General features: G+C 74.4%; 53 protein-coding genes (2 of these 53 running past the window's edge). 37 read left to right on the forward strand and 16 right to left on the reverse strand.

What is annotated here, in order from left to right; genetic code table 11:
• Positions 1-555 carry the 5' portion of an agmatine deiminase family protein gene (locus tag ACK8HX_RS13890; RefSeq protein ID WP_411941371.1) on the reverse strand. It extends 474 nt beyond the left edge of the window, so 555 of the gene's 1029 nt are visible here — the first part of the coding sequence; its start codon is at positions 553-555; its stop codon lies off the left edge, out of view.
• A 33-nt stretch (positions 556-588) separates the two neighbouring features.
• Positions 589-1557, reverse strand: a complete 969-nt coding sequence (locus tag ACK8HX_RS13895) for a nitrilase-related carbon-nitrogen hydrolase (RefSeq protein ID WP_411941310.1) — start codon at positions 1555-1557, stop codon at positions 589-591.
• A 59-nt stretch (positions 1558-1616) separates the two neighbouring features.
• Here ACK8HX_RS13895 and ACK8HX_RS13900 point away from each other — a divergent pair, with 59 nt between their 5' ends.
• The 5 genes from ACK8HX_RS13900 to ACK8HX_RS13920 all read left to right on the forward strand — a co-directional run bounded on the left by ACK8HX_RS13900 (position 1617) and on the right by ACK8HX_RS13920 (position 7013).
• Positions 1617-1838 carry a DUF3046 domain-containing protein gene (locus tag ACK8HX_RS13900; protein ID WP_411941311.1) on the forward strand — a complete coding sequence of 74 codons (222 nt, stop codon included), beginning with the start codon at positions 1617-1619 and terminating at the stop codon, positions 1836-1838.
• A gap of 95 nt (positions 1839-1933) precedes the next feature.
• The gene (locus ACK8HX_RS13905; RefSeq protein WP_411941312.1) at positions 1934-2863 is read left to right on the forward strand and encodes an ABC transporter ATP-binding protein; all 930 of its coding nucleotides are present in this window, start codon (positions 1934-1936) and stop codon (positions 2861-2863) included.
• A gap of 7 nt (positions 2864-2870) precedes the next feature.
• Complete coding sequence (locus ACK8HX_RS13910) at positions 2871-3719, forward strand: ABC transporter permease (RefSeq protein ID WP_411941313.1); 849 nt, start codon at positions 2871-2873, stop codon at positions 3717-3719.
• Positions 3716-4534 carry an ABC transporter permease gene (locus tag ACK8HX_RS13915; protein WP_411941314.1) on the forward strand — a complete coding sequence of 273 codons (819 nt, stop codon included), beginning with the start codon at positions 3716-3718 and terminating at the stop codon, positions 4532-4534. The genes ACK8HX_RS13910 and ACK8HX_RS13915 overlap by 4 nt, the downstream gene beginning before the upstream one ends.
• A 103-nt stretch (positions 4535-4637) precedes the next feature.
• The gene (locus ACK8HX_RS13920) at positions 4638-7013 is read left to right on the forward strand and encodes a S8 family serine peptidase (protein WP_411941315.1); all 2376 of its coding nucleotides are present in this window, start codon (positions 4638-4640) and stop codon (positions 7011-7013) included.
• On the opposite strand, the gene ACK8HX_RS13925 is transcribed toward ACK8HX_RS13920, so the two are convergent.
• Positions 6997-8787, reverse strand: coding sequence for a SulP family inorganic anion transporter (locus ACK8HX_RS13925; RefSeq protein ID WP_411941316.1), 1791 nt, complete (start codon positions 8785-8787; stop codon positions 6997-6999). The genes ACK8HX_RS13920 and ACK8HX_RS13925 overlap by 17 nt on opposite strands.
• A 265-nt stretch (positions 8788-9052) precedes the next feature.
• Here ACK8HX_RS13925 and recA point away from each other — a divergent pair, with 265 nt between their 5' ends.
• The 7 genes from recA to miaB all read left to right on the forward strand — a co-directional run bounded on the left by recA (position 9053) and on the right by miaB (position 16117).
• Positions 9053-10111: a recombinase RecA gene (gene recA, locus ACK8HX_RS13930; RefSeq protein WP_411941372.1), complete on the forward strand. Its 1059-nt coding sequence runs from the start codon at positions 9053-9055 to the stop codon at positions 10109-10111.
• Between the two features lie 16 nt (positions 10112-10127).
• Complete coding sequence (locus ACK8HX_RS13935) at positions 10128-10715, forward strand: regulatory protein RecX (RefSeq protein WP_411941317.1); 588 nt, start codon at positions 10128-10130, stop codon at positions 10713-10715.
• Positions 10716-10870: 155 nt separating this feature from the next.
• Complete coding sequence (locus tag ACK8HX_RS13940; RefSeq protein ID WP_411941373.1) at positions 10871-12418, forward strand: circularly permuted type 2 ATP-grasp protein; 1548 nt, start codon at positions 10871-10873, stop codon at positions 12416-12418.
• Positions 12412-13341 carry an alpha-E domain-containing protein gene (locus ACK8HX_RS13945; protein WP_411941318.1) on the forward strand — a complete coding sequence of 310 codons (930 nt, stop codon included), beginning with the start codon at positions 12412-12414 and terminating at the stop codon, positions 13339-13341. The genes ACK8HX_RS13940 and ACK8HX_RS13945 overlap by 7 nt, the downstream gene beginning before the upstream one ends.
• Entirely contained in the window at positions 13341-14180 is an 840-nt protein-coding gene (locus ACK8HX_RS13950; protein ID WP_411941319.1) for a transglutaminase family protein, read from the forward strand. The genes ACK8HX_RS13945 and ACK8HX_RS13950 overlap by 1 nt, the downstream gene beginning before the upstream one ends.
• A gap of 79 nt (positions 14181-14259) precedes the next feature.
• Positions 14260-14526, forward strand: a complete 267-nt coding sequence (locus ACK8HX_RS13955) for a hypothetical protein (protein ID WP_411941320.1) — start codon at positions 14260-14262, stop codon at positions 14524-14526.
• Between the two features lie 73 nt (positions 14527-14599).
• On the forward strand, positions 14600-16117 hold the full coding sequence (miaB, locus tag ACK8HX_RS13960; RefSeq protein ID WP_411941321.1) for a tRNA (N6-isopentenyl adenosine(37)-C2)-methylthiotransferase MiaB: 1518 nt from the start codon (positions 14600-14602) through the stop codon (positions 16115-16117).
• Between the two features lie 24 nt (positions 16118-16141).
• On the opposite strand, the gene ACK8HX_RS13965 is transcribed toward miaB, so the two are convergent.
• The 3 genes from ACK8HX_RS13965 to ACK8HX_RS13975 form a co-directional block, all read right to left on the reverse strand.
• Positions 16142-16342 (reverse strand): hypothetical protein, encoded by a 201-nt coding sequence (locus ACK8HX_RS13965; RefSeq protein ID WP_411941322.1) that lies wholly within the window; start codon positions 16340-16342, stop codon positions 16142-16144.
• Between the two features lie 136 nt (positions 16343-16478).
• Positions 16479-16673: a hypothetical protein gene (locus ACK8HX_RS13970; protein WP_411941323.1), complete on the reverse strand. Its 195-nt coding sequence runs from the start codon at positions 16671-16673 to the stop codon at positions 16479-16481.
• A 178-nt stretch (positions 16674-16851) separates the two neighbouring features.
• Positions 16852-18516 carry an NAD(P)/FAD-dependent oxidoreductase gene (locus ACK8HX_RS13975; RefSeq protein WP_411941324.1) on the reverse strand — a complete coding sequence of 555 codons (1665 nt, stop codon included), beginning with the start codon at positions 18514-18516 and terminating at the stop codon, positions 16852-16854.
• Positions 18517-18609: 93 nt separating this feature from the next.
• Between ACK8HX_RS13975 and def the strand changes: the two genes are divergently transcribed.
• The 4 genes from def (at position 18610) to ggt (ending at position 23051) form a co-directional block, all read left to right on the forward strand.
• Positions 18610-19215: a peptide deformylase gene (def, locus tag ACK8HX_RS13980; RefSeq protein WP_411941325.1), complete on the forward strand. Its 606-nt coding sequence runs from the start codon at positions 18610-18612 to the stop codon at positions 19213-19215.
• Between the two features lie 49 nt (positions 19216-19264).
• Positions 19265-20212 (forward strand): tRNA (adenosine(37)-N6)-dimethylallyltransferase MiaA, encoded by a 948-nt coding sequence (gene miaA / locus ACK8HX_RS13985; RefSeq protein WP_411941374.1) that lies wholly within the window; start codon positions 19265-19267, stop codon positions 20210-20212.
• Positions 20205-21095 (forward strand): diaminopimelate epimerase, encoded by an 891-nt coding sequence (gene dapF, locus ACK8HX_RS13990; protein WP_411941326.1) that lies wholly within the window; start codon positions 20205-20207, stop codon positions 21093-21095. Before miaA ends, dapF begins: the two co-directional genes overlap by 8 nt.
• Before the next feature lie 63 nt (positions 21096-21158).
• Complete coding sequence (gene ggt / locus ACK8HX_RS13995) at positions 21159-23051, forward strand: gamma-glutamyltransferase (RefSeq protein ID WP_411941327.1); 1893 nt, start codon at positions 21159-21161, stop codon at positions 23049-23051.
• Here ggt and ACK8HX_RS14000 read toward each other — a convergent pair.
• Complete coding sequence (locus tag ACK8HX_RS14000; RefSeq protein WP_411941328.1) at positions 23035-23643, reverse strand: class I SAM-dependent methyltransferase; 609 nt, start codon at positions 23641-23643, stop codon at positions 23035-23037. The two genes, ggt and ACK8HX_RS14000, sit on opposite strands and share 17 nt — an antisense overlap.
• A 77-nt stretch (positions 23644-23720) precedes the next feature.
• On the opposite strand from ACK8HX_RS14000, the gene hflX reads away from it, so the two are divergent.
• Genes hflX through ACK8HX_RS14015 form a run of 3 tightly spaced genes read left to right on the forward strand, consistent with a single transcriptional unit; the run spans position 23721 to position 27064 of the window.
• A complete protein-coding gene (gene hflX / locus ACK8HX_RS14005) occupies positions 23721-25196 on the forward strand; it encodes a GTPase HflX (protein ID WP_411941329.1) in 1476 nt (491 codons plus the stop codon).
• Positions 25197-25227: 31 nt separating this feature from the next.
• Complete coding sequence (locus tag ACK8HX_RS14010; RefSeq protein WP_411941330.1) at positions 25228-25980, forward strand: flavodoxin family protein; 753 nt, start codon at positions 25228-25230, stop codon at positions 25978-25980.
• Positions 25981-26002: 22 nt separating this feature from the next.
• Positions 26003-27064, forward strand: coding sequence for a GNAT family N-acetyltransferase (locus ACK8HX_RS14015; RefSeq protein ID WP_411941331.1), 1062 nt, complete (start codon positions 26003-26005; stop codon positions 27062-27064).
• 1 nt (position 27065) lies between these two features.
• Here the strand turns inward: ACK8HX_RS14015 and ACK8HX_RS14020 are convergent, their stop codons facing one another.
• Complete coding sequence (locus tag ACK8HX_RS14020) at positions 27066-27467, reverse strand: hypothetical protein (RefSeq protein ID WP_411941332.1); 402 nt, start codon at positions 27465-27467, stop codon at positions 27066-27068.
• Between the two features lie 117 nt (positions 27468-27584).
• Positions 27585-29303, reverse strand: coding sequence for a formate--tetrahydrofolate ligase (locus ACK8HX_RS14025; RefSeq protein WP_411941333.1), 1719 nt, complete (start codon positions 29301-29303; stop codon positions 27585-27587).
• A gap of 219 nt (positions 29304-29522) precedes the next feature.
• Here ACK8HX_RS14025 and ACK8HX_RS14030 point away from each other — a divergent pair, with 219 nt between their 5' ends.
• The 11 genes from ACK8HX_RS14030 to ACK8HX_RS14080 all read left to right on the forward strand — a co-directional run bounded on the left by ACK8HX_RS14030 (position 29523) and on the right by ACK8HX_RS14080 (position 43697).
• The gene (locus ACK8HX_RS14030; RefSeq protein ID WP_411941334.1) at positions 29523-31808 is read left to right on the forward strand and encodes an ATP-dependent DNA helicase; all 2286 of its coding nucleotides are present in this window, start codon (positions 29523-29525) and stop codon (positions 31806-31808) included.
• Positions 31809-31854: 46 nt separating this feature from the next.
• A complete protein-coding gene (gene holA / locus ACK8HX_RS14035; RefSeq protein WP_411941335.1) occupies positions 31855-32847 on the forward strand; it encodes a DNA polymerase III subunit delta in 993 nt (330 codons plus the stop codon).
• A gap of 199 nt (positions 32848-33046) precedes the next feature.
• A complete protein-coding gene (gene rpsT, locus ACK8HX_RS14040) occupies positions 33047-33307 on the forward strand; it encodes a 30S ribosomal protein S20 (RefSeq protein WP_411941336.1) in 261 nt (86 codons plus the stop codon).
• 95 nt (positions 33308-33402) lie between these two features.
• Positions 33403-33786 (forward strand): carboxypeptidase-like regulatory domain-containing protein, encoded by a 384-nt coding sequence (locus ACK8HX_RS14045; protein ID WP_411941337.1) that lies wholly within the window; start codon positions 33403-33405, stop codon positions 33784-33786.
• 56 nt (positions 33787-33842) lie between these two features.
• Entirely contained in the window at positions 33843-34874 is a 1032-nt protein-coding gene (locus tag ACK8HX_RS14050) for an iron ABC transporter substrate-binding protein (RefSeq protein ID WP_411941338.1), read from the forward strand.
• A gap of 209 nt (positions 34875-35083) precedes the next feature.
• Positions 35084-36463, forward strand: a complete 1380-nt coding sequence (locus tag ACK8HX_RS14055) for an ABC transporter permease (protein WP_411941339.1) — start codon at positions 35084-35086, stop codon at positions 36461-36463.
• Complete coding sequence (locus ACK8HX_RS14060; RefSeq protein ID WP_411941340.1) at positions 36460-37497, forward strand: ABC transporter ATP-binding protein; 1038 nt, start codon at positions 36460-36462, stop codon at positions 37495-37497. The genes ACK8HX_RS14055 and ACK8HX_RS14060 overlap by 4 nt, the downstream gene beginning before the upstream one ends.
• Positions 37498-37617: 120 nt before the next feature.
• Positions 37618-39282 carry an alkaline phosphatase D family protein gene (locus ACK8HX_RS14065; RefSeq protein WP_411941341.1) on the forward strand — a complete coding sequence of 555 codons (1665 nt, stop codon included), beginning with the start codon at positions 37618-37620 and terminating at the stop codon, positions 39280-39282.
• Entirely contained in the window at positions 39279-40541 is a 1263-nt protein-coding gene (locus ACK8HX_RS14070; RefSeq protein ID WP_411941342.1) for an alkaline phosphatase family protein, read from the forward strand. The genes ACK8HX_RS14065 and ACK8HX_RS14070 overlap by 4 nt, the downstream gene beginning before the upstream one ends.
• Positions 40542-40641: 100 nt before the next feature.
• On the forward strand, positions 40642-42498 hold the full coding sequence (gene lepA, locus ACK8HX_RS14075; RefSeq protein ID WP_411941343.1) for a translation elongation factor 4: 1857 nt from the start codon (positions 40642-40644) through the stop codon (positions 42496-42498).
• Positions 42495-43697: an MFS transporter gene (locus tag ACK8HX_RS14080; RefSeq protein ID WP_411941344.1), complete on the forward strand. Its 1203-nt coding sequence runs from the start codon at positions 42495-42497 to the stop codon at positions 43695-43697. Before lepA ends, ACK8HX_RS14080 begins: the two co-directional genes overlap by 4 nt.
• Positions 43698-43721: 24 nt before the next feature.
• Here ACK8HX_RS14080 and ACK8HX_RS14085 read toward each other — a convergent pair whose 3' ends face one another.
• Together ACK8HX_RS14085 and ACK8HX_RS14090 are read right to left on the reverse strand one after the other, a co-directional pair.
• Complete coding sequence (locus tag ACK8HX_RS14085; RefSeq protein WP_411941345.1) at positions 43722-44081, reverse strand: mycothiol transferase; 360 nt, start codon at positions 44079-44081, stop codon at positions 43722-43724.
• The gene (locus ACK8HX_RS14090; protein WP_411941346.1) at positions 44036-44515 is read right to left on the reverse strand and encodes an NUDIX hydrolase; all 480 of its coding nucleotides are present in this window, start codon (positions 44513-44515) and stop codon (positions 44036-44038) included. Before ACK8HX_RS14090 ends, ACK8HX_RS14085 begins: the two co-directional genes overlap by 46 nt.
• Positions 44516-44562: 47 nt before the next feature.
• Here ACK8HX_RS14090 and ACK8HX_RS14095 point away from each other — a divergent pair, with 47 nt between their 5' ends.
• Entirely contained in the window at positions 44563-45027 is a 465-nt protein-coding gene (locus ACK8HX_RS14095) for a hotdog fold domain-containing protein (RefSeq protein WP_411941347.1), read from the forward strand.
• Here ACK8HX_RS14095 and ACK8HX_RS14100 read toward each other — a convergent pair.
• Entirely contained in the window at positions 45005-45625 is a 621-nt protein-coding gene (locus ACK8HX_RS14100; RefSeq protein WP_411941348.1) for a TetR/AcrR family transcriptional regulator, read from the reverse strand. The genes ACK8HX_RS14095 and ACK8HX_RS14100 overlap by 23 nt on opposite strands.
• Positions 45626-45751: 126 nt before the next feature.
• Between ACK8HX_RS14100 and ACK8HX_RS14105 the strand changes: the two genes are divergently transcribed.
• Together ACK8HX_RS14105 and ACK8HX_RS14110 are read left to right on the forward strand one after the other, a co-directional pair.
• Positions 45752-47374 (forward strand): amidohydrolase, encoded by a 1623-nt coding sequence (locus ACK8HX_RS14105; RefSeq protein WP_411941349.1) that lies wholly within the window; start codon positions 45752-45754, stop codon positions 47372-47374.
• Positions 47375-47404: 30 nt separating this feature from the next.
• Positions 47405-48802 (forward strand): APC family permease, encoded by a 1398-nt coding sequence (locus tag ACK8HX_RS14110; RefSeq protein WP_411941350.1) that lies wholly within the window; start codon positions 47405-47407, stop codon positions 48800-48802.
• On the opposite strand, the gene ACK8HX_RS14115 is transcribed toward ACK8HX_RS14110, so the two are convergent.
• A complete protein-coding gene (locus ACK8HX_RS14115; RefSeq protein ID WP_411941351.1) occupies positions 48792-49571 on the reverse strand; it encodes a tyrosine-protein phosphatase in 780 nt (259 codons plus the stop codon). The genes ACK8HX_RS14110 and ACK8HX_RS14115 overlap by 11 nt on opposite strands.
• 62 nt (positions 49572-49633) lie before the next feature.
• On the opposite strand from ACK8HX_RS14115, the gene hemW reads away from it, so the two are divergent.
• Entirely contained in the window at positions 49634-50863 is a 1230-nt protein-coding gene (hemW, locus tag ACK8HX_RS14120) for a radical SAM family heme chaperone HemW (RefSeq protein ID WP_411941375.1), read from the forward strand.
• 4 nt (positions 50864-50867) lie between these two features.
• Here hemW and ACK8HX_RS14125 read toward each other — a convergent pair whose 3' ends face one another.
• On the reverse strand, positions 50868-51479 hold the full coding sequence (locus tag ACK8HX_RS14125) for a DUF4870 domain-containing protein (RefSeq protein ID WP_411941352.1): 612 nt from the start codon (positions 51477-51479) through the stop codon (positions 50868-50870).
• A gap of 124 nt (positions 51480-51603) precedes the next feature.
• The gene (locus tag ACK8HX_RS14130; protein ID WP_411941353.1) at positions 51604-52485 is read right to left on the reverse strand and encodes a DUF3097 domain-containing protein; all 882 of its coding nucleotides are present in this window, start codon (positions 52483-52485) and stop codon (positions 51604-51606) included.
• Positions 52486-52630: 145 nt separating this feature from the next.
• On the opposite strand from ACK8HX_RS14130, the gene hrcA reads away from it, so the two are divergent.
• Genes hrcA through ACK8HX_RS14145 form a run of 3 tightly spaced genes read left to right on the forward strand, consistent with a single transcriptional unit; the run spans position 52631 to position 55606 of the window.
• On the forward strand, positions 52631-53662 hold the full coding sequence (hrcA, locus tag ACK8HX_RS14135; RefSeq protein ID WP_411941354.1) for a heat-inducible transcriptional repressor HrcA: 1032 nt from the start codon (positions 52631-52633) through the stop codon (positions 53660-53662).
• 55 nt (positions 53663-53717) lie between these two features.
• A complete protein-coding gene (dnaJ, locus tag ACK8HX_RS14140) occupies positions 53718-54839 on the forward strand; it encodes a molecular chaperone DnaJ (protein ID WP_411941355.1) in 1122 nt (373 codons plus the stop codon).
• A 23-nt stretch (positions 54840-54862) separates the two neighbouring features.
• The gene (locus ACK8HX_RS14145; protein ID WP_411941356.1) at positions 54863-55606 is read left to right on the forward strand and encodes a 16S rRNA (uracil(1498)-N(3))-methyltransferase; all 744 of its coding nucleotides are present in this window, start codon (positions 54863-54865) and stop codon (positions 55604-55606) included.
• 24 nt (positions 55607-55630) lie between these two features.
• On the opposite strand, the gene ACK8HX_RS14150 is transcribed toward ACK8HX_RS14145, so the two are convergent.
• Positions 55631-56694, reverse strand: the 3' portion of a protein-coding gene (locus tag ACK8HX_RS14150; protein ID WP_411941357.1) for a Gmad2 immunoglobulin-like domain-containing protein. The gene runs 25 nt beyond the window's last position; 1064 of the gene's 1089 nt are visible here — the last part of the coding sequence; its start codon lies beyond the right edge, outside the window; it ends in the stop codon at positions 55631-55633.

Genomic DNA, 56694 nt, shown 5'->3' on the forward strand with positions numbered 1-56694 from the left:
GCGCGCCAGCTCGGCCTCGACGGCCTCGCGGGAGAGCCCGGGGTTGCGGCCCGGGTCGAGCTGGACGGTCTCGGTGAGCAGGACCGTGCCGGCGCCGTCGACGTGGATGCCGCCGCCCTCGTTGACGAGGTCGGAGCCGATGCGCTCGACCCCGGCGCGCTCGGCGACGAACGCCCCGATCCGGGCGTCGCGCTCCCACGTCGCCCACGACTGCGCGCCCCAGCCGTTGAAGACCCAGTCGACGGCACCGAGGCGGCCGTCGTCACCGACGACGAAGGTGGGCCCGATGTCCCGCATCCACGCGTCGTCGAGCGGGGCCTCGACGACCTCGATGCCGTGGGCGGTCGGCCCGCCGCGGCCCACCCACTCCCGGGCGACGGCGGCGGCCGCGGGGTCGGCCACGAGGACGACCGGCTCGAAGCCGGCGACGGCCCGGGCCACGGCGGCCCACGTGGCGCGCGCGACGTCGGCGTCCTCCTCGGTGTCGCCGAGGGTGTAGCCCGCCGAGGGCCACGCCATCCAGGTGCGCTCGTGCGGCGCCCACTCGGGCGGCATCCGCCAGGCGCCGGGCACCGGGGACGCCACGGCTCAGCCCTCCCGGCGGTGCTCGGCGCGCACCGGCTCGGCGAGCGCGCCGTAGGAGTCCGGGCGGCGGGTCGCCAAGAAGGGGAAGAGGTCGAGCCAGTCCTGCCGCTGCGCGAGGTCGAGGTCGGCGACGAGGACGGCCGCCTCGTCGCGCGGGGCCCGGACGAGGACCCGGCCGTAGGGGTCGGCGATGAACGAGGAGCCGTAGAAGGTGATGAGTCCCTCGGTGCCGTACCGGTTCGGGACGACGACGAACAGGCCGCTCGCGATGGCGTGCCCGACGATCGTGTGCTCCCACAGCGGCTGGGTGTCGAAGTCGGGGTGGTCCGGCTCGGACCCGATGGCGGTCGGGTAGGCGAGCACCTGGGCGCCGCCGAGGCTGTAGGCGCGGGCGACCTCGGGGAACCACTCGTCCCAGCACGTGGGGAGGCCGACCTTCATCCCGAGCGCCGCGACGTCGTAGACGGGGTAGGCGTCGGTGGGCGGGCCCTGGCGGAAGTACTTGTCCTCGTAGTACCCGGCGGTGACCGGGATGTGGGTCTTGCGGGTGCGCCCGACGAGCGAGCCGTCGGGGGCGACGAGGACCGCCGTGTTGAACCCGAGGCCGTCGTCGGTGCCGTCGACCGCGGGCGCCTTCTCGTAGAGGCTGGCGTGGACGAACGCCCCGGTGGCCGCGGCGGCCTCGCGCGCGAACGCCATCGTCGGGCCGTCCTCGAGGGACTCGGCCGTGACGTCGGGGCGCCCGCTCGGCAGCGTGTCGGCGGGGTAGCGCGAGAGCGTGAGCTCGGGGAGGAAGACGACCCGGGCGCCGGCGTCGGCGGCCGTGCCGACCCCCTCGAGGAGGGTGGCGCGCAACCGGTCGGCGTCCTCGTCCCAGGCGTGCTGGACGAGTCCGACGCGGACCGGGGGGGCGGTGGGCTCGTGGACGCGGGCCAGCGAGGTGGGCACCCCAGCGGCGGTGATCAGGCGCATGGGGCCCAGTATGCCGCCCGCGCGAGGGGCCCCGACCGGCCCGGTGTAGCGTCCCCGCCGTGCGCCTGTCGGAGTTCTGGTCCCGCATGGACGACGAGTTCGGGTCGGCCTACGCGTCCTCCCTGGCGCGCTCGCAGGTCATGGCCGAGCTCGGGGGCCGCACCGCGGTCGAGGCGCTCGAGGCCGGCGAGTCCCCGCGCACCGTCTGGTGGGCCCTCTGCGCGGCCATGGACGTGCCCGAGGAACGGCGCCACGGCCGCCGCGACCCGCGCCGTCCCTGAGACGTCTCACAGCGAGACCCGCCGGACTGGCACGTCCGTGCCACCGGCCCTTCGCCCGAGGTGTGGTTGAACGGGAAATCCTCTAGCGTGCGGACGTGACTGACGACGTCCTGCTGCGCGCGCGGGGGCTGACGAAGCGCTTCGGCGACTTCACGGCCGTCGACGCCGTCGACGTCGAGGTCAACCGGGGTGAGGCCTTCGGGTTCCTCGGTCCCAACGGGGCCGGCAAGTCCTCGACGATGCGGATGATCGGCTGCGTCTCGCCGGTCACCGCGGGCGAGCTGACGATCCTCGGCATGGACCCCGCCACCCACGGCCCGCAGATCCGCGCCCGGCTCGGCGTCTGCCCGCAGCGCGACATCCTCGACGAGGACCTCTCCGTCGAGGAGAACCTCTGGGTCTACGGGCGCTTCTTCGGCCTCTCGCGCTCCGAGGTGCGCGAGCGCGCCGACGAGCTGCTCGACTTCGCCCAGCTGACCGACCGGCGCCACGAGCGCGTCGAGCCGCTGTCCGGGGGCATGAAGCGCCGGCTCACCATCGCCAGGTCCCTGATGAACAACCCGGAGGTGCTCCTCCTCGACGAGCCGACGACGGGCCTGGACCCGCAGGCGCGGCACATCCTGTGGGACCGCCTGTTCCGCCTCAAGCGCAGCGGCGTCACCCTCATCGTCACGACGCACTACATGGACGAGGCCGAGCAGCTGTGCGACCGGCTCGTCGTCATGGACCACGGGCGGATCGTCGCCGAGGGCAGCCCGCGCGAGCTCATCGCGTCCTACTCCACGCGCGAGGTCGTCGAGCTGCGGTTCGACGCCGACGAGCAGGAGCGGTTCGTCGGTGACGTCGACGGGGTCGGCAAGCGCCTGGAGATCCTCCCCGACCGGCTCCTCGTCTACACCGAGGACGGCGACAGCGCCCTCGCCGAGCTCCACGCGCGCGGTGTCGCGCCGCTCTCCTCGCTGGTGCGACGCTCCTCCCTCGAGGACGTCTTCCTCTTCCTCACCGGCCGCACCCTCGTCGACTGACCCCTCGATGACGACGCCGATCCGCCCCACGACCCTCGCGCTCCCGAGTGGTCGCCTCGCGCCCGGCCCCCGGCCCCCGCTCGGCCTCGGCGAGCGGCTCGTCGCCGTCACCGGGCACCACCTCCTCGTCTACCGTCGCACGTGGAAGGGCTCGGTCGTCGGCCGCCTCCTCAGCCCGCTGCTGTTCCTGCTGTCGATGGGCGTCGGGCTCGGCGCGCTCGTCGACTCCGGGGCGAACGGCCCCGGGGGCGTGCCGTACCTGCAGTACGTGGCGCCCGCCCTCGTGGCGGTCCAGGCGATGTGGCTGGCCTTCGGGGAGTCGACGTACCCCGTCATGGGGTACCTGAAGTGGAACCAGATGTACGCGGGGATGCTCGCCTCGCCGCTCGGGGTCGTCGAGGTCCTCGGCGGGCACCTGCTCGTCGTGTCCTTCCACCTCGCCTCGGCGACGGCGGCCTTCGTCGCCATCGGCAGCCTCCTCGGGGCGTTCACCTCGTGGTGGGTGCTCGCGACGATCCCGCTCGCCACCCTCACCGGGCTGGCCTTCGCCGTCCCGACCTTCGCCCTCGCGGCCCGGCTCGACAGCGACAACGGCTTCGGCGTCCTCAACCGGTTCGTCATGTCCCCGCTCATGCTCTTCTCGGGCACGTTCTTCCCCGTCTCCTCGCTGCCGGCCGTCCTCGAGCCCGTCGCGTGGGTCACCCCGCTCTGGCACGGGGTCGAGCTGTGCCGGGCGGCGTCCGCGGGCCTCGCGCCGGGTGCCGCGGGCGCCGGGCACCTGCTCGTCCTCGTCGCCTGGGTCCTGGCCGGGTGGGTGCTCGCCCGCCGGGGCTTCACGAAGCGGCTCGTGACGTGAGCGCCCTCGACCAGGCCACCCGTGCCTCGCGTGCCCTGCCCTTCCCCGCCGGGGCGGGGTTGGCGCGGCACGTCGTCGCCCGCAACGTCACCGCGTTCCGGAGGGCGTGGCTGATCTTCCTCAGCGGGTTCGCCGAGCCCGTCCTCTACCTGTTCTCCCTCGGGGTGGGGCTCGGTGCGATCGTCGGCGACGTGGAGACCGAGTACGGCAACGCGGTGCCGTACGCGGCGTTCGTCGCCCCCGCGATGCTCGCGGCCTCGGCGATGAACGGCGCCATCTACGACAGCACGTTCAACGTCTTCTTCAAGCTGCGCTACCAGAGGCTCTACGACGCGATGCTCGCGACGCCCGTCGGCCCGCGCGACATCGCCGTCGGCGAGATCACCTGGTCGCTGATGCGCGGGACGCTGTACTCCGCGATGTTCCTCCTCGTGGCGCTCGCCGCGGGGCTGGTCCGATCGTGGTGGGCGCTGCTCGCGCTGCCCGGTGCCGTCCTCATCGGGCTGGCCTTCGGCGCGATCGGGATGTTCGCCACCACGTACATGACGACGTGGCAGCACTTCGAGTTCGTCACCCTCGCGGCGCAGCCGATGTTCCTGTTCTCGGCGACGTTCTTCCCCCTGTCGACGTACCCGGCGCCCGTGCAGTGGGTCGTGCAGGCGACGCCGCTCTACCACGGGGTCGAGCTCGAGCGGGCGCTGATGCTCGGCGAGGTCGACCGGGGGATCCTCGTCCACGTCGCCTACCTGCTCGTCCTCGGGGCGGTCGGGGTGCTCGGCGCCTCGCGGCGGATCGAGAAGCTCCTCCTCACCTGAGGACCCGGAGGGCGGGGCCCCGGCATGGCCCGATCGGATCATCGACGGGGAGTGGTCCGCGTCCCTAGGCTGGCGCGGAGCGTCCGAGCGCGAGGGAGGGCCCATGTCGACCCCTGTCCGACTGAGCACCGCCGGCGCCGCCGCCGTCCTGGCCGCCGCCGCCCTCCTCGCCGCCGCCCCGGCCGGGCCCGCGGGCGCCGCGCCCGCACCCGGTCCCGCGGCGGGCGAGAGCGGCCACGTGGCGTCGTCCCCCGGCAAGGGTGACCGCGACCGGGACGGCGTGGCCGACGACCTCGCCGCCGCCGTGGCCCGCGCGTCGGCCTCCGACCGGGTGGGCGTCATCGTCCAGGGCACGACTCCGGGTGCGGCCCGGCGAGCGGCCCCCTCGATCGACGTCGGCACCGTGTACCGCTCGTTCACGGGGTTCTCGGCCACGGTCACCGCCGCCCAGGTCCGCGCGCTGTCCCGCGTGCCGGGGGTGACCCGCGTCGAGCTCGACGGCGTCGCCCGGGCCCTCGACGCGTCGGGGAACCTCGACTACGGCGTCGTCGCGGCCCGGGCCACGGGTGCCGCGAGCGACGGCGACCTCGACGGCGACGGGGTCGGCATCTGCGTGGTCGACACCGGGATCGACCCGAACCACGAGCAGCTGGCCGGGCGCGTCGTCGGGTGGCGCGACTGGGTCAACGCGCGGACCACGCCCTACGACGACCACGGCCACGGCACGCACGTCTCCGGGATCGCCGCCGGGCGTCCCGTCGGGTCGGCGGACGCCCCGTACGGCGGCGTCGCACCGGGTGCCTCCCTCATCGGCGCGAAGGTGCTCAACAGCGCGGGCTCCGGCTCGGACGCGAACGTCGTGGCCGCCATCGAGTGGTGCGCCGCGCGTCCCGACGTCTCGGTCATCTCGATGTCACTGGGCAGCCCGGGGTCGGACGGGTCGGATGCCGGCAGCGTGGCGTCGAACGCCGCCGTCGCCGCGGGGAAGGTCGTCGTCGTGGCGGCCGGCAACTCCGGCGACGCGCCCGGCACGATCTCCTCGCCGGGGGTCGCGACGGACGTCGTGACGGTCGGCGCCGCCTCCGACCCGTCGAGCCTCGCGGGGGCGTCGGACTCCGACACGTCCCTGTACCTCGCCGGCTTCTCCAGCCGCGGCCCGACGACGAACCCGGCCGCCCCGGTCAAGCCCGACGTCGTCGCCCCCGGCCTCAGCGTCGTCGCCGCGAGGGCGAACACCGTGAGCTCGTACGCGACGTACTCCGGCACCTCGATGGCGACGCCCTTCGTCTCCGGGGTGGTGGCCCTGGGCCTCGAGGCCGCCCCGGGTGCCAGCCCGGCCGCGGTCAAGGCCGCGCTGCGGTCGTCGGCGCGCGACGCCGGTGCCCCGGGACCGGACACCGAGTGGGGTGCCGGCCTCGTCGACGCGCGCGCCTTCCTCTCCGCCCTCGTCCCGACGCTGGCAGCCGGAACGGCGCCGTGGGCCGACCACCTCGTCGTCCAGGGGTCCGTCGCCTCGGGTGCGGTCCAGACCTTCCCGGTGACCGTGACCAGCGCGGGACGCCCCCTCGGGGTGACGGTGCGGACGGCCAACGGCGCGGCGACCTGCGTCCTCCCCGTCGGCACCACCTGCTGGTACGGCCACGAGTGGGCGCCCGACCTCGACGCCTACCTCGTCAGCCCGTCGGGCAGTGTCGTCGCGATGAGCCGCTGCATGCTCGAGGCGACCAACGGCAACTGCGCGGCACCCGGCCGGTTCGAGACGCTCGGCGTCGCGAGCGCGGCCGCGGGTACGTGGGGCCTGCGGGTCGAGTCGTTCTCGGGCGCAGGGTCCTTCGTCGCGGACGTGTTCGGGGCGGTGGGAGCGGCCGAACCACCCCCGCCCCCGCCCCCGCCGGCGGCTCCCACCGGCTTCTCGGCGACGGCGACGTCCAGCTCCGCGGTGTCCTTGGCGTGGACCGACGCCTCGTCGGACGAGACCGGCTTCGACGTGGAGCGGTGCACGGGCCCCGGCTGCACGGGGTTCGCGCCGCGGACCTCCCCGGCCGCGGGCTCGACCTCGTTCTCCGACACCGGTCTCGACGCGAGCACCACCTACGGCTACCGGATCCGCTCCGTGCGCGGGGCGGACGTGTCGGCGTGGACCGGGCCGGTGTACGCGACGACGCAGGCCGCGCCGCCCCCGCCGCCACCGGAGACGGTGCCCGACGCCCCCACCGGGCTGACCGCGAGCGCCCTGTCGGCCACGGCCATCCTCCTCACGTGGACCGACGCCTCGTCGAACGAGCAGAACTTCCGCATCGAGCGCTGCCTCGGCGGGCGCTGCACCCCGAGCTACCTCACCACGGTGCCGGCCGGGACGACCTCGTACACGGACGGCGGGCTCGTGCGCTCGACCACGTTCCGGTACCGGCTGCAGGCCTGCAACGCGGTGGGCTGCTCGGCCTACACGCCGATCGTGACGGTCAAGACCCGGCGGTAGGCGGCACCGTCGGCGGCGTGCGCCCGAAGGGGTGCGGCCGCCCGTGCTCGCGCTCGTGCCACGCGAGGTAGCCCTCGACCGCCGTGGGCAGGGTCGGGAACATCCGGTCCGTGCCGATGGTGTCGACCAGGCCCGCCGCCTCGAGGTCGTCGAGGAGGTCCTGCTTGACGCGGGCGAGGGCGAGGACGACGCCGCGGGCCTCCATCTCGGTGCGCAGCAGGTCGAGCGCGTCGAGGCTGGTGAGGTCGACCTCGACGACGGCCTCGGCGTTGAGCAGCAGCCACTCGACCGCGTCCTCGGCGTCGTCGACGGCAGCCGTCGCCCGGCGGTGGAAGTCCTCGGCGTTGGCGAAGAACAACGGTGAGTCGTACCGGTACACGACGAGCCCGGGGACCTGCCGCGCCGTCGGGTAGTCGTCGACGTCGTGCATCCCCGCGAGCCCCGGGACGTACCCGAGGATGCCGTCGTGCGGCCGCGCCACGCGCCGCAGCAGGTCGCCGAGCGAGAGCCCGACGGCGAGGAGGATGCCGCCGAGGGCCCCGAGGACGAAGACGCCGAGGGTGGTCGCGACGAGGAGGACGAGCTCGCTGCGGCGGAACCGCGCGACCCGCCGGATCTCGGCGACGTCGACGAGGCGGATCGCGGCGTAGACGACGAGGGCGCCGAGGGCGGCCTTGGGGAAGGCGGCGATCACGGGGGCGAGCGCGAACACCGCGACGAGGACGGTCACGAGGGTGACGAGGGAGTGCAGCTGGGTGCGGCTTCCCATCGAGTCGCCGATCGCGGTCCGGCTGCCGCTGCTGCTCACCGGGAAGCCGGAGAGGAGCCCGCCGGCGACGTTCGCCGCCCCGAGAGCGAGGAACTCCTGGTCGGCGTCGACCCGCTCGCCCCGTCGGTCGGCGAAGGCGCGGGCCGTGAGGACGTTGTCGGAGTAGGCGACGACGGTGATGCCGAGGGCGGGGCCGAGCATCGCGAGGACGGCGTCGGGGGAGAGGTCGGGGAGGGTGAGGCCGGGCAGCGAGCCGGGCAGGGCGCCGACGGTCTCGACCCCGGCCTCGCGCAGCCCGAGGACCGCGACGGCGGCGGCGCCGAGGAGGACCGCGAGGAGCGGGGTGGGCAGGCGGGGCCAGCGCCACGACGCGAGGAGCAGCAGGACCAGGAGGACGCCCGCGAGCGCGAGCGTCGGCGGGTGGACCCGGCCGGCGCCCCGGACGACGTCCCACACCTGCTCGGGGAGCGAGCCGTCGCCGACGGGGATGCCGGTGAGCGTGTCGAGCTGGCTGACGACCATGAGGACGGCGACGCCCGCGAGGTACCCGACGAGCACGGGCTTGCTCAGCAGGTCGGCGAGGAAGCCGAGGCCGGCCAGCCAGCCGACGAGGCAGAGCAGGCCGGTGACGACCGCGAGCGCGGCCGCGAGGGCGGCGTACTCGTCGGGGCCGCTGACCCCGAGCGCCGCGACCGCCGTGGCCGTCATCAGGGCGGTCGTCGACTCCGGGCCCACCGACAGCTGCCGGGAGGAGCCGAGGAGGGCGTAGGCGAGGGTGGGACCGAGGATCGCGAGGAGTCCGGTGGCCGGGGGGAGGCCGGCGATCTGGGCGTAGGCCATGACCTGGGGGACGAGGTAGGCGGCGACGGTGACCCCGGCGAGGAGGTCGCCGCGCAGCCAGGGCCGCTCGTAGTGTCGCAGGGTGACCAGGCCGGGGAGGATGCGCTCGACCGAGAGGCGGCGGCGCGCGGCGAGGGGGCGCTCGTGGCCGTCGGCGGTGGGCACGGGGCGATTCGACCACAGGTCACCGGCGTGTCGCCGGTCAATGCCCGAGGTCGAACACGTGTTCGGCTACTGTCATCCACAGGTGGCGCCCCCGGAGGCACTCGTCCACAGGCTCCACGGCACCTGATGACCGCTGTCGGTGTCGCCACCTAGCGTCTGACCAGACCTCGCGACGAGACCGAGGGCGAGGGCTGGTCGCCGGTGGACGCGCTCGCCACGAAACAGGAAGACAAGGTGTGACATGGCTGGTACCCGCGGAAGCGTGATGCCCAACCCGTTGGCTGCGGCCCCGGGTGGGGAGAAGGACAAGGCCCTCTCCTCGGTGATGGCCCAGATCGAGAAGCAGCACGGCAAGGGCGCGGTCATGCGCCTCGGCGACGACGTCCGCCCGCCGATCGAGGTCATCCCCACGGGGTCGATCGCCCTCGACGTCGCGCTCGGCATCGGCGGCCTGCCGCGTGGCCGGGTCGTCGAGATCTACGGCCCCGAGTCCTCGGGCAAGACGACCGTCGCCCTCCACGCCGTGGCGAACGCGCAGCGGGCCGGTGGCATCGCGGCGTTCATCGACGCCGAGCACGCCCTCGACCCCGAGTACGCGAAGAAGCTCGGTGTCGACATCGACGCGCTCCTCGTCTCCCAGCCCGACACGGGCGAGCAGGCGCTCGAGATCGCCGACATGCTCATCCGCTCCGGCGCCCTCGACATCATCGTCATCGACTCGGTCGCGGCGCTCGTGCCCCGCGCCGAGATCGAGGGCGAGATGGGCGACAGCCACGTCGGCCTCCAGGCCCGCCTCATGTCGCAGGCGCTGCGGAAGATCACCGGCGCCCTCAACACCACGGGCACGACCGCGATCTTCATCAACCAGCTCCGCGAGAAGATCGGCGTGATGTTCGGCTCGCCCGAGACGACGACCGGCGGCAAGGCGCTGAAGTTCTACGCGTCGGTCCGCCTCGACGTCCGGCGCATCGAGACCCTCAAGGACGGCACCGACCCGGTCGGCAACCGCACCCGCGTCAAGGTCGTCAAGAACAAGGTCTCCCCGCCGTTCAAGCAGGCCGAGTTCGACATCCTCTACGGGCAGGGCATCTCCCGCGAGGGCGGCCTCATCGACATGGGTGTCGACCACGGCTTCGTCCGCAAGGCCGGGGCCTGGTACACCTACGACGGCGACCAGCTGGGGCAGGGCAAGGAGAACGCCCGCGCGTTCCTCAAGGACAACCCCGACCTCGCCGACGAGCTCGAGAAGAAGATCAAGGACAAGCTCGGGGTGGGCCCGCGTGTCGACGCGCCGGCCGTGCCCGAGGTCCCCGTCGACTTCTGAGCCCCCCTCTCCGAGCATGCCGTTCGCGGACTCGACGACTCCGCCGCCCGAGTGGGCGGTGGGGTCGTCGGGAGCGCCGCCGGAGGACCCGGAGGCGGACCCGCGCACCCGGGGCGAGGCCGTCGACCCCCACGACTGGGCCCGTCAGATCGTCCTGCGCCAGCTGACCGCGGCCCCGCGCTCGCGCTCCCAGCTCGCCCAGGCGCTGCGGCGCAAGGACTGCCCCGACGACGTCGCGGCCGCCGTCCTGGACCGGATGGAGGAGGTCGGCCTCGTCGACGACGAGGGCTACGCCGGGATGCTCGTCCGCTCCCAGCAGGCCGGCCGCGGGCTCGCTCGTCGGGCCCTCGCGCAGGAGCTGCGCCGCAAGGGGATCGACGACGAGACGGCCCGCGCCGCGCTCGACGACGTCGACCCCGAGGACGAGGAGGAGCAGGCCCGTCGGCTCGTCGCGAAGAGGCTCCGCACGATGCACGGCCTCGACCCGCTCGTCCAGACCAGGCGCCTCGCGGGCCTGCTCGCCCGCAAGGGCTACGGCTCCGAGCTGGCGATGCGGGTCGTCCGCGAGGCCGTCCGCGAGGCCCCCGAGCACCAGCGCGACTGAGCCCCCGAGGGCGCGGGGGGCCCGAAACCTGCCGGTGACACAGCGGTGATGACAGGTTCACGCGCTGCCCCTAGGTTCGTCCCGTGAGCGAGCACGGCGCCGAGGCGGGCAGCAGCCTCTTCGACGACTACCGGCTCGGCGCGGCGTGGGACGAGATGCTCAGCGAGCCCGGCGCCCCGCGCACCGCGTACAAGCCGGTCTTCCACACCCTGCGGGCGATGACCGGCCAGACGCTCAAGGAGCGCGCCGACACCCTCGCCCGGTCCTACCTCGACCAGGGCGTCACGTTCGACTACGCGGGGGAGGAGCGGCCCTTCCCGCTCGACGCCGTGCCGCGGGTCATCTCCGCCCACGAGTGGTCGGTCATCGAGTCCGGGGTGGTCCAGCGCGTCACCGCGCTCGAGTCCTTCCTCGACGACATCTACTCGCGCGAGGGCGAGATCCCCCGAGCCGTCCACGAGGGGGTCATCCCGTGGCGGCTCGTCGCGAGCTCGAAGCACTACCACCGCGCCGTCATGGGCATCCGGCCCGCGAACGGCGTCCGGGTCCACGTCAGCGGCGTCGACCTCATCCGGGACGAGGAGGGCACCTTCCGGGTCCTCGAGGACAACGTCCGCGTCCCGTCGGGCGTCAGCTACGTCATCGCGAACCGGCGGGCCATGGCCAACGTCTTCCCCGAGGCGTTCGCGACGATGCGGATCCGGCCGGTCCACGACTACCCGCGCATGCTCCTGTCGGCCCTGCGCGCCGCCGCCCCCGACGGCGCGAGCGACCCGACCGTCGTCGTCCTCACCCCCGGGGTGTTCAACTCCGCGTACTTCGAGCACGCGCTGCTCGCCCGGATGATGGGCGTCGAGCTCGTCGAGGGCCGCGACCTCGTCTGCGTCGGCGGCCAGGTCCGGATGCGCACGACGACGGGGGACCGGCCCGTCGACGTCATCTACCGCCGGGTCGACGACGAGTTCCTCGACCCCGTGCACTTCCACGGCGACTCGGTGCTCGGGGTCGCCGGCCTCGTCTCGGCGATGCGCAGCGGCCGGGTCACCGTCGCCAACGCGGTCGGCAACGGGGTCGCCGACGACAAGCTCATCTACTCCTACCTGCCCGAGCTCATCCGCTTCTACCTCGACGAGGACCCGATCCTCGGCAACGTCGACACCTTCCGGTGCGCGGAGGCCGGGGCCCTCGCCCACGTCCTGGACCACCTCGACGAGATGGTCGTCAAGCCGGTCGACGGCTCCGGCGGCAAGGGCCTCGTCGTCGGGCCGAAGGCCGACGGGGCCACCCTCGACCGGCTCCGCGACCAGCTCGCCGCCGACCCGCGCGGCTGGATCGCCCAGCCCGTCGTCCAGCTGTCGACCGTGCCGACGTTCATCGACGGCCACCTCGCACCACGCCACGTCGACCTGCGCCCGTTCGCGGTCAACGACGGCGAGAAGGTCCGGGTCCTCCCCGGGGGCCTGACCCGGGTCGCGCTCCCCGAGGGCGAGCTCGTCGTCAACTCCAGCCAGGGCGGCGGCAGCAAGGACACCTGGGTGCTCTCCGACCGGCGGCCCGGACCCAACGCGCCCTCACGCCTCCCCGACAACCGCGAGGTCGTCGTCATGAGCGCCCCCACGGCCTCCCACGAGGACTCCATGCGGGCCCAGCAGCAACAGCAGCAGCAGGCGAGCACCGGTGGGGCGGAGGCGGGCCCGTGCTGAGCCGCATCGCCGAGTCGCTGTTCTGGATCGGCCGGTACACCGAGCGCGCCGACGGGACGGCCCGCATCGTCGACGTGCTGCGCCTGCAGCTCCTCGAGGACCCGGGCGCCGACGAGGCCGCGGCCTCGCGCACCGCGCTCAGCGTCATCATGGGCCTGCCGTGGGAGGGCGAGGCGACCTTCGCGGACGTCAGCACCGCCCTCGTCTTCGACCGCTCCAACGCCAGCTCGATCACCGGCGCGTGGTTCGCCGCGCGGGAGAACGCCCGCCGCGCCCGCGAGACGCTCTCGACCGAGCTGTGGGAGGCGATCAACACGACGTGGCACCGGTGGAACGGCTTCGGGCGCACGCTCGCCACCGAGCGCCACCTGTCATGGGCCCGCGAACGGGCGGCCCTCGTCAGCGGCATCGCGGACTCGACGATGAGCCACGACGAGGCGTGGGACTTCCTCGTCCTCGGCCGCAGCCTCGAGCGCGCCGACATGACGGCCCGGCTCGTCGCCACGGGGGCGATGCCCCGCGGTGGGGCGCCGTGGTCGGTCGTCCTCTCCAGCTGCGGTGCGCAGCAGGCGTTCATGCGCAGCCAGCGGGGGCTGCTGTCCGACGACGCGGCGGCCGCGTTCCTCGTCCTCGACCGCGAGTTCCCGCGGTCGGTGTTCTTCGCGCTCTCGGAGGCCGAACGCCGACTCGCCGCGCTGTCGCCCCCTCATGAGGAGCGGATCGGCGTCTCCGACGAGGCCCGCCGCCAGCTCGGCCGGATCCGCACCTCCTTGGAGTTCCGTGCCACCGCCGACACGATCAGCGACCTCCCGGCCCAGATGCTGCGGGTCCAGTCGGCGGTCATGGCCGCGTCGCACGCGATCGCCGGGCGGTACTTCCAGTCCGGCCCGCTGACGACGTGGACCCGGGACGGCGTGCTGTGATGCGCCGCTACCGGATCGTCCACACGACGTCGCTGTCCTACGACGGCGGTGTCCGGGCCGCGCACAACGAGCTGCGGATGACGCCGCTCAACGAGCCGGGCCAGACGACCCTGGAGAACCGGATCCGCATCCGCCCGATGACGTGGAGCCACGTCTACCGGGACCACTGGGGGACCCACGTCATGGCGATGGAGTCCCTCGCCGAGCACGGGCGCCTCGACATCGAGGCGATCTCCACGGTCGAGCGCACCCCCACCGAGCCGCACGAGCCCGTCCTCGGCTGGGACGCCGTCCACGACGACGCCGTGCAGGACCGCAGCTACGAGTGGCTCATGATGTCGGCGCGCACCCGCCCCGGGGCCGGCATCGGCGACCTCGCCGACGCCGTCCGTGGGCTCGACACCCCCCACGCGGCCGCCACCGAGCTCTCCCGGCTCGTGCGCGAGCAGATGCGCTACCAGCGCGGGGTCACCGGGGTGCACAGCCGCGGCGAGGACGCCTGGATCGAACGCGCCGGGGTCTGCCAGGACTTCGCCCACGTGACGATCGGGGCGCTGCGCAGCCTCGGGGTCCCGGCGCGCTACGTCTCGGGCTACCTCGTCCCGAAGCGCGACATGGCGGTCGGCGAGACGAGCACCGGCGAGAGCCACGCCTGGGTCGAGTTCTGGGACGACGGCTGGGTCCCGGTCGACCCGACCAACGGCACCGAGGTCTCCACCGACCACGTCGTCGTCGCCCGGGGCCGCGACTACGAGGACGTCCCGCCGTTCAAGGGCATCTACTCCGGACGCGCCGCGGCCACCCTCGAGGTCGGGGTCGCCATCACCCGCCTCGCCTGAACGCCCGCGGTGGCTGACAACCCGCGCCGGGGCGCGCCACAATCGTCGGGACGGCCACGCGCCTGGAGAGGAGCAGGGCATGAACCTGAACACGGTCACCCGCGACGGGGTCACCTGGGAGCTGAGGTCGCCCGGCGCGGAGCACTACTCGACCGAGCGCCGGGGCGGGCACCTGTTCCTCCACTCCCGACGCGACTGCTGTGCCGTGGAGGACCCCGTCGTCGTGTCGCCGCGGATCGTGCAGACGCTCTGGGAGAAGGACGCGGCCGGCAGCGCGGAGGACGGGGGGAACGACGTCGAGTGGTGCGAGACGTGCGCCGTCCGGAAGGTCGACGCCGCGCCCTGAGGGCCCGACGTCGCGCGGGCCGCGCGGTCGGAGTCCGTGGCACCCCGCCGCTCGGCTTACCCTTGACGACGCCATGACTGCACCGAAGACCTACGACGTGCGCACCCACGGGTGCCAGATGAACGTCCACGACTCCGAGCGACTCGCCGGCCTGCTCGAGACCGCCGGCTACGTCGACCTCGCCAGCGTGCCGCGGGAGACCCGGCCCGCGGTGGCCGACGTCGTCGTCTTCAACACGTGCGCGGTCCGCGAGAACGCCGACAACAAGCTGTACGGCAACCTCGGCCAGCTGCGCCCCGCGAAGACCGCGAACCCCGACCTCCAGATCGCCGTGGGCGGGTGCATGGCGCAGAAGGACCGCGAGACCATCGTCCAGCGGGCCCCGTGGGTCGACGTCGTCTTCGGGACGCACAACATCGGCAGCCTGCCCGCGCTCCTCGACCGCGCCCGCCACAACAGGCGCGCCGAGGTCGAGATCCTCGAGTCGCTCGAGACCTTCCCCTCGACCCTGCCGACCCGGCGCGACCAGGCGTTCGCCGGGTGGGTGTCGATCTCGGTGGGCTGCAACAACACCTGCACGTTCTGCATCGTCCCGAGCCTGCGCGGCAAGGAGCAGGACCGCCGCCCCGGCGACGTCCTCGCCGAGATCGAGGCGCTCGTCGCACAGGGGGTCGTCGAGATCACCCTGCTCGGCCAGAACGTCAACACCTACGGCGTCGAGTTCGGCGACAGGCTCGCGTTCGGCAAGCTGCTCCGCGCCTGCGGCGAGGTCGAGGGCCTGGAGCGTGTCCGGTTCACCAGCCCCCACCCCGCGGCCTTCACCGACGACGTCATCGCCGCGATGGCCGAGACCCCCAACGTCATGCCGAGCCTGCACATGCCGCTGCAGTCCGGGTCCGACCGCATCCTCAAGGCGATGCGCCGCAGCTACCGCAGCGAGCGCTTCCTCGGGATCATCGACCGGGTCCGGGCCGCGATGCCCGAGGCGGCGATCACGACCGACCTCATCGTGGGGTTCCCCGGTGAGACCGAGGAGGACTTCGCCGAGACCCTGCGGGTCGTCGAGGCGTCGCGCTTCTCCAGCGCGTTCACGTTCCAGTACTCGATCCGCCCCGGGACCCCCGCGGCGACGATGGACGGCCAGGTCCCGAAGGCCGTGGTCCAGGAGCGGTTCGACCGGCTCATCGCCCTCCAGGAGCAGGTGTCGTGGGCCGAGAACCGGCGCCTCGAGGGCCGTGAGGTCGAGGTCCTCGTCGCGCCCGGCGAGGGGCGCAAGGACGGCGAGACCGCCCGGCTGAGCGGCCGGGCGAAGGACAACCGGCTCGTCCACGTCGCGGTTCCCGACGGGGCCGAGCGCCCCCGCCCCGGTGATGCCGTGACCGTCGGTGTCACCTACGGAGCCCCCCACCACCTCGTCGCCGACAGCGGTGTGCGCGGTGGTGCGTATGCGGTGCGGCGGACGGCCGGCGGCGATGCCTGGGAGCGGCTCCAGGATGCCGCGGTGCCGGGGAAGCCGCCGGTGTCGCTGGGGATCCCGACGGTCGGCGTGCCCGCGGCACGTCCGGCCCAGACCCCCGTCTGCTCGGCCTGAGCCGAGGAGCGTGTCCGGCCCGGCTCAGCCGAGGAGGACGACGGCGGCAGCGGTGGCGAGGCCGGCAGCTGCGGTGAGCCCGGCCGCCACCCAGGCGACGAAGCGGCGCGAGCGCTGACGGGTCCGCTCCTTCTCGCGCTGCGGCGAGTTGGTCGCGGCCCAGAGCGGGGTCGGGTCGAACGGCTCGAGGTCGAGCGGCGGGAGCCCGGAGTGGTAGTGGGCCATCGAGGTGTCCCTTCCGTGAGGGGCGAGAGATCTCACCGTAGGGCGGTGGCACGACGCCCCGTCGGGCATCGCCGGGATGGTGACCGAACGGCCGACCTGCTCGGCGACGGACGACGGAGCACCGGCCCCGAGGTCGTCACACGAGGTTGAGGGCGAGTGCGGCGGCCGCCTCGAGGGTGACGGCCACCGAGGCCGTGACGAGCATCGCGCGGCGGCGGTTGCGAGCCGGGATGACGGAGTCGACGTGGGCCGCGTGAGCGGCCGCCCACAGCGGTGCCGGGTCGAACGGGGTGACCGAGCAGAACGGGATGGCGGGCTTCTGACGAGGCATGGCTGGAGTTCCTTTTCATCGAGAAACCCCCTGCGAGAACGACTCTAGGGTGCCCCGACGCCTTTGCCCACCCTTCGCGCGACCGTGGACGGACAATGGGCCGAACGGACGACGACGGTGTGGTGCGCACGGCTGACGGAACCTGCGGCGGAAGCGTTCTCGCGCGCGTTCCGGCAGGTCAGCGGGTGGCCGGACCCGGCTCCAGCCAGGCGTGGATGAGCGGCACGACCGACGCTCCCTCGCCGCTCGCGGCCGCGACCCGCTTCATCGAGCCGGCCCGGACGTCACCGACCGCGAACACCCCGGGCACCGTCGTCGCGAGGTTCGCGGGCGGGATCTCGCCCGCCCAGTGCTCGGCCGGGACGTCGCGCCCGGTGAGGACGAACCCCCGCTCGTCGCGGGCGACCTCCGCGGGGAGCCAGTCGCAGCGGGGCTCGGCGCCGAGGAGCAGGAACAGCCCCCGGCAGTCGACCCGCTGGACCGCGCCCGACCGCGTGTCGCGCAGGTCCAGCCAGTCGAGGCGGCCGTCGCCCCCGGCGCCGACGACCTCGGTGCACGGCCGCACGGTGACCCGCGGGTTGAAGGCCAGCTCGCCGAGGAGGTAGCTCGACATGGTCGGCTGGAGGCTCTCCCGGCGGATGGCGATCGTCACGCTGCGGGCGAACCGCGACAGGTGCACCGCGGCCTGCCCGGCGCTGTTGCCGCCGCCGATGATGACGACGTCGGCGTCCTCGAGCTCCCGTGCCGCGCTCATCGCGCTGCCGTAGTGCACACCGAGGCCGACGAGCTCCTCGACCCCCGGGACGCGCAGCCGGCGGTAGCTGACCCCGCCCGCGATGACGACCGAGCGGGCCCGCACCTCGCCGCCGTCGTCGGTGTGCAGCAGGTGGGGCTCGCCGTCGGCGCCCGGCGCGAGGCGGTCGACCTCCCAGCCGGTGAGGAAGGTCGTGCCGAACCGGATCGCCTGGTTGCGGGCCCGCTGCGCGAGGCGCATCCCGGAGATGCCCCGCGGGAAGCCGAGGTAGTTGCGGATCATCGAGGACGTCCCCGCCTGGCCGCCGACGGCCTCGGCCTCGAGGACGACCGTGGACAGCCCCTCGGAGGACGCGTAGACGGCCGCGGCGAGCCCGGCGGGGCCGGCGCCCACGACGGCGACGTCGACGACCCCGGAGGTGTCGGTGCCGGTCCGGCCGAAGACGCGCAGGGCGACGTCGCGGACCCGGGTGGGGGAGAACGTCTCCCCGTCGACCCGCTGCACGACGGGGAACGAGGGGTCGGGCCCGGCCTCGGCGAGGACCGCCCGACCCTGCTCGCTGTCCGGCGCGTAGACGTGGTGCGGCATCCCCATCCGCTCGAGGAAGTCGCACACGGCCTGGGTGAGGGCGTCGCGGCTCGGGGCGACGACGCGGACGGTGTCGACCTCGGGGTCGGGCACGGTCGCGCCCCAGTCGGAGAGCAGCTCGCCGATGGCGCCGTGGAACTCCTCGTCGCGCCGCCCACGCGGCATGAGGAGGAAGGCGTCGTACTTGCCCTTCGCGAGCCCGTGGCGCAGCAGGGGCGCGTCGGTGAGGAAGCGCGACCAGTGGGCGGCGACGACGCGGCGGGAGGTGGGGACGAGCGAGCGCCACCGGGCGAGCGCCTCGTAGGTGTCGGCGTCCGGCAGCACCGACTCGGTGACGACGAGCGGCACGCGCCCGCCCTCGCCGAGGACCGCCTCGATGAGGGCGTCGGCCTCGGCGGCCGTGCGGACGCATCGGCAGTCGTAGTCGCGGCCGTAGCGGCCGAACTCGTCGAGGAGGTGGTCGCCGTGCTCGGGACCGACGAGGACGATGACGGGGTCCACGACGCGAGCATAGGCGCGGGGCGAGCCCGGGCGTCCGGGCGTCCGGTCACCGCCTGCGTCGGCAGCCCCGCGCCCTCTGGAAGAATCCCGGGCATGGCCGTGCGACCCGTCGTCATCACCGGTGAACCCGTCCTCCACCAGCGATCCCGTCCCGTCGAGGTCATCGACGACGAGGTCCGCAGCCTCGTCGCCGACATGTACGAGACGATGGACGCCGCGCGCGGTGTGGGGCTCGCGGCGCCGCAGGTCGGTGTCGGGCTGCGGATCTTCACCTGGCAGCTCGCGAACGACGACGCCATCCCGCCGCGCGGGGTCGTCATCAACCCGTACCTGACGTCGAGCAAGCCGCCTCCCGGCGACCCCGACCCGCACGACGAGGTCGAGGGCTGCCTGTCAGTGCCCGGCGAGTCCTTCCCCCTGCGCCGTGGCGAGACCGCCGTCCTCACCGGGCTGGACCTCGAGGGCCGCGAGCTGCGCTACGAGGCGACGGGCTGGTTCGCGCGGATGCTCCAGCACGAGTACGACCACCTCAACGGGTTCCTCTACGTCGACCGCCTCGGCGGCAAGTGGGCCAAGAAGGCGAAGAAGGCCGTCGCCGCCCACGGCTGGGGCACGCCGGGCCTGACGTGGATGCCCGGCGAGGACCGCGACCCGTTCGGCCACGACGACGACACCCCCGAGGAGGAGCGTGCCGACTGACGGCACGGATCCCCTCGAGGAGGCGCTCGCGACCTCGGCGGCCCGGGGTCTGCCGCTCGTCGTCGCCGTCGTCGGCCCCACGGCCACCGGCAAGTCCGACCTCGGCGTCGCGCTCGCGCACCGGCTCGGCGGTGAGGTGGTCGGCGCCGACGCCTCGCAGCTGTACCGCGGGATGGACGTCGGCACGGCCAAGCTGACCCCGGAGGAGCGCGAGGGCGTCCCCCACCACCAGCTCGACGTCCTCGACGTCACCGAGGAGGCGACGGTCGCGGGCTACCAGCGACACGCCCGCGCCGACCTCGACGCCGTCCTCGGGCGGGGGAAGGTCCCGCTCGTCGTCGGCGGGTCGGGCCTCTACGTCCGCGCCCTCCTCGACCGGCTCGACATCCCGCCGACCGACCCCGACGTCCGGCGCCGGCTCGAGCAGCGGGCGGGGGCCGAGGGCACGGCCGCCCTGCTCGACGAGCTCCGGGCGGTCGACCCCGCCGCCGCCGAGGCGATCGAGCCCCGCAACACCCGGCGCATCGTGCGCGCCCTCGAGGTCGTCGAGCTCACCGGTCGCCCGTTCAGTGCCACGATGCCGACGCGCGAGTCGCTGCGGCCGACGCTGCTCCTCGGCCTGCGCACCGACCGCGAGGGGCTCGACCGGCGCATCGAGCGCCGGACCCGGCGGATGTTCGACTCCGGCCTCGTCGAGGAGACCCGCGCCCTCGTCGACCTCGGCCTGCGGGAGGGACGCACGGCGAGCCGGGCCGTCGGCTACGCCCAGGCGCTGGCCGTCATCGACGGCACGGCCACCGTCGAGGAGGCCGTCGTCGACACCGCGCTCCGCACCCGTCGCCTCGTCCGCCGCCAGGAGTCGTGGTTCGGGGCCGACCCGCGGGTCCACTGGCTCGACGCCCGGGACCCCGACCTCGTCGACCGGGCCGAGGCCCTCGTCGAGGAGGCGGGTGCGGCCGCGCGACGGGGGAGGTGGGACGATGGGGCGCATGGCTGACCGGCTCGCCTTCACCAAGGGCCACGGGACCGAGAACGACTTCGTCCTCGTGCCCGACCTCGACGGCGTCCTCGGCCTCACCGCCGCCCGCGCCGCCGCCCTCGCCGACCGACGTGCCGGCATCGGCGGTGACGGCGTCATCCGGGTCGCGCCGACCGAGGCCGCCGAGGACCCCGCGGTGCGCGAGCAGTCCGCGGCGGCACGGTGGTTCATGGACTACCGCAACGCCGACGGCAGCCTGTCCGAGATGTGCGGCAACGGCACGCGGGTCTTCGCCGCGTACCTGCGCCGTGAGGGGCTCGAGACCGCCGACACCTTCGCCATCGCCACGCGGGCCGGAACCAAGCAGGTCCGGCTCGAGGGCGAGCAGTTCGCCGTCGACCTCGGGCCGTGGCGCCTGTCGGACGCGGCGACGGCCGAGAGCCGGGGGTTCGACGCGCTCGTCGTGCTGGGCGACGCCGACGAGGACGACGAGCCCTTCTCGGCCCTGTCGGTCGACCTCGGCAACCCGCACACCGTCGTCGCGCTGCCCGAGCAGGTCGACCTCGACGCCCTCGACCTCACCCGCGCGCCCGTCGTCAACCCGCGCCCGCCGCACGGCACGAACGTCGAGCTCGTCCGGCCGCTCGGACCGGGCCACGTCGCGATGCGGGTCCACGAGCGCGGGGTCGGCGAGACCCGCTCGTGCGGCACCGGCGCGTGCGCGGCCGCCATCGCCACGAGCTTCTGGGCCGGCTCGCTCGACGCCGGGTCGACGTGGACGGTCGACGTCCCCGGGGGCCGGCTCACCGTGCGGCTCCTGCCCGACCACGGGGTCGAGCTCGCCGGTCCGGCGGTCCTCGTCGGCGACGGCACCGTGCCGCTCGCCGTCCTGCCCGACTGACCGCTCGGCGACCGGGGCGTCACGAAAGCGCACGGCTCGCCCGCACGGTCCTACCGTGCCCGGATGGGGACCTCACGCACCGTCCGTACCATCCGCACCTCCCGCACCCGCCTGGCCGCCGGTGTCGCCCTCGGCGTCGTCGCGGCCCTGGGCGCCACCGCCCCCACCTCGACGGCCGCTCCGGCCGGGCCGGCCGGGCCGGCAGCGGCCAGGCCCGGTCCGCCGCCCGTCGGCCACGAGCTCCCCAAGGTCGCGGTGATGACGGGGTCCGACGGCGCGGTCGCCTCGGTCGACCCGGTCGCGAGCCAGGTCGGCATCGACGTCCTCGAGGCCGGTGGCAACGCCACGGACGCCGCCATCGCCACCGCCGCCGCGCTCGGGGTCACCGAGCCGTACTCGACGGGCATCGGCGGGGGCGGCTTCTTCGTCCACCGCGACGGCGCGACCGGCGAGGTCTCGACGATCGACGGCCGCGAGACCGCGCCGGCGACGTACACGTCGACGACCTTCGTCGACCCCGCCACGGGCACCCCGTACCCCTTCGCCACCGTCGTCGACTCCGGCCTGTCCGTCGGGGTCCCCGGCACCCCGGCCACGTGGGAGCGTGCGGCGCAGCGGTGGGGCACCCAGGGCCTCGGCGAGCTGCTCAAGCCGGCCGAGCGGATCGCGCTGCGCGGCTTCGTCGTCGACCAGACCTTCCACGACCAGACGGCTGCCAACGCCGCCCGTTTCGCGAAGTTCCCCGAGACCGTGCGGGTGTTCCTCCCCGGGGGCGCCCCGCCCGCCGTCGGCTCGGTGTTCCGCAACCCCGACATGGCGGGGGCCTACCGCGAGCTGCGCACCCGCGGGGTCGACAGCCTGTACGGCGGCCGGCTCGGCGAGGCGGTCGTCGCCGAGGTCCGCGACCCGAGCACCGCGCCCGGGGTCACCGTGCCGAGGGGCCAGATGACGGCCGAGGACCTGGCGGCCTACCGCGCCCTCGACAAGGACCCGGTGCACTCGCAGTACCGGGGCAAGGACGTCTACGGGATGCCGGTGCCCAGCAGCGGCGGCATCGCGGTCGGCGAGATCCTCAACCTCATCGAGGCGTACGACGAGCGCACCGGCACCCCCACGTCCGAGGTCGACGAGGTCCAGTACCTCCACCGGTTCTCCGAGGCGTCGGCGACGGCCTTCGCCGACCGCAACCGCTACGTCGGCGACGTCCCCGGCGTCCCGACGGGCGAGCTGCTCTCGCAGGCCTACGCCGACGAGCGGGCCTGCCTGTTCAGCGCGACCGCGGCCCTTCCGCGGCCGGTCCCCTTCGGCAGCCCCGACGGCGACTACGCCGAGTGCGCGGAGGGCACCGCCTCCGGCACGCTCGCGCACGACGACGTCTCGACGACGCACCTGTCCGTCGTGGACCGGTGGGGCAACGCCGTCGCCTACACCTCGACCATCGAGGCGACCGGCGGCTCCGGCATCACGGTCCCCGGCTGGGGCTTCATCCTCAACAACGAGCTGACCGACTTCAGCTTCGCCCCGGCGTCGGCGACCGTCCCCGACCCGAACCTCCCCGGTCCGGGCAAGCGTCCGCGCTCGTCGATGTCGCCCACCCTCGTCGTCGACGACGGCACGCTCGAGCTCGTCGCCGGCAGCCCCGGTGGCGCGACGATCATCACGACGGTCGCGCAGATCGTCCTGGGGCACTACGAGCGAGGCCTGTCCGTGGGGGACGCCGTCGCGGCGCCGCGCCTGTCCAGCCGCAACGGGGCCACCGAGCAGGCCGAGCCGGCCATCGCCGACGGGCCGACCGGGGCCGCCCTCACCGCCCTCGGCCACCGGCTGGCGCGCACCGCCGAGATCGGGGCGGCGACCGCCATCCGGGTGCTCGGGCCGAACCGCTACACGGCGGCGGCCGAGCCGACCACGCGCCGAGGCGGCGGGTCGGCGATGGTCGTCACCCCGGACCCGTGACCCGCAGCACCCGGAAGCCCCGGCTCGACGCGTGACGCTCGCAGGGCAGCGCCAGCTCGGTGGTGACCCACCGCTGGAGGCTGTCCGAGCCGAGGTTCCTCTGCACGACGAGGAAGGCCTCGCCGCCCGGTGCCAGGCGGGGCAGCCACGCCCGCAGCAGGGCGTGGAGGACGGCCTTGCCGACCCGGATCGGGGGGTTGGACCACAGGAGGTCGACGCGCAGGTCGGCGGGGACCTCCTCGGCCGTCACCGCTCGGACGCGGTCCAGGCCGAGCGCCGCCGCGTTGCGCCGGGTGAGGTCGAGGGCGCGCTCGTTGACGTCCACGGCCCAGACGTCGGCCCCGGGCGCGAGCAGGCCGAGGGTGAGGGCGACCGGCCCCCACCCGCAGCCGAGGTCGACGAACGTGCCCGAGGGCGGCGGGGCGGGGACCTCGTCGAAGAGCACGGCCGTGCCCTTGTCGAGCCCGCCGGGGGAGAAGACGCCACCGGCGACCTCGACGTCGACGGGGAGCCCGGCGAGGTGGACCCGCAGCGGCCGGCGCTCGTCGGCGCTCGCGGGGGAGGCCGTGAAGTAGTGGTCGTGGTCGCTCATGGCGGGGCCCACGCTAGCGGCGCCGCGGAAGAATCCGTTCGCCCGTGGGCGTTCCTCGATGAGACCCTAGGGAGAACATGACTGCACGACACATCCTGTCCGGGCGGGCCGAGGCGCTCGCCGACCACCAGATCCTCGACGACGCGGCGTTCGACGACGCCGGCTTCGTGCTGGACGACGAGGCCTCCTACGACGGCGACCAGCTCGACCGCGAGGAGCGCGCCGCGCTCCGGCGTGTCTCCGGGCTCTCCACCGAGCTCGAGGACGTCACCGAGGTCGAGTACCGCCAGCTGCGGCTCGAGCGCGTCGTCCTCGCCTCCGTGTGGTCCGAGGGCACCCTCGCCGACGCCGAGAATTCGATGCGCGAGCTCGCCGCCCTCGCGGAGACCGCCGGCTCGGAGGTCCTCGCCGGCGTCGTCCAGCGGCGCGCCAACCCCGACCCGGCCACCTACCTCGGCAAGGGCAAGGCCGAGGAGCTGCGGGACATCGTCATCGCGGAGGGCGCCGACACCGTCGTCTGCGACACCGAGCTCGCCCCGAGCCAGCGGCGTGCCCTCGAGGACGTCGTCAAGGTCAAGGTCATCGACCGCACGGCCCTCATCCTCGACATCTTCGCCCAGCACGCGAAGAGCCGGGAGGGCAAGGCGCAGGTCGAGCTCGCCCAGCTCCAGTACCTCCTGCCGCGCCTGCGCGGCTGGGGCGAGTCGATGTCGCGGCAGGCCGGTGGCCAGGCCGCGGGCGGCCAGGGCATGGGCTCGCGCGGCCCGGGTGAGACGAAGATCGAGCTGGACCGCCGGCGGATCAACAGCCGCATCGCCAAGCTCCGCCGCGAGATCAAGGAGATGAAGACGGTCCGCGACACCAAGCGCGGGGGGCGGCGCCAGAACGCCGTGCCGAGCGTGGCCATCGCGGGCTACACGAACGCCGGCAAGTCGAGCCTGCTCAACCGGCTCACCGGAGCGGGCGTCCTCGTCGAGAACCAGCTCTTCGCCACCCTCGACCCCACCGTGCGCCGCGCGGAGACCCCCGACGGCCGCCTGTACACCCTCGCCGACACCGTCGGGTTCGTCCGGCAGCTGCCGCACCAGCTCGTCGAGGCGTTCCGGTCCACGCTCGAGGAGGTCGCCGAGTCCGACCTGCTCCTCCACGTCGTCGACGGGTCGCACCCCGACCCCGAGGGCCAGATCTCGGCGGTGCGCGCCGTCCTCGCCGACGTCGACGCCACCGACGTCCGGGAGGTCGTCGTCGTCAACAAGGCCGACGCCGCCGACCCCGAGGTCCTCGACCGGCTGCGCCGCCACGAGAAGCACTCGATCATCGTCTCGGCCCGCACGGGCGAGGGGCTCGACGCGCTGCGCGCCCTCATCGCCGACGAGCTGCCCCAGCCCGATGTCGACGTCGACGTGCTCGTGCCCTACGACCGCGGCGACCTCGTGAGCCGGATCCACGAGACGGGGGAGGTCCTCGGCAGCGAGCACCTCGCCGACGGCACGCGCCTCACCGCGCGCGTCACCCCCGACCTCGCCGCCGACCTCGTCCCGTTCGGCACCTGACACCCCCGGAGGCCGGTCGTACGCTTGCGGGATGCTCCCCGACAGCGTGCAGCGGTTCGTCGACGCCGAGATCGCGGCCAACACCACCGGCTTCTCCGACCTGCGGGCAGTCGTCCTCAACGGGACGCTGAAGCGCAGCCCAGAGGTCAGCCACACCGACGGCCTCCTCGCCGTGACGCGGCGCGTCCTCGAGGGGGTGGGCGCGCGGGTCGACGTCGTCCGCACCGTCGACCACGTCATCCCGCCGGGCGTCCAGCCGGACATGCGCGAGCACGGCTGGGAGCGCGACGACTTCCCGGACCTCTACCGCGAGCTCGTCGAACCCGCCGACATCGTCGTCCTCGCGACGCCGATCTGGCTCGGTGACCAGTCCTCGCAGACCCGGCTCGTGATCGAGCGGCTGTACGGGTGGTCGGGCGAGCTCAACGCCAAGGGGCAGTGGTCCTACTACGGCAAGGTCGGCGGCGTCGTCATCACCGGCAACGAGGACGGCGGCAAGCACTGCGCGGCGCAGATGCTCTACGCCCTGTCGCACATCGGGTTCACGATCCCGCCGCAGGCCGACACGTACTGGAACGGGGAGGCCGGCCCGGGCCCGAGCTACCTCGACGACGACCGCGGCGCGCAGAACCACTGGACGACCCGGAACACGGTGTTCGCGGCGTGGAACATGCTCCACACGGCCCGGCGGCTCAAGGACGCGGGCGGCCTCCCGGCGCACGGCAACGTGACCACGAACTGGGACCTGTCGAAGACCGATCACCCGAACCCCGAGTACCGCTGAGCCAGGCGGTACCGTCGCTGGCGTGCCGGGCCCGCGGGAGATCGTGACGAGCCGCCTCACCCTGCGCCCGCCGTCCTCGGGCGACCGCTCACTCTGGGTCCGGCTGCACCGCGACCCGGCCCTCTCCCCACACGCCCCCTGGGCGGTGCCGGCGACCGACGAGCAGGCCTGGGGGGAGTTCGACGACTGCCTGCGGCGCTGGACCGACACCGGCTTCGACTACGGCGTCGTCGAGGAGTCGAGCTCGCGGGCCGGCATCGGCATGGGCGGGCTGCGGCGCCGCGACGTCGGGGGCGAGGACGTCCTCGACCTCTCCTACCGGCTGGCGCTCGACACCCGCGGCCGCGGGCTGGGGAGGGAGGCTGCGCGCGGCTGGGTGGCCCACGCCATCGAGTGGTTCCCCGACCTCCCGGTCGTCGCCCGGGCGCGCGGGCTGGACGAGCCGTCGGCGCGGGCAGCCCTGGCGGCCGGGCTCGAGCCGGTGGGCGAGGTCGAGGAGGGCCCGTCGGGGTCGGGCTCGTCGACCGTCCTGAGGGCCCCGCGCACCTCCGCCCGGGACTGGCTCGACGAGGAGACCCGCGAGTCGCTGCTCGACCTCTGGTGCGCGGTCAACGACGACGGCGGCGCGGTCGGCTTCCTCCCCGGGGCGCCGCGCTCCGACGTCGCGCAGGCGCTGGCGGTCCACGAGGAGGGGATGGCCGACGGCACGACGACGCTCGTCCTCCTCCGCCGGCCCGACGGCCGGGTCGTCGGGGCGGGCTTCTGGGTCGCCGACCGCAACCCGATGCTCGGCCACACCCGCACCGCCTACCGGGTCATGACCGACCCCGGGCTGCGCGGGCGCAACCTCGGGCGCCTCCTCATGGGGGCGATGCACCGGGCGGCGCGTGAGCAGGGCGTCGAGGTCGTCGTCCTCGACGTGCGCAGCGGCCTCGGCACGACGCGCTTCTACGAGACGTGCGGGTACGTCGAGGTGGGCCGCCTGCCGGGCGTCATCCGGGTGGCGCCGGGCGACGACCGGGACAGCGTCGTCATGGCGCGGCGGCTCGACGGGCGGCCGATGGTCGCCGACGGCCGCGCCTGAGTCAGGGAGCGGCCGCTGCCACCGGCTCGTGGCGGTACAGGTACGAGGTGTACGTCGTGACCGCGCACAGCAGGAGGACGCCGAGGAACACGTGGGCGCCGACGACCTCGAGGCTGCCGAGGGTCACCTGCAGCACCGCCGCCGCGAGGATCCCGAGCGCGAACCAGAGCGGCCACGCCGGGCCGCCCGCGCGTCGGTAGCGCACCGAGGCGACGACGCACACGACGACCGCCACGAGGACGGCCCAGGCGTTGACCGAGTGCGCGACCTCGAGGGTCTCGCTCCGCGGCGGGTCGACGAGCGTCGCGACCAGCCCCGACCCGAAGCCCGCCTGGCCGAGGGCGACCGCGAGGAGGGCGGTGGCGAGCACGCGGAGCACACGGAGCAACCGGACCGGGTCCATGCCCGAAGTCTAGGGACCGCCACAACTTTCCCGCCTGATGCCAGAAGGTTCGGTGGGGCACCCCGAAGTTCGGGGTGCCCCACCGAAGGTTCCGGCATCAGGCGGGAAAGTGGGGACTCAGCTGAGGCCGATGATGCGGCCGTCCTCGTCGACGTCGATGTGCTCGCTGGCCGGGACCTTCGGCAGCCCCGGCATCGTCATGATCTCGCCGGTCACCATGACGACGAACCCGGCACCCGCGGCGAGGCGCACCTCGCGGACGTGGACCGTGTGGTCGACGGGAGCACCACGCAGGGTCGGGTCCGTGGAGAACGAGCTCTGCGTCTTCGCCATGCAGACCGGCAGGTGGCCGAAGCCCTCGGCCTCGATCGCCGCGAGCCGCTTGGCCGCCTTGGCGTCGAAGGTCACCCCGGCGGCGCCGTAGACCCGGGTCGCCACGGCCTCCGCCTTCTCGGCGAGGGAGAGGTCGTCGGGGTAGACGAGCTGCATCTCGCCGGGACTGTTCTCGATGACGTCGAGGACGCCGCGGGCCAGCTCGCGCGCCCCGGCCGAACCGTCGGCGTAGTGCGTGGCCTCGAACGCCCGGAAGCCCTCGGCCTCGACGAGGCCCAGGAGGGCCCGGACCTCGGCGTCGGTGTCGGTGGGGAAGCGGTTGAGGGCGACGACGGCCGGCAGCCCGTAGACGTCCCGGACGTTGCGCAGGTGGCGGCGCAGGTTGGCCATCCCGTCGGTGAGCGCCTCGACCGACTCCTCCTTGAGGTCGGCGACCGCCGTGCCGCCGTGGTACTTCAGCGCGCGCACCGTCGCGACGACGACCACCGCGGACGGCCGCAGCCCCGAGGTCCGGCACTTGATGTCGATGAACTTCTCGGCGCCCAGGTCGGCCCCGAAGCCCGCCTCGGTGACGACGTAGTCGGCGAGCCGGAGGGCCGTGCGGGTCGCCATCACCGAGTTGCAGCCGTGCGCGATGTTGGCGAACGGGCCGCCGTGGATCATCGCGGGGGTGTGCTCGAGCGTCTGGACGAGGTTGGGGGCCAGGGCGTCGCGCAGGATGACGGTCATGGCGCCGTGCGCCTTGAGGTCGCGCGCCGTGACCGGCCGCTTGTCGCGCGTGTAGCCGACGACGACGTTGCCGAGGCGCTCCTTGAGGTCGGAGATCGAGGTGGCGAGGCAGAGGATCGCCATGACCTCGGACGCGACAACGATGTCGAAGCCGTCCTCGCGCGGCACCCCGTTCGCGACCCCGCCGAGCCCGACGACGACGTCGCGCAGGGCCCGGTCATTGAGGTCGACGACGCGCTTCCACGTGACCGTGCGGGTGTCGATGCCGAGGGCGTTGCCGTGGTGGACGTGGTTGTCGAGGATCGCCGCGAGGAGGTTGTTCGCCGCGGCGACGGCCGCGAAGTCGCCGGTGAAGTTGAGGTTGATGTCGGTCATCGGCACGACCTGCGCGTAGCCGCCCCCGGCCGCGCCACCCTTGATGCCGAACACCGGGCCCATCGACGGCTCGCGCAGCGCCACGACGGCCTTCTCGCCGAGGGAGGTGAGGGCGTCGGCGAGCCCGACGGAGGTCGTCGTCTTGCCCTCGCCCGCCGGGGTGGGGGAGATGGCCGTGACGAGGACGAGGCGGCCCTCGGGGCGGTCGGCCAGGCTGCGGACGTACTCGAGGGAGATCTTGGCCTTGGTGTGGCCGTAGGGGACCAGCGCGGCCGGGTCGATCCCGAGGGTGTCGCGGGCGAGGTCGACGATCGGGGTCAGCTCCGCTGTCTCGGCGATCTCGATGTCGGGCGGGACCGGCTGGGTGTGGGTCGGCGTTGACGTCGTGGTGGTGGTCACAGCCGCCATCGTGGCAGGGTGCCGGGGGCGCGACAAGAGAATGCGAAGCGCGAGTCGCAACGGGGCGCGCGATACGCAACGTCCGCCCCATCCTCCTCGCGTCGTGTGCCGAGGTGGCCGCTCCGGCGACCACCTGGGCACACGACGCGGGGGAGGGGTGGCAGGGCGGGCTGGGGACGGCGCCGCGGGCCGGGCGGGCGGAGCGCCTAGGCTGCACGGGTGCCGACCGTCGACGAGCTGCTCCACGCCGCGGTCGGGGGGGTCGGGGGCACCGAGCGCCCCGGCCAGGTCGAGATGGCGCACGCGGTCGCCGACGCGATCGAGACCGGCGAGCACCTCCTCGTCCAGGCCGGCACCGGCACCGGCAAGTCCCTCGCCTACCTCGTCCCGGCCGTCCGGCACGCCATGGAGACCGGCACCCCGACGGTCGTCGCCACCGCGACCCTCGCCCTCCAGGCCCAGGTCGTCGACCGCGACATGCCGCGTCTCGCGGAGGCGCTGGAGCCCCTCGTCGGCCGGAGGCCCACCTACGCCCTCGTCAAGGGCCGCCGCAACTACCTGTGCGCCCACAAGCTCGAGGGCGGCTTCCCCGACGACGACACCGACTCCCTCCTCACCGTGGGCGACGTCGACCAGCAGGCGTCCCGGCTCGGGCAGGAGGTCGTCCGCCTGCGCCAGTGGGCCGAGGTCACCGAGTCCGGCGACCGCGACGAGCTCGTCCCAGGTGTCTCCGAGCGGGCCTGGCGGCAGGTGTCGGTCTCGGCCGAGGAGTGCCTCGGCAGCCGCTGCCCGATGGTCGGCGAGTGCTTCGTGGAGCGCTCGCGCGAGGCGGCCCGCGACGTCGACGTCATCGTCACGAACCACTCCTTCATGGCCATCGACGCCTTCGAGGGCCGGCAGATGCTGCCCGAGCACGACGTCCTCGTCGTCGACGAGGGGCACGAGCTCGTCGACCGCGTCACCTCGACGATCACCGACGAGCTCACTCCCGGGATGATCCGCGCGGCGGCGAAGAGGGCTGGGAGACAGGCCGAATCGTCATCCACGATGGACGAGGCCGCCGACCTCCTCGAGTCCGTCCTGGACCCCGCGCCCGAGGGCCGGCTCACGACCGGCATCCCCGACTCCCTCGCGACGGCGCTCGCGCGGGTCCGCGACACCGCCCGCGCGGTGCAGAGCGAGCTCAAGCCGCAGCATGGCGAGGAGCCCGACGGCGGGCGGCAGGTCGCGCGGGCCGCCGTCGACGAGGTGTTCGAGAACGCCTCTCGCATCCTCGAGGAGCGCGACCTCGACGTCGTGTGGCTCAGCCGCGACCCGCGCCGCGGGCCGGTGCTGCGGGTCGCGCCGATGAGCGTGGCGATGCTGGTGCGCGACAAGGTGTTCGACGAGCGCACCGTCATCCTCACGAGCGCCACCCTCGAGCTCGGCGGCTCGTTCGACGCGGTGGCCGGCACGATCGGCCTGCGCGGCGAGGGCTCGCCCGCCTGGCGCGGGCTCGACGTCGGCAGCCCCTTCGACTACCCGAAGCAGGGCATCGCCTACGTCGCCCAGCACCTGCCGGCGCCCGGTCGCGACGGCCTCGCCACCGAGACCCTCGACGAGATCGAGGCCCTCGTGCGGGCCGCCGGCGGACGCACCCTCGGGCTCTTCTCGTCGATGCGGGCCGCCCGTGAGGCCGCCGAGGCGATGCGCGAGCGGCTCGCCGACCTCGACGGGGACCTCGCGGTCCTGTGCCAGGGGGAGGACCAGATCAGCACGCTCGTGCGGCAGTTCGCGCGCGACCCGCGCACCTGCCTGTTCGGCACGCTCTCCCTGTGGCAGGGCGTCGACGTCCCCGGCAGCTCGTGCCAGCTCGTCATCATCGACCGGATCCCGTTCCCGCGGCCCGACGACCCGCTCGCATCGGCCCGCTCCCAGGCGATCGCCCGGATGGGCGGCAACGGGTTCATGGCGGTGTCCGCGACGCACGCCGCCCTCCGTCTCGCGCAGGGCGCCGGCCGGCTCATCCGCCGGTCCGACGACCGTGGCGTCGTCGCGTTCCTCGACAACCGGATGATGACGGCGCGCTACGCGGGCTTCCTCCAGCGCTCGCTCCCGCCGTTCTGGCCGACGGCCGACCGGGCCATGGTCCTCGCGGCGCTGAGGCGCCTCGACGAGACGGCCCCGCCGCCGCTGCCGGTGGCCGAACCCGCCCTGCGCGGCCTCACCGGCGCCGTCGCAGCCCCGGCCGGCGACACCGCGAGGGGCGCGACCAGCGCCACGCCCGCCCCGGACGAGCGGCCCGTCGCCGAGGCGCCCCCGCCCCCGGAGTCCTCGCGCACGGCCGTCACGCAGGGCGAGTCGTGGACCGCCCAGGACGACGAGGAGCTGCGCGACGGCATCGAGCTCGGCCTCACCGTCGACGAGCTCGCGGAGTCGATGGAGCGCGCGCCCGACGCCGTGGCGGCCCGCCTCGCCGGCCTCGGCCTCGAGCCCGGGCAGGGCCCGACCCTCACCTTCGGCTGAGGGATCGGCCGACCCGGGCGTCACCGGTGCGTGGCACGATGGCGGCATGAGCGACGGCGTGGTGGGGGTGCCGCACCGGGTGCCGCCGTACGTCCTCGTCAGCGGGCCCGAGGGGCTGCTCGCCGAGCGTGCCGTCGACGCCACCGTCGACGAGCTCAGGGTCGCCCACCCCGACCTCGAGGTCGTCCGCCTGTACGCCGCGGCCTACCAGCCCGGCGAGCTCGTCCTCCACGCGAGCCCGTCGCTGTTCGGCGGTGCGAAGTGCATCGTCGTCCACGACGTCGACGAGGCCGGCGACGACCTCCAAAGCGACCTCCTCGCCCTCCTCGGCGCCGACCCCGAGCCCGACCACCACCTCGTCGTCCTCCACAAGGGCGGCGCCCGGGGCAAGAAGGTCCTCGACACGGTGCGCGGCGCCGGGGCCCGGGTCGTCGACGCACCGGCGGTCAAGAGCGACCGCGACAAGACCGACTTCACGGCCAACGAGTTCCGCCGGGCCCGCCGCAAGGCCACCGCCGAGGCGGTCCACGCCCTCGTCGAGGCCGTCGGCAAGGACCTGCGCGAGCTCGCCGCCGCCTGTCAGCAGCTCGTCGACGACACCACGGGCGTCATCGACGAGCGGGTCGTCCTCGTCTACCACGGGGGCAAGGTCGAGGCCACCGGCTTCCGGGTCGCCGACGCCGCCATGGCCGGCGACGCCGGTGAGGCGCTGCGCCTGCTGCGCCACGCCATCGCCGTCGGCGTCGACCCGGTGCCCATCGTCGCGGTGCTCGCCCAACAGGTGCGCCAGCTCGTCAAGGTCGGCGCCGCCGGGCGCGGCCGCTCGGCCGACATCGCCCGCGAGGTCGGCCTCGCGCCGTGGCAGGTCGACAAGGCCCGGCGCGTCCTCGGCGGGTGGAGCGCCGACGCGCTCGCGGTCTGCATCCAGGCGGTCGCGGCGGCCGACTTCGAGGTCAAGGGAGGAGGCCGGGACCCGGTGTACGCCGTCGAGCGGTGCGTCCTGACGATCTGCGGCCAGCACGCCCGCAACCGCGGATGACGTGGGGCCCCCGGCCCCCGGCGTTTTGGCCGGCCGCGGGCGCCGCTGGTAGCCTTGCCCCTTGCGTGCGCGCCCAGGTCGTGCGCGCACGACAGCTCCATCCAGCGCACGTCCACCACGGGTGCCCCACGCCCGGTCCCGACGTGCGTCTGCCGCCCTCTAACGGCACACATCGACCCGACAGGAAGCGTACGAACCAGTGGCGAACATCAAGTCCCAGCTCAAGCGGATCAAGACCAACCGCGCGGCGACCGAGCGCAACAAGGCGGTCAAGTCCGAGTTCAAGACGGCGATCCGCAAGTTCCGCGAGGCCGCGGACGCAGGCAAGGCCGACGAGGCCAGGGAGGCCCTCAAGGCCGCCTCGGTCAAGCTCGACAAGGCCGTGAGCAAGGGCGTCATCCATAAGAACCAGGCCGCGAACAAGAAGTCCGCGATGGCCAAGAAGGCCGCCGGTCTCTGACCGAGCGCCCTCCCGCCGACGGGCCCGTCACCACGAGGTGACGGGCCCGTCGCCGTTGCCCCCCGCAGTGGGCGCCGGCCGCTAGCGTCGCGGTCATGCCCTGGGTGAAGCGTGTCGTGCTCGTGTCCTCGATCCTCGCGCCGGTCGCGTGGCGCTGGTGGGTCCACCACAAGGCCGCCCGCGGGACCCGCGTCGTGACCCTCGAGACCGGGGCGCCCGTGGCCGGTGTCCGGGTCGAGGCCCGGGACGTCCTCACCTTCGCGGTCCTCGCGACCGCCGTCAGCGACGCGTCCGGGACGTTCCGCCTCACCGGGCTCACCGCCGACGAGGTGGGGGTGTGGCTCGACGGCTCGTCCGCCGGCCGCGAGAAGGGCTACGCGGCGGCCGACGGCGGGGTCGTGGCCGACTGGGGCGATGCCGTCGCGTGGGGCGCCGAGTCGATGCCGTCCGTCGTCCGCCTCGGGCCGCGTTTGGTGTAGGTAAGGCTTACCTCATACGGTGGGCCTGTCCGGTCCCACCGCCCAGGAGTTCCCCGATGACGCTCCGCCGCGCGCTCGCCGTCAGCGCCGCCGCCCTGCTCGCCCTCACCACCGCCGCCTGCGGCCAGGACGACGGACAGGAGCCGCTGTCCGACGACGCGCTCGTCATCTACTCCGGGCGCAACGAGAACCTCGTCAAGGGGATCCTCGACCAGCTCGAGGAGCGCACCGGCATCGACGTCCAGGTCCGCTACGGCACGTCCAGCGAGCTCGCGGCCCAGCTCCTCGAGGAGGGCGAGGGCACCAAGGCCGACCTCTTCTTCAGCCAGGACGCCGGCGCCCTCGGAGCCGTGGCCAAGGCCGGGCGCCTCGAGACCCTCCCCGCCGCCACCCTCGACAGGGTCCAGGAGGGCTTCGCCGACGACGGGCAGAAGTGGGTCGCCACGTCGGCCCGCGCGCGCGTCATCGCCTACGACCCCGCGCAGGCCCCCGAGGTCACCGAGATGACCACCGTCGACGCCGTCCTCGACCCGAAGTACAAGGGCAGGATCGGCTTCGCCCCGACGAACGCCTCGTTCCAGACCTTCGTCACCGCGCTGCGCGTCACCAAGGGCGAGGACGGCGCGAGGGAGTGGCTCGAGAAGTTCAAGGCCAACGAGCCGAAGGCCTTCGACAACAACATCCTCGTCCTCGACGCCGTCGACAGCGGCCAGGTCGCCCTCGGCCTCGTCAACCACTACTACTGGTATGAGCGGGTCGCCGAGAAGGGCGCCTCGGGGGTGAAGGTCGAGATCCACTTCCTCAACGCCGACGACCCGGGCGCCCTCGTCAACGTCGCCGGCGTCGGCGTCATCGCCGGCAGCCCGCAGAAGGACGCAGCGCTCAAGGCCGTCGACTTCCTCCTGTCCGCGGAGGGGCAGCGCTACTTCGCCGACGAGACCGCCGAGTACCCCGTCGTCCCGGGCATCGAGTCGACGAAGCACGACCTCGTCCCGCTCGAGCAGCTCAAGGGGTCGAGCGTCGACCTCAACCAGCTCGACTCCCTCGACCAGACCCTGGCCCTGCTCGACGAGGTCGGCCTCACCTGAGCACGCTGACGACGCCCGGGACGCGGGCCGCCGACCCGGCGGGCCGCACCTCGTCGCGCCGCCGTGACCCGAGGGCGCCCCTGTTCCTCACCGCACCGTCGGTCCTCGTCGCGCTGCTCGCGCTGCTGCCGCTCGGCTACCTCCTGGTCCGCGCGGCGGAGGCCGGCCCGGGCCGCGTCCTCGACATCGTCCTGCGCGAGCGGACCGCGGTGCTCGTCGGGCGCAGCGTCCTCCTCGTCGCCCTCGTCACGGCGCTGACCCTCGTCGTCGGTGTCGGCCTGGCCTTCCTCGTCGCCCGCACCGACGTCCCGGGCCGGAGGGTCCTGGCCGCGCTCGCGCCGCTCCCGCTCGCCGTGCCGAGCTACGTCGCGGCGTTCGCGTGGATCTCGGCCGTGCCGGAGGTCGCCGGGCTCGTCGGGTCCGTCCTCGTCCTCACCCTGTGCTGCTACCCGTACGTCTACCTGCCGGTCCTCGCGGCCCTTCGCCGGGCCGACCCGGGCGTCGAGGAGGTCGCCCGCAGCCTGGGGCGCACGCCGTGGCAGGCGTTCGGCGAGGTCACCCTGCGCCAGGTGCGGCCCGCGGCCGCGGCGGGTGGGCTGCTCGTCGCGCTGTACACGCTGAGCGACTTCGGCTCGGTGTCGATCCTGCGGTACGACGTCTTCACGCGGGTCATCCACAGCGCCTACCGGTCGAGCTTCGACCGCACGACCGCCGCCGTCCTCGCCATCCTCCTCGTCGTCCTCACCGTGGCGATCTCGGTGGGGGAGTCGCGGGTCCGCCGCCGTGACGCCAGCCGCGTCGACGCCGGTGTCGCGCGCACCCCCGACCGGCTGCGCCTCGGCTCGTGGCGGGTCCCGCTGGCGGCGGGCGCCGGTGCCGTCGTCGCCCTCGCGCTGGCCTTCCCCGTGGCCTCGCTCCTCTACTGGTTCACGACGGGGCTGTCCGCCGGGGTCGACGGCGAGCGGCTCCTCGTGAGCGTCGGCTCGACGGCCTGGCTCGCGCTGCTGGGCGCGGCGGCCTGCACGCTCGGCGCCGTCCCGGTCGGCATCCTCGCGGCCCGCCACCGCGGCCGGCTCACCACGCTCGTCGAGCAGGTGACCTACGCCGGGCACGCCCTGCCCGGGATCGTCGTCGCCCTCGCGCTCGTCTTCCTCGGCGTGCGGGCCGTGCCGTGGGCCTACCAGGAGGCGCCGCTGCTCGTCCTCGGCTACGTCGTGCTCTTCCTGCCCACCGCCGTCGGCGCCGTGCGGAGCTCGGTGGCGCAGAGCCCTGTTCGCGGCGAGGAGGTCGCCCGTTCGCTCGGCGCGACGCCGGCCGAGGTGCTGCGGCGGGTCACCCTGCCGCTCGCGGCCCCGGGCATCGGCGCGGGCGCGGCCCTCGTCCTCCTCACGTGCATGAAGGAGCTCCCCGCGACCCTCCTCCTGCGCCCCACGGGGACCGACACCCTGGCCACGAGCCTGTGGACCGAGACGGGTGTGGGAGCCTACGGGGCGGCGGCCCCGTACGGCCTGGCGCTCGTCGTCCTCGCGGTGCTGCCGACGATCTGGCTGATGCGCGCCTCCGACCCCGACCGAGGAACCCCCCGATGAGCACCCTGACCGTCCGCGACCTCGACGTCACCCTCGGCGACCTCGCGGTGCTGCGCGGTGTCGACCTCGAGGTGCCGAGCGGCACCGTCGCGGCCGTCCTCGGGCCGTCCGGCTGCGGCAAGACGACCCTGCTGCGCGCGGTCGCGGGCTTCGTCCGGCCCGACGGCGGGAGCGTGCGCATCGGCGAGACCGTGGTCAGCGGGCCCGGCCGCCACGTGGCCCCTGAGCGGCGCGGGGTCGCCCTCGTCCCCCAGGAGGGAGCGCTCTTCCCGCACCTGTCGGTGGGGGAGAACGTGGCCTTCGGGCTGCCCCGCGGGTCGCGGCGGCGCTCGCCGCGGGTCGCCGAGGTGCTTGCGCTCGTCGGCCTGGCCGGCTTCGAGGACCGCCGCCCCGGCGAGCTGTCCGGCGGGCAGCAGCAGCGGGTGGCCCTGGCGCGCGCCCTCGCGCCGGACCCCTCCCTCGTCCTCCTCGACGAGCCGTTCTCGGCCCTGGACGCCGCGCTGCGCGAGTCGGTGCGCAGCCAGGTCCGCGAGGCCCTCGAGCGCTCCCGCGCGACGGCCCTCGTCGTCACCCACGACCAGGACGAGGCGCTGTCGGTCGCCGACACGGTGGCCGTCCTCGACGCCGGCCGCATCCAGATGCACGACACCCCGCAGGCGGTCTACCGATCGCCGGTGGCGCTCGGGGTGGCCCGCTTCGTCGGCCAGGTCGTCGAGCTCCCGGCCGCCGCGAGCCACGGCCACGCCGCCACGGCCCTCGGCCCCCTCGCGGTCGACCCGGCCGCCGCCGGCGAGGGCGTCGTCGTCCTGCGTCCCGAGCAGCTGCGGCTGCTGCCCCCCGACGCGCTCGACGGCACACCCGGCGAGGTCGTCGGCGGCGAGTACTTCGGCCACGACGCCCTCGTGCGCGTGCGGGTGCCGGCCGGTGCCGGGAGCGTCGACGTGCAGGTCCGAACCCTCGGCGAGATCCCCGAGCGCGGCGCGGTCCGCGTGGCCGTCTCCGGACCGGCCCACTTCTTCCCTGCCTCCCGCTGACCGACGACAGCCCCGTCCCCCTAGCGCATCGCGGGCCCTGACGGGGCGGTGAACTCTGCGTGAAGGATCACCGCTCCGAGGACACCTCCCGGACACCCGGCCCCTGCATGCTCGGGCGCCATGATCGAACGCCGAACCCTCCTCACCGGCTCAGCCGCCGTCGCCGCGGGTGCCGTGGTGGCCACCCACACCGCCGTCCCGGCCCGCGCGGCCGTGGCCGAGCAGGCGCCTTCGGGCCCGTTCCGCCACGGCGTCGCCTCCGGCGACCCGCTGCCCACCGCGGTGGTCCTCTGGACCCGCGTGACCCCCACGGATGACGCCGTCCCCGGCTCGGGTGCGGGCCCGCGGGTCACCGTCTCGTGGGAGGTCGCCACGGACGAGACCTTCTCCGCAGTCGTGGCCCGGGGCAGCGTGAGGACCGGCCCGGAGCGCGACCACACCGTCAAGGTCGACGCCGCGAAGCTGCAGGCCTCGACGACGTACTTCTACCGTTTCCTCCTCGCGGGCACGCCATCGCCGGTCGGCCGGACCCGGACCGCTCCCGCGGCCACGGCCACCCCCGAGCGGCTGCGCCTCGCGGTCGTCTCGTGCAGCAACTGGGAGGCCGGGTTCTTCGCCGCCTACCGGCACCTCGCCGACCGCGACGACCTCGACGCCGTGCTCCACCTCGGCGACTACCTCTACGAGTACGGGACCGGGGAGTACGCCGCCGGTCGCGGCAACGTCGTCGTCCGGCCGCACGACCCGCCCCACGAGATCGTCAGCCTCGCCGACTACCGCCGGCGCCATGCGCAGTACAAGACCGACCCGGACCTCCAGCGACTGCACGCGGCCGTGCCGTGGGTCGTCACCTGGGACGACCACGAGACCGCGAACGACGCGTGGTCCGGTGGTGCCGAGAACCACCAGGAGGGGGAGGGCGACTGGGCCGGGCGCGCGGCGGCCGCCCGGCGTGCCTACGACGAGTGGATGCCCGTGCGGCTGTCAGGGACCGCGGCCCTCGGCGACGGCGTCCGGATCTTCCGCCACCTGCAGTTCGGGCGCCTCGCCGACCTGACGATGCTGGACCTGCGCTCCTACCGTGACCGGCAGGCGGCCGCGACCGAGCTCGACACGGTCGACGACCCCGGTCGCACGATCACCGGCCGGGCCCAGCTCGACGAGCTGTCGGCGCGCCTCGCGGCCGACGACGCGCTGTGGAAGCTCGTGGGGAACCCGGTGATGGTCAGCCCGGTCCTCGTCCCGCCGCTCGACGGCTACGTCGCCGGACCCGTCGCCGACATGACGGGGATCCTCCCGCGCGACGGAGCGCCCTACAACACCGACCAGTGGGACGGCTACACCGACGACCGCCGGGAGCTCGTCACCCTCCTCGCCGACCGGGGCATCGCCAACACCGTCTTCCTCACCGGTGACATCCACTCCGCGTGGGCCTGCGACCTGCCGGTCGACGCCGGCACCTACCCCCTGGGCAGGACCGTGGGCGTCGAGCTCGTCGCGACGTCGGTGACCTCGAACAACCTCGACGACCTCACCGGCAGCGCACCGCGGACGACCTCGCTCGCGGTGGAGAACGCGATCACGACGACGAACCGGCACGTCAGGTACCTCGACTTCGACAGCCACGGGTTCTCCGTGCTCACCCTCACCGCGGCGGAGGCGCAGATGGACTGGTACGTCCTGGCGAACCGCACCGACCCGGCCACCGGCGCGACCTGGTCGACGGGGTGGCGGGTCCCGGTGGGCACCAACCGTCTGGCGCGGGCGACGGAGGCGGCCCGATGACGGCGCACGCCACGCGCCCGGCGCCCAGCCGCCGCACCCTGCTGCGCGCCGGGGGCGCGCTCGGCACGGTCGTGCTGTCGGCCGCCGCCGGCGCCCTCCCCGCCCAGGCCGTCGGGCCGCGCACCCGGGTGTACGTCCTCGTCGTCGACGGCTGCCGCCCCGACGAGGTCACCCCGACCCTGACGCCCACCCTCGACGCCCTCCGTCGTGGTGGGACGTGGTTCCCCGCGGCCCGGTCGCTGCCGGTCATGGAGACCATCCCGAACCACGTGATGATGATGACCGGCGTCCGGCCCGACCGCAGCGGGGTGCCGGCCAACTCCGTGCTCGACCGGGGCGAGGGCGTCGTCCGTGACCTCGACCGTCCCTCCGACCTCCGCCACCCCACGCTCCTCGAGCGCCTCGCCGCCTCGGGCCGCACGACCGGGACGGTGCTCTCGAAGCGCTACCTGTACGGGATCTTCGGCACCCGCGCCACGTACCGGTGGGAGCCCGAGCCGCTGGTCCCCGTCACCGAGCACGCTCCCGACGCGTTCACGACCGACGCCCTCGTGACGATGGTCGACACGGTCGACCCGGACCTGGTGTTCACCAACCTCGGCGACGTCGACCGGGTCGGGCACGGCGACCTCACCGGGTCCACGACGCTGGCGGCGGCACGGACGGCCGCCCTCGCCTCGACCGACGCCCGGGTCGGCCGCTTCGTCACGTTCCTGCGCGAGTCCGGGCGCTGGGAGTCCAGCGTGCTCGTCGTCCTCGCCGACCACTCGATGGACTGGTCGGTCCCGACCCGCGTGGTGTCGCTGGCCCCGGTCCTCGGTGCCGACCCGATGCTCGCGGGAAGGGTCGAGGTCGCGCAGAACGGCGGGGCCGACCTGCTCTACTGGACCGGCGCGGACCGGGAGCGGGCCGCGGCGATCGCGCGGATCCGGGCGCTCGCGGCTGCCGTGCCCGGCGTCCTCGAGACCCGACTGCCCGCCGAGCTGCGGCTCGGCCCCGAGGCCGGCGACGTCGTGGCGTACTGCCGCGCCGGCTGGCGGTTCAGCGACCCCCAGGTGGTCTCGAACCCCATCCCCGGCAACCACGGCCACCCGGCGAGCGAACCCATCCCGTTCCTCCTGGCCGGTGGCTCACCGCTCGTGGCGTCCGGCGCGGTGCGCTCCGACCCGGCCCGCACGGTCGACGTCGCCCCCACGGTGGGTGCGGTGTTCGGGCTGCCGGCCCCCCGGGGCGGCTACGACGGCACCAGCCGTCTCTGAGCCACCCGCGGGCGACCGGTCGGGCGCAGGACCGGTCGCCGTCCGTGGGAGACTGGTGGGCCAGACCCCGACCGTTCCGACGCAAGGACCCCACGCACCCGTGTCCCCCCGCGCCCGCACCGTGCTGCAGCCGCACGCGACGCCGCCGGCGGCGATCCGCAACTTCTGCATCATCGCCCACATCGACCACGGCAAGTCGACCCTCGCCGACCGGATGCTTCAGATCACCGGCGTCGTCGACGACCGGGCGATGCGCGCGCAGTACCTCGACCGCATGGACATCGAGCGTGAGCGCGGCATCACCATCAAGAGCCAGGCCGTGCGGATGCCGTGGGAGGTCGAGGGCGACCCGTTCGTCCTCAACATGATCGACACCCCGGGGCACGTCGACTTCACCTACGAGGTCTCGCGCTCGCTCGCGGCCTGCGAGGGTGCGGTCCTCCTCGTCGACGCCGCCCAGGGCATCGAGGCGCAGACCCTCGCGAACCTCTACCTCGCGATGGAGAACGACCTCACGATCATCCCGGTCCTCAACAAGATCGACCTGCCGGCGGCGCAGCCGGAGAAGTACGCCGAGGAGCTCGCGGGGCTCATCGGGTGCGAGCCCGAGGACTGCTTCCGCGTCTCGGGCAAGACGGGCGAGGGCGTCGAGCCGCTCCTCGACTCGATCGTGCGGCAGGTGCCGGCGCCGGTCGGCAACGCGGACGCGCCCGCCCGCGCGATGATCTTCGACTCGGTCTACGACACCTACCGCGGCGTCGTCACCTACGTGCGCGTCATCGACGGCAACCTCAACCCGCGCGAGCGCATCGCCATGATGTCGACCAAGGCCACGCACGAGCTGCTCGAGATCGGCGTCATCAGCCCCGAGCCGGTGCCCGGCAAGGGACTGGGCGTCGGCGAGGTCGGCTACCTCATCACCGGCGTCAAGGACGTGCGCCAGAGCCGCGTCGGCGACACGGTGACCAACGCGGCCAAGCCCGCCGCCGAGCCGCTCGGTGGCTACCGCGACCCCAAGCCCATGGTCTTCTCCGGGCTCTTCCCGCTCGACGGCTCCGACTACCCCGACCTGCGCGAGGCCCTCGACAAGCTCAAGCTCAACGACGCCGCGCTCGTCTACGAGCCCGAGACGTCCGTGGCGCTCGGCTTCGGCTTCCGCTGCGGCTTCCTCGGCCTGCTCCACCTCGAGATCGTCCGCGAGCGCCTCGAGCGCGAGTTCGGCCTCGAGCTCATCTCGACCCAGCCGAACGTCGTCTACGACGTCTCCATGGACGACGGCTCCCGGATCACGGTCACCAACCCGAGCGAGTTCCCCGGCGGCAAGATCGCGGAGGTCCGCGAGCCCAAGGTGCGCGCGACGATCCTCGCGCCGAGCGAGTTCATCGGCGCGATCATGGAGCTGTGCCAGGGCAAGCGCGGCACCCTCCTCGGGATGGACTACCTGTCCGAGGACCGCGTCGAGATGCGCTACACCCTGCCGATGGCCGAGGTCGTCTTCGACTTCTTCGACCAGCTGAAGTCGCGCACCCGCGGGTACGCGAGCCTCGACTACGAGCCCGACGGCGACCAGGTCGCCGACCTCGTCAAGGTCGACATCCTCCTCCAGGGCGAGACCGTCGACGCATTCTCGGCGATCGTCCACAAGGACAAGGCCTACGGCTACGGCGTGATGATGGCGGGCAAGCTCAAGGAGCTCATCCCGCGGCAGCAGTTCGAGGTGCCGATCCAGGCCGCCGTCGGTGCGCGGGTCATCGCCCGCGAGAACATCCGCGCCATCCGCAAGGACGTCCTCGCCAAGTGCTACGGCGGTGACATCTCGCGCAAGCGCAAGCTGCTCGAGAAGCAGAAGGCCGGCAAGAAGCGGATGAAGAACATCGGCTCGGTCGAGGTCCCGCCGGAGGCGTTCATCGCCGCGCTGACCTCCGACGGTGCGGGCGCCCAGGCCACGAAGAAGTGACCGACCAGGTCCTCGCGACCCGGCCGGACCGCCTGCTCCTCCCCGCCTCCGCGCTGCTCTGGGGCGTCCAGTTCGCCTTCCTCAACCCGGCGATCGGGATCATCCTCGTCACGCTCTACGACGCGACGCCGGGACAGGTCGGGCTCGCGCTCGCCGCGTACAACGTCAGCGGCTTCCTCTCGACCCTCGTCGTCCCCTCGCGCGCCGACCGGTCGGGCGACTACCTGCGTCCGATGGTGTGGTGCGGCGTCTTCACCATCCTGCTCGTCTCGGCGCTCGCGCTGGCGACGACCCTGCCGATGGCCGTCGTCGCCCTCGTAGCCCTGGGCGGTCCGGCGGGGGTCGGCATCGGGCTGCTCTTCGCCCACCAGCGCTCGACGGGCGCGTCGGTCCGCGAGGTGATGCGCGTGCGGGCGGTGTTCTCCTTCGCGTGGGTCGCCGGGCCGCCGCTCGCGGCCTTCCTCATGGGTCTCCTCGGCGACCGCGCGATCCTCTGGGCCATCGCCGCGGTGGCCGTGGTGTCGTTCGGCGTGACGACCGCGATGATCCGCGAGCGCACCCGCGCCGGTGAGGCGCGGGCCGCGCGGCCGGCGGCAGGGGAGCCGATGCTCGACGCCGTCCGGCGCCCGGAGGTCGGAGTGATCCTGGGGACGTTCGTGCTCCTCGGCGCGGCGATGAACGCGGCGGTGTCGGCCACGCCCCTCCTCGTCACCGAGCGGCTCGGCCTGGACCTCATCTGGGGCGGCGTGGCCCTCGGGACGGCGGCGGCGCTCGAGATCCCGGTCCTCGTCGCGCTGGGCCGGTGGTCGGGGCGCATCGGGCCGCGCCGGCTCATCGCGGCCGGTTGCGCCGCAGGCGTGGCGTACTACGCCGCCATGTCGGTGGTTGGCGGACCCGTGGCCCTCGTGGCGGTCCAGGTGCTCAACGCGCTCTTCGTCGCCATCGCCTCGGGTGTCGGCCTCACGCTCGTGCAGGACGTCGTCGGCCGACCGGGCCTGGCCTCGGGCCTGTTCATGAACACCAGCCGCGTGGGGGCCGTCCTGGCGGGGCCGGTCGTGGCCGTCGCCGGCGTCGGGAGCGTCGGCTACGCCGGGGTCTTCGGTGCCTGCGCGGTGCTCGTGGCCCTCGGCCTCGGCCTGCTCGTCGTGGGCTACGTGCGGCGCGTGCGCTCGGCCACCTCACGCAGCCGCTCGACGTAGGCGGTCCACCACGACGCCTCGACGTCACGCGGTGACGCGGCGGTAGAGGTCGAGGACCTCCTCGGGGGACTCGTCGGCGGTGGCCCACATGTCGGCGTTCGGCTCGGCGTCCTCGGTCCAGGACGCCATCGGCTCGGGCCAGGTGCGGCCGAGGCAGGCGCCGAAGTACCCGGCCTCGACGCCGGCGAGGTGCTTGACGACGCCGAGCAGGTTCGTGCCCGTGGGGGTCGACCCTAGGCGGGGACGGTGGACTCCTCCACGGGCCGGGCGGTGAGCGGCCCGTCGGCGAAGAGCTCGGGACGGGTCGCGAGGGCGAGGAGGTCGAGCAGGTCGCGGGGCTAGACGTCGTCGTCGGTGGCCGCCAGGTCCTCGCGCTCCCACCACCGGATGTCGGCGACGGTCAGCTGCTCCTCCGCGGTGTGCCCGGAGGTGTCGACCTCGAACGCCGGCACCCGCACGGCGAGGAAGACCTCGGTCTGGTGCACGACCTTGTCGCTGTACCCGTGGACCACCTCGCGCACGAGGAAGGGGCCGACGAGGTCGTCCTCGGTGACGACGAGGCCGGTCTCCTCCCTCAGCTCGCGCACCGCCGCCTCGCGGTCGCCCTCGCCGGGGTCGACGCCGCCACCCGGGGTGACCCACCAGTGCAGCACGGGGTCCAGGCCGAGGTCGCTGTCCTGCAGGAGGAGCACGCGGTCGGCCTCGTCGAGGAGGAGGACGCGCACCGCGCGCCGCTCCTCGTGCGGGCGGTCCCCGGCCGCGGGCACGACGGACCCCGGCCGGCCGGGGAGCGGGTGGGACGGCGAGGCGGAGGTCACCGGGCGACCCTAGCCAGCCCGCGGCTACCCATGGGTAACATGGGGTCGTGACCCAGACCTACGAGCTCTACCGGCGGCTCGCCGCGCGCCCGCTCGGCCGGACCGCGTTCTCCGCCCTGTTCGCCCTCAAGGCGCCGTACTTCCGGACGGTCCGCCCGCGGGTCCGCGAGGTCCGCCCGCACCACGCGGAGCTGACGGTCGGCAAGCGCTGGGGGGTGCAGAACCACATCGGCACCGTGCACGCCATCGCGGTGTGCAACGGCCTCGAGGCCGCGATGGGCCTGCTCGCCGAGGCCACGACCCCGCCCGGCCGCCGCTGGATCCCCAAGGGGATGACCGTCTCCTACCTCGCGAAGTCGACGACCGACCTGCTGTGCGTCGCCGACACCGACGAGGCCGACTGGGCCGAGGTGGGCGACGTGCCGGTGCGGGTCAGGGCCGTCCGCACCGACGGCACCGTCGTCGTCGAGGGCGTCATCACCATCTACGTCAGCGAGGCGCCCCGGCGCTGACGAGGTCGTCCACGGCGGACAGCACCACGTGCAGGGACAGCTCGAAGGCCCGGTCGTCCACCGCGTCGGTGTCGGTCACCGCCGTCACCCTGGCGAGGTGGGGGTGGGCCGCCACGAGGTCGCGGGGCGTCGAGCGCACGTCCTCGGCGAGCGACTCGCCCGCGGCACCGAGGACGACGTAGTCCAGGGCCGCCATGACGGGCATGACGTCGGCCTCGGCCACGCCGCGGCGCAGCAGGTGCGCCGCGAGGGCGTCGTAGACGACGAGCGCCGTGGGCGCGGTGAGGGCGCGCCGGCTCACGAGGTCGGCCGCGGCGGGGTGGGCGCGGTAGGCCGCCCGGTAGGACCGGGCGAACGCCTCCAGCCCGGACCGGTCGTCGGCGTCGAGGGGCGCGAGGTCGATGGCGTCGTTGACGCTGTCCTGCATCCCGTCGACGAGGTCGTCGAGGCCGCGGACGTGGTGGTAGAGCGAGGCCGCCTGGACTCCCAGGCGGGCGGCCAGCCCGCGCATCGTCAGGCCGGGGGCCCCGCGCTCGTCGAGGAGAGCCAGTGCGGCGGCGACGATGCGCTCGCGGCTGAGGTCGGCGGGTCGTCCCACGGTGCGCTCCTCTCGACGGTGCCGGCGGACGGGGTCTTGTCAGCGCTGCCTAACGCCGTTAGGTTACCGCCCTAACACCGTTAGTCCGCACTGTCGCGGACCCGACCCGCCGGAGGGCCACCGCCGATGACGAGCGCCACGACCGTCTTCACCGGCCGCGCCTGGTGCCCCGTCCAGGGCGACCTGGACGCGGTGGCGGTGCGCGACGGGCGGGTCGTGGCGGTCGGTGCCGAGGCCCGCGCCCACCTCGCCGGGGACGCCGCCCGCGAGGTGGAGGTGGGCGACGGCATCGTGCTGCCCGCCTTCGCCGACGGCCACGCCCACCCGCTGTTCGGGGGGCTGGAGGCCGAGGGGCCGCAGGTGCGCCGGCAGGACTCCGTCGAGGGGATCGTCGCCGAGGTGGCCCGCTGGGCGGCCGAGCACCCGGACGAGCCCTGGGTGCTCGGTGCGTCCTACGACTCCTCGCTCGCCCCCGAGGGCCTGTTCGACGCGCACTGGCTGGACGCCGCGGTGCCGGACCGTCCGGTGGTGCTGCGGGCCTGGGACTACCACACGGTGTGGGTGAACTCCGTGGCGCTGGAGCGGGCCGGTCTGGACGCCGACACCCCGGACCCGGTGCTCGGCGAGGTACCGCGCCGCGAGGACGGCAGCCCGCTCGGCACGCTGCGCGAGTGGGGGGCGGTCGACCTCGTCATGGAGCACGTCGCGCCGCGACCGCTCGAGGTCCGCGTGCGCGCCGTCGAGCGGGCCACGCGGCACCTCGCCGGGCTCGGCATCACCTGGGTGCAGGACGCGTGGGCCGAGGCCGCCGACGTCGAGGCATGGCTCGCGGCGTCCGAGCAGCGGCGGCTGCACTGCGCCGTGAACCTCGCCCTGTACGCCGACCCGCGCCGGGGGCTGGGCCAGGTCGAGCAGCTCGTCGCCCTGCGCAGGCGGGTGCGGGCCCACGGCGACCCGCTGCTCACCGCCGAGACCGTCAAGCTCTTCGCCGACGGCGTCGTCGAGAACGCCACGGCCGCCCTGCTGGAGCCGTACACGGGCCCCGAGTGCGCGCACACCGGCATGCTCGTGTGGGAGCCGGACGCCCTCGCGGAGGTCGTCACCGCCGTCGACGCCGTCGGCTTCCAGCCCCACCTGCACACGATCGGCGACCGTGCCGTGCGGGCCGCGCTCGACGCCGTCGAGGCGGCGGTGCGCGCGAACGGCGCCCGGGACGACCGCCGCCCGGTGCTCGCCCACGTGCAGCTCATCGCCGAGGAGGACCGGCCCCGCCTGGTCGACCTCGGCGTCGTCGCCAACGCCGAGCCGCTGTGGGCCCAGCTCGACGCGCTGATGGAGGTGCTCACCGCCCCGCGCCTGGGGGAGCCCCGTTCCTCGCAGCAGTACCCGTGGGCGACGCTCAGCGCACTGGGCGCCCGGCTCAGCTTCGGCTCGGACTGGCCGGTCAGCTCGGCCGACCCGCTGGAGGGCATCGCCGTCGCCTGCTCGCGCCAGACCGAGCACCGCCTGCCCGCGGGCGGCTGGACCCCGCACGAGCGGCTCTCCCTCGAGGCCGCCCTGAGGGCGTACACCGCCGGCACGGCCCACCAGGCCGGCCGCGCAGCCGGGACCCTGCGCCCCGGCGACGACGCCGACCTCGTGCGGCTCGACCGCGACCCGTTCACCCTGGCCGCGCCGCGCGACCTCGACACCGTGCGCGTGACGCACACCTGGCTCAGGGGCCGCCTCGCGCACGGCCCCACGCCCTGAGACCCCTTCCGACGACCGAGAGGACGCGCCGTGGCCACGACCACCCCAGCCACCGACCCCACCGCCGGCGACCCCACCGCCACCGACCACACCGCCCTGCGCCGCGCCCTCGGCCTCGGCGGGCTGACGCTGTTCGGCCTGGCCTACCTCGTCCCGCTCACGGTGTTCACGACGTACGGCATCGTCACCGAGACGACGGGTGGCCGGGTGGCGCTCGCCTACCTGTTCACGCTCGCCGCGATGGCGGTGACGGCCGTGTCCTACGCGCGGATGGTCCGCGCCCACCCGGTCGCCGGGTCGGCCTACACGTACACCCGCCGCACGTTCGGCGCCCCGGCGGGCTTTCTCACCGGCTGGGCCCTGCTGCTCGACTACCTGTTCCTGCCGATGATCAACCACCTCGTCATCGGCATCTACCTCAATGCCGCCGTGCCGGGCGTGCCGCTGTGGGCGTGGGTGCTCGTGTCCCTGGCCCTCGTCACCGTGCTCAACCTCCTCGGCATCACCTCGATCGCCCGGGCGAGCACCGTCATCGTCGCGGCGCAGGTGGTCTTCGTCGTCGTCTTCGTCCTGCTGGCGGTCCGCGGGCTCGCCGGAGCGGACGTCTCCCTCGCCGCGCCGTTCGCCGGTGACGGCTCGGTCGCCGGGCTCGCCCCGGTGCTCGCGGGCGCGGCGGTGCTGTGCCTGTCCTTCCTCGGCTTCGACGCCGTGTCGACGATGGCGGAGGAGGCGCGCCGGCCGCGCGTCGACATCCCGCGCGCGATCCTGCTCGTCACCGTGCTCGGCGGTGTGCTCTTCGTCCTCCTGTCGTGGCTCGCGCAGGTGGCCGTGCCCGCGACGACGTTCCCGGACGCGGACGCGGCGGCGGTGGACGTCATGACCGAGGTGGGCGGGACCGGCCTGTCGGCGTTCTTCACCGCCGCCTACGTCGCCGGTGCGTTCGGCTCGGCGCTGACCTCCCAGGCCTCGGTGTGCCGGATCCTGTTCTCCATGGGCCGCGACGGCGTGCTGCCGCGCGTGCTCGGTCGCGTCTGGGAGCGGCGGCGCACCCCCGCGGTGTCGGTGCTCGTCGTCACGGTCGCGAGCCTGCTCGTCCTCGTCCTCGACCTGGCGACCCTCGCCTCCCTCATCAGCTTCGGCGCGCTCATCGCCTTCACCGCCGTCAACGTCGCGGTGGTCAAGCACTACTGGGTCGACGAGAAGGAGCGCGGACCCCGGGCGGTGCTGCTCTCGCTGGTCCTGCCGCTGGTGGGCGTGGCACTGACGGTGTGGCTGTGGACCTCGCTCTCGGGGGCCACGCTCCTCGTCGGCCTGGCCTGGCTCGCCGTCGGTGCCCTGTGGCTGCTCTGGGTGAGCCGCGGCTTCCGGCGCCCGCTGCCCGAGTCCTCGATGGACGAGCACGCGGTGCGGGAGGACGTCAGCGCGTGAGCCGCTCGCGCAGGCGCTCGACGTCGGCGTCGGACCAGCCCTGCTCGCGCAGGAAGCCCGCCGCGCCGCCCCAGCGCTCGTCGACGGCGCGCAGGATCGCCTCGATCGCCTCCGCCCGGGGGAGCTGGTCCTCCGGCTTCTGCCTGGCCAGCGCCTCGCCGTAGGACTCGCGCACGCTGAGCCGGTCGATGATCCGCTCGAGCCGTTCGGCGGTGAGGACGTAGTCGGCGACGATCTCCTCGCGCGGCACCCCCGCGACGTCCAGCGCCAGCGCCACGACGGTGCCGGTGCGGTCCTTGCCCGCTGCGCAGTGCACGACGACGGCGCCGTCGGCCGCGGCCACGACCTCGAGCGCCGCGGAGACCGCCTCGGGGCGGCGGGCGAGGTAGCGCAGGTAGTGGTCGGCCCAGAACGCGGCGTCGCGCACCGGGTCGTCGTCACGCCACGGCAGGGCGCGGGCGCCGACCTCATCGGTCGACTCGCTCGGCCGCCGCTCCTCGATGAGGGAGTGGTGGTGGTGGGTCAGGGCCTCCACGCGCCGCAGCGGCCCCGGGCCCTCGAGGTGCAGCTCGGTCTCGGTGCGCAGGTCGACGACGTCGGTGACGCCGAGCTCGTCGACGAGGCGGGTGACGTCGGCCTCGGTGAGGTCCTGGAGGTTGTCGGACCGGATGAGCCGCCCGGTCGCCACGACGCCGCCGTCGGCCGTCGGCAGGCCGCCGAGGTCGCGCATGTTGACGAGGCCGTCGAGCTCGATCCAGCGGTCGGTCACCCCGTCATCGTAGGTCGGCGGCGGGACGGGTCGATGACGGGCTGGTGACCGCCCGGGGGAGAATGGGCGTCGTGCCCCGACTGCCCGACGGCGACCCCGCGCCCGCGTCCGGTGAGCTGCCCGCCGAGGCGCTCGCCGGTCTCGGGGGTGCGCGGCTGGGCGTCTACCTCCACGTGCCGTTCTGCTCGGTCCGGTGCGGGTACTGCGACTTCAACACCTACACCCTCGGTGAGCTGGGACCCGGTGCCTCGACCGACGACTTCGCCTCGACCGCCCTCACCGAGCTCGACCTCGCCGCCCGTGTCCTCGGCCCGGGCGCGGGCCCGGTCCACACCGTCTTCGTCGGCGGCGGCACCCCCACCCTCCTGCCGGCCGGGGACCTCGTCCGCCTCGTCGAAGGGGTCCGCGACCGGTTCGGCCTCGTCGACGACGCCGAGGTCACCACGGAGGCCAACCCCGACTCGGTCACCGCGGCCGACCTCGGGACCCTGGCGGCCGGCGGGTTCACGCGGGTCAGCATCGGGATGCAGTCGGTCGTCCCGCACGTCCTGCGCACCCTCGACCGCACCCACGACCCGGCGCGGGTCGCGGTGGCCGTCGAGGGGGCCCGGGCGGCCGGCCTCGCGACGAGCGTCGACCTCATCTACGGGACGCCGGGGGAGTCGCTGGACGACTGGCGCGCCAGCCTCGAGGCGGCCGTGGCGCTGCAGCCCGACCACGTCTCGGCCTACGCCCTCGTCGTCGAGGAGGGCACCCGGATGGCCGCCCAAGTGCGCCGGGGTGAGCTGCCGGTGCCGGACGGCGACGACGAGGCCGACAAGTACGAGCTCGCCGACGAGGTGCTCGGCGCCGCCGGGTACGACTGGTACGAGGTGAGCAACTGGGCCCGCGACGACTCCGCCCGCTGCCGGCACAACGAGGGCTACTGGCGCGGCGACCCGTGGTGGGGCGTCGGCCCGGGCGCGCACAGCCACGTCGGCGGTGTGCGCTGGTGGAACGTCAAGCACCCCCGCACCTACGCGGCGGCGCTCGCCGAGGGCCGGTCCCCGGCCGCCGGCCGCGAGACGCTCACCGGCGAGCAGCGCCACGACGAGGACGTCCTGCTCGGGGTACGCCTGCGCGAGGGCCTGCCGCTCGACGTCCTCGACGGCGACGGCCGCACGGCCGTCGCCGGCCTCGTCGGTGACGGGCTGGTCGACGGCCGTGCGGCCGTTCGCGACCGGAGGGTCGTCCTCACGCGCCGGGGCCGGCTGCTCGCCGACGCCGTGGTGCGACGCCTCCTCGGGGTCTAGCGGGTCACTTGATGAACCGCGGGGTCAGCGGCGGGGTCCACCACTCGCCGTTGTTCGCCTTGACCGCGCCGATGATGTGCATGACGACGGCCCAGATGAACACGAGCGGCAGGATGGCGAACCCGATGAGGACGAAGACGAGCACCCAGCCGATGAGGAAGCCGATGGCCGCGGTGATCTGGACGTTCAGGGAGTTCGCCGCGTGCGCCCGGACGAACGGGCCGCGGTCCTTGTACATGAGGTAGATGACGAGCGAGCCGACGAAGCCGAGGAAGCCGCCGGACAGGATCATCGCGGCCCCGCCGACGACGTGGCTGAGCATGCCCCACGTGCGCTCGTCGGCCGGGCTCAGCGGAGCCTGCGGCTGCGGCGTGTAGGCCGGCTGCGCCTGGTAGCCGGGCGGGGGCTGCTGGGCGTAGCCGGGCGGGGGCACCTGCGGCGGGTAGGGCTGGGGGTACTCCGGTGCCGCGGCGGCCGCCTCGGGGGCCGGCGGGGCCTCGGGGGTCGGCGGGGCCTCGGGGGCCGGCGGGGGGGTGGGGTCGGCCGGTGTCGGGTCCGGCGCCCGGTCCGGTGTCGGGTCGGTGGTCTCGTCGGGGCGAGGGGTGGTGTCACTCATCGGGTGCTCCTCCGTGGGGCGGTCTGTGTCCCATCCAACACCGTGGGGTGCCCCAGGGGGTCCCGTTCCGGGGGCGCGCCGGGGTCGGTCTCGGGGTCGCGTCAGGGGCGACCCCGACGAGCCGTCACCCGGGGGCAGGAGCGGTGACGAAGTCGATGAGCTCCTCGACCCGGCCGAGGAGCTCGGGCTCGAGGTCGGTCCACGAGCGCACCGACCCCAGGATGCGGCGCCAGGCGCCCGCGATGTCGGCCTGCGTCGCGTGCGGCCAGCCGAGGTGCGCGCAGATCCCGTGCTTCCACGACGTCCCGCGCGGGATGACGGGCCATGCGTCCATCCCGAGGCGGGCGGGCCGCACCGACTGCCACACGTCGACGTACGGGTGACCGACGACGAGGACGTGCGGCGCCCACGGCTGCAGCCGCCGGGCCTCCTCGACGACGCGCGTCTCCTTCGAGCCGGGGACGAGGTGGTCGACGAGCACGCCCATCCGACGCCCCGGCCCCGGGGCGAAGTCGCGGATGGCCCCCGCCAGGTCGTCGACGCCGTCGAGCATCTCGACGACGACCCCCTCCACGCGCAGGTCGTCGCCCCACACCCTCTCGACGAGCTCGGCGTCGTGCCTGCCCTCGACGAAGATCCGCGACCCGCCGGCGACGCGGGCCCGCTGCCCGGTCACGGCCACCGACCCGCTCGCCGTGCGGGCCGACGCCGCCCGAGCCGCGTCGAGGCGGGCCTGCGCCGCGGCCTTCGGCGGGGTGAGGGTGACGGGGGAGCCGTCGACGAGGAAGCCCGGCCCGAGGCGGAACCCCTTCGTCCGGCCGCGGCGGTCCTCGAGGTGGACGACGTGGACGCCGCCGGCCTTCTCGACGCGGACGACCGCGCCCACCCAGCCGGTCTCGACGTCCTCGACGACGGTGCCCCGCTCCGCGGCCAGCTCCACCGACCGGCCCCGTCTGGGCGCCCGCCAGTCGCCACCGAGCACGTCCGACCCATACCTGTCCGCCACGGCGGCGAGGCTAGCCCGCCGGGCCTGCCGCTGCGGACCGGCACGCCGCCGCGGTTCGCCCCGCACCCCGGGCACCCCGTAGAATTGGCACTCGTTGTGCGAGAGTGCCAGACCCGTACCCGAGGACGCCGGAGGTGAGGACCCCATGACCGAGGACCGCCGCCTGCGCGTGCTGCGCGCCATCGTCCAGGACTACGTCCAGACCTCCGAGCCCGTCGGCTCCAAGGCCCTCCTCGAGCGCCACCACCTCGGGGTCTCGGCCGCCACCGTGCGCAACGACATGGCCGTCCTCGAGGAGGAGGGCCTCATCGCGGCGCCGCACACGAGTGCCGGCCGGGTCCCCACGGACGCGGGCTACCGCCTCTTCGTCGACCGGCTCTCGGCCATCAAGCCGATGACGGCCGCCGAGCAGCGGGCGATCAGCCAGTTCCTCGAGGGTGCCGTCGACCTCGACGACGTCGTCGACCGCACGGTGCGCCTCCTCGCGTCGCTGACCCGCCAGGTCGCCGTCGTCCAGTACCCCTCGCTCTCACGCAGCTCGGTGCGCCACGTCGAGCTCGTCCCGATCGGCGAGCGCCGCCTCCTCGTCGTCCTCATCACGACGACCGGTCGCGTCGAGCAGCGGGTCATCGAGGTCGCTACCGACCTCCTGACGCCCGAGGGCGAGCGGTCCCTGACGACGCTGCGCTCCGAGGTCAACCGCGCCACCGGGGGGCGCACCCTCGCCGAGGCGTCTGCCGAGCTGGCCGCCGTCCCCGACCGGCTCGACCCGGCGCTCGGCGGCCTCGTCCGCGCCATCGTCACGGCCCTGCAGGACTCCCTCGTCGAGGAGCGCGAGGAGCGCGTCGTCCTCGCCGGCACCGCGAACCTCGCCCGGGTGGGCCCCGACTTCACGACCAACCTCGGGCCGGTGCTCGAGGCCCTCGAGGAGCACGTCGTCCTCCTCAAGCTGCTCGGCACGGTCGCCGAGCACGGCGAGGGCGTCGCCGTCCGCATCGGTCACGAGAACCCCTACGCGGGGCTGCACGCGACGTCGATGGTGACGTCGGGCTACGGCGCCGGCAGTGACCTCGTCGCGGGTCTGGGCGTCGTCGGGCCGACCCGCATGGACTACCCCACGACGATGGCCGCGGTGCGGGCCGTCGCCACGTACGTCTCGCGGATCCTCGCCGAGTGACCCGCCCACCCGCCGCCCGCCCCGCCCCAGACCACGTCCGGAGGACTGCCCACCCGTGAACGACTACTACGCCGACCTCGGCGTCGCCCGTGACGCGAGCCCGGAGGACGTCAAGCGCGCCTACCGCAAGGCCGCGCGCCGCCTGCACCCCGACGTCAACCCGGGCCCGGAGGCCGAGGAGCAGTTCAAGAAGGTCTCCCAGGCCTACGACGTGCTCTCCGACGCCGAGAAGCGCCGCGCCTACGACATGGGCTCCGACCCCTACGCCGCCGGGGCCGCCGGCTTCGGCCAGGGATTCTCGTTCAGCGACATCATGGACGCCTTCTTCGGCCAGGGCACGGGCGGGCGCGGCCCGCGCTCGCGCACCGCACGCGGCCAGGACGCCCTCGTCCGCCTCGACATCGACCTCGGCGACGCCGTGTTCGGCGCCGAGAAGGAGCTGACCATCGAGACGGCCGTCGGGTGCGCGACCTGCCACGGCGACGGGATGCGCCCCGGCACCTCGATGCGCACGTGCGACGTCTGCGCCGGTCGCGGCGAGGTCCAGCAGGTCCAGCGCAGCTTCCTCGGCCAGGTGATGACGACCCGCCCGTGCATGACCTGCCAGGGCTTCGGCCAGATCATCACCGACCCCTGCTACGACTGCTCGGGCGACGGGCGGGTCCGCACGCGCCGCACGCTCACCCTCAAGGTGCCGGCGGGCGTCGACACCGGCACCCGCATCCAGCTCGCCGGCGAGGGCGAGGTCGGCCCCGGCGCCGGTCCTGCGGGCGACCTCTACGTCGAGGTCGCCGTCAACCGGCACCCGGTGTTCCAGCGCCGCGGCGACGACCTCCACGCGACGATCGAGGTCCCGATGACGGCCGCCGCCCTCGGCGCGACCCTCGTCATGGACACCTTCGACGGGCCCCAGGACCTCGACGTCCGGCGTGGGGCGCAGTCGGGCGACACCATCACACTGCGCGGGCTCGGCGTCACGCACCTGCGCGGGACCGGGCGCGGCGACGTCATCGTCCACACGATGGTCCAGACCCCCACGCGGCTCGACGACGAGCAGGAGGAGCTGCTGCGCCGGCTCGCCAGGCTCCGCGGCGAGGAGCGACCGGAGGGCCGGGTCACCAACCCCGCCGACGGCGGTCTGTTCGGCAAGCTCCGCGACGCCTTCAAGGCCCGCTGACCCGCCCGCGAGGACTCCCCGCGATGACGCTGCCCCTCCACCTCGTCCGTCACGAGGCCCTCTCGGGCCGCGGGCCGGGGTCGACCGTCGTCCTCGACGGGCCGGAGGGGCGGCACGCCGTGACCGTGCGCCGCACGCGGGTGGGGGAGCACCTCCTCCTCACCGACGGCGCCGGGCTGCGCGTCGAGGGCGAGGTCGTCGCGGTCGGGCGCGACACCCTCGACCTGCGGGTGGTCTCCGTCGCCACCGACCCGGAGCCCAGCCCGCGCCTCGTCCTCGTCCAGGCGCTCGCGAAGAACGACCGCGACGACCAGGCGGTCGAGGCCGCGACCGAGCTCGGCGTCGACGAGGTCGTCCCGTGGCAGGCCTCCCGCAGCGTCGTCCAGTGGCGCGGCGAGCGCGGCGAGAAGGCCCGGCGCAAGTGGGAGGCCGTCCTCGTCGCCGCGACGAAGCAGTCGCGGCGGACCCGTCGTCCGGTGCTGGGCCCCACCTCGAGCACCGCCGACCTCGTGCGCCGGGTCCCCGCAGCCGCCGCGACCCTCGTCCTCCACGAGGACGCCACGACCCCCCTCGCCGGCGTCGAGCTGCCGGGCGAGGGTGACGTGCTCGTCGTCGTCGGGCCCGAGGGCGGCATCGCCCCCGACGAGCTCGACGCGCTCGTCGCCGCCGGGGCCACGGCGGTCCGGCTCGGGGGCACGGTGCTGCGCTCGTCGAGCGCGGGCCCCGCGGCGCTCGCGGTCCTCAGCGCCGCCGCCCGCTGGCGCTGAGCGCGCCGGGGCACCTCCCCGCCCTCAGCGGACCGTGAACGGCATCGTCGTCTCCGCCGAGACCGTCGTCCCGTCCTCGGCGCTGAGCTCGAACACCCGGACGGCGTAGTCCCCGGGGTCCAGGGTGCCCAGCGGGACCTGCCAGGTGCCGCGGTCCGGGGCGCCCGCCGTGGCGGTGACGAACCCCTCGTCGACGACCGCACCGCCGCGCAGGAGCTGCCAGGAGACGGTCGCCTCGAAGACGCACGCCTCGCCCGTGACGGTGACGGAGCGGCCCGCGGTGAGGACCTGCCCACGCGTCGGGGCGGTGACCCAGATCGGGGCGAGGTCCTCGTGGTACTCCTCGCGCGAGGCCGGGCGGCCGTACGTGCGGTCGACCGGCTGGCTCCCGAACAGGGCCACCGACCCGTCGGCGAGCACGAAGCGCACCGGCAGGTTGCCGCGGCCGACGGCCGCCTGGGCCGTCCAGACGAGCTGCTGGACCCCGACGCGCTCGGTGTCCGTCGGGAAGGTCGAGGGCCCGGGACCGGACAGGGTGACGGTGATGCCCGTCGTCGTCACGGCGAGGTCGACGAGGTCGACGCCGTCCCACAGCCCGAGGTAGCCGTCGGTGCCGACGGGGACCGACCCCATCGCCAGCGCGACGGCGGCCCGCGCGCGGGTGCGCTCGTCGGAGTCCCGGGTGACGCCGGGTGCCGTGAGCCACTCGCGGTACAGGCGCACCATCCGTGCCTCGTCCCCGATGGCGGCGGGGTAGTACACCGGGAGGGCGGCCGGCTGCCCGACGGGGGTACTTGCCGACGACGAGGGGGTCGGCGAGGGCGACGGTGCGGTCGGCGAGGGCGCGGGGCTGGTGGCGCTGGCCGTCGGTCGCGGCGACTCGGTGCCCGCGGGGACGCCGTCGCGGCGGTCCGGGAGGCCGAACCAGACGCCGGCGACGACGGCGAGCACCGCGGCCGCCGCGGCGAGCGGCATCCACCACCGGGTTCCGGCCGTGTGGGAGGGAGCGGTGCGCGCGAGGATCTCGGCGAGGCGGTCGCCGGGCTCGACGAGCTCGGCGCGCTCGTCGAGGGCGACCCGCAGGGCCT

Source organism: Oryzobacter faecalis (assembly GCF_046764005.1).
Classification (GTDB): Bacteria; Actinomycetota; Actinomycetes; order Actinomycetales; family Dermatophilaceae; genus Oryzobacter; species Oryzobacter faecalis.

Excerpts from the sequence above, each read along its gene's own strand:
- ACK8HX_RS13910 (WP_411941313.1), top strand. The coding sequence starts at position 2,871 with ATGACGACGCCGATCCGCCCCACGACCCTCGCGCTCCCGAGTGGTCGC.
- ACK8HX_RS14070 (WP_411941342.1), top strand. The coding sequence starts at position 39,279 with ATGACGGCGCACGCCACGCGCCCGGCGCCCAGCCGCCGCACCCTGCTG.
- recA (WP_411941372.1), top strand. The coding sequence starts at position 9,053 with ATGCCCAACCCGTTGGCTGCGGCCCCGGGTGGGGAGAAGGACAAGGCC.
- dapF (WP_411941326.1), top strand. The coding sequence starts at position 20,205 with ATGGCTGACCGGCTCGCCTTCACCAAGGGCCACGGGACCGAGAACGAC.
- ACK8HX_RS14050 (WP_411941338.1), top strand. The coding sequence starts at position 33,843 with ATGACGCTCCGCCGCGCGCTCGCCGTCAGCGCCGCCGCCCTGCTCGCC.
- ACK8HX_RS13955 (WP_411941320.1), top strand. The coding sequence starts at position 14,260 with ATGAACCTGAACACGGTCACCCGCGACGGGGTCACCTGGGAGCTGAGG.
- ACK8HX_RS13895 (WP_411941310.1), bottom strand. The coding sequence starts at position 1,557 with ATGCGCCTGATCACCGCCGCTGGGGTGCCCACCTCGCTGGCCCGCGTC.
- hrcA (WP_411941354.1), top strand. The coding sequence starts at position 52,631 with ATGACCGAGGACCGCCGCCTGCGCGTGCTGCGCGCCATCGTCCAGGAC.
- ACK8HX_RS14020 (WP_411941332.1), bottom strand. The coding sequence starts at position 27,467 with ATGGACCCGGTCCGGTTGCTCCGTGTGCTCCGCGTGCTCGCCACCGCC.
- def (WP_411941325.1), top strand. The coding sequence starts at position 18,610 with ATGGCCGTGCGACCCGTCGTCATCACCGGTGAACCCGTCCTCCACCAG.
- ACK8HX_RS13940 (WP_411941373.1), top strand. The coding sequence starts at position 10,871 with ATGCTCAGCGAGCCCGGCGCCCCGCGCACCGCGTACAAGCCGGTCTTC.
- holA (WP_411941335.1), top strand. The coding sequence starts at position 31,855 with ATGAGCGACGGCGTGGTGGGGGTGCCGCACCGGGTGCCGCCGTACGTC.
- ACK8HX_RS14000 (WP_411941328.1), bottom strand. The coding sequence starts at position 23,643 with ATGAGCGACCACGACCACTACTTCACGGCCTCCCCCGCGAGCGCCGAC.
- hflX (WP_411941329.1), top strand. The coding sequence starts at position 23,721 with ATGACTGCACGACACATCCTGTCCGGGCGGGCCGAGGCGCTCGCCGAC.
- miaB (WP_411941321.1), top strand. The coding sequence starts at position 14,600 with ATGACTGCACCGAAGACCTACGACGTGCGCACCCACGGGTGCCAGATG.
- ACK8HX_RS14010 (WP_411941330.1), top strand. The coding sequence starts at position 25,228 with ATGCTCCCCGACAGCGTGCAGCGGTTCGTCGACGCCGAGATCGCGGCC.
- ggt (WP_411941327.1), top strand. The coding sequence starts at position 21,159 with ATGGGGACCTCACGCACCGTCCGTACCATCCGCACCTCCCGCACCCGC.
- ACK8HX_RS14065 (WP_411941341.1), top strand. The coding sequence starts at position 37,618 with ATGATCGAACGCCGAACCCTCCTCACCGGCTCAGCCGCCGTCGCCGCG.
- ACK8HX_RS13950 (WP_411941319.1), top strand. The coding sequence starts at position 13,341 with ATGCGCCGCTACCGGATCGTCCACACGACGTCGCTGTCCTACGACGGC.
- ACK8HX_RS14145 (WP_411941356.1), top strand. The coding sequence starts at position 54,863 with ATGACGCTGCCCCTCCACCTCGTCCGTCACGAGGCCCTCTCGGGCCGC.
- ACK8HX_RS13935 (WP_411941317.1), top strand. The coding sequence starts at position 10,128 with ATGCCGTTCGCGGACTCGACGACTCCGCCGCCCGAGTGGGCGGTGGGG.
- ACK8HX_RS14125 (WP_411941352.1), bottom strand. The coding sequence starts at position 51,479 with ATGAGTGACACCACCCCTCGCCCCGACGAGACCACCGACCCGACACCG.
- ACK8HX_RS13920 (WP_411941315.1), top strand. The coding sequence starts at position 4,638 with ATGTCGACCCCTGTCCGACTGAGCACCGCCGGCGCCGCCGCCGTCCTG.
- ACK8HX_RS14060 (WP_411941340.1), top strand. The coding sequence starts at position 36,460 with ATGAGCACCCTGACCGTCCGCGACCTCGACGTCACCCTCGGCGACCTC.
- hemW (WP_411941375.1), top strand. The coding sequence starts at position 49,634 with ATGGGCGTCGTGCCCCGACTGCCCGACGGCGACCCCGCGCCCGCGTCC.
- ACK8HX_RS13970 (WP_411941323.1), bottom strand. The coding sequence starts at position 16,673 with ATGCCTCGTCAGAAGCCCGCCATCCCGTTCTGCTCGGTCACCCCGTTC.
- ACK8HX_RS14045 (WP_411941337.1), top strand. The coding sequence starts at position 33,403 with ATGCCCTGGGTGAAGCGTGTCGTGCTCGTGTCCTCGATCCTCGCGCCG.
- ACK8HX_RS14105 (WP_411941349.1), top strand. The coding sequence starts at position 45,752 with ATGACGAGCGCCACGACCGTCTTCACCGGCCGCGCCTGGTGCCCCGTC.
- ACK8HX_RS13965 (WP_411941322.1), bottom strand. The coding sequence starts at position 16,342 with ATGGCCCACTACCACTCCGGGCTCCCGCCGCTCGACCTCGAGCCGTTC.